This window comes from Paenibacillus sp. J22P51, assembly GCF_059692215.1.
In genome coordinates this window covers 1-57,671 of sequence record NZ_JCAUAZ010000002.1, presented here as the reverse complement: position 1 = coordinate 57,671, position 57,671 = coordinate 1, and the positions used below count along the sequence as shown (strand labels likewise).

General features: G+C 45.7%; 46 protein-coding genes, 2 tRNA genes and 1 rRNA gene (1 of these 49 running past the window's edge). 11 read left to right on the top strand and 38 right to left on the bottom strand.

Features of this window, described 5'->3' with window-relative positions; genetic code table 11:
• Positions 1-900, top strand: the 3' portion of a protein-coding gene (locus tag AC58QC_RS05050; protein ID WP_497414119.1) for a phosphatidylglycerophosphatase A family protein. Its footprint begins 63 nt before the window's first position; only the last 900 of its 963 coding nucleotides appear in the window; the start codon falls outside the window, past its left edge; its stop codon occupies positions 898-900.
• A gap of 264 nt (positions 901-1,164) precedes the next feature.
• Here AC58QC_RS05050 and AC58QC_RS05045 read toward each other — a convergent pair whose 3' ends face one another.
• The 3 genes from AC58QC_RS05045 to AC58QC_RS05035 are packed head-to-tail and all read right to left on the bottom strand — an operon-like array spanning position 1,165 to position 3,606.
• On the bottom strand, positions 1,165-2,142 hold the full coding sequence (locus AC58QC_RS05045; RefSeq protein ID WP_497414118.1) for an MBL fold metallo-hydrolase: 978 nt from the start codon (positions 2,140-2,142) through the stop codon (positions 1,165-1,167).
• Between the two features lie 10 nt (positions 2,143-2,152).
• Positions 2,153-2,884 (bottom strand): class I SAM-dependent methyltransferase, encoded by a 732-nt coding sequence (locus tag AC58QC_RS05040; RefSeq protein WP_497414117.1) that lies wholly within the window; start codon positions 2,882-2,884, stop codon positions 2,153-2,155.
• Between the two features lie 47 nt (positions 2,885-2,931).
• Positions 2,932-3,606, bottom strand: a complete 675-nt coding sequence (locus AC58QC_RS05035) for a DUF6483 family protein (RefSeq protein ID WP_497414116.1) — start codon at positions 3,604-3,606, stop codon at positions 2,932-2,934.
• Between the two features lie 193 nt (positions 3,607-3,799).
• On the opposite strand from AC58QC_RS05035, the gene AC58QC_RS05030 reads away from it, so the two are divergent.
• On the top strand, positions 3,800-4,021 hold the full coding sequence (locus AC58QC_RS05030; RefSeq protein ID WP_028556998.1) for a helix-turn-helix domain-containing protein: 222 nt from the start codon (positions 3,800-3,802) through the stop codon (positions 4,019-4,021).
• A gap of 694 nt (positions 4,022-4,715) precedes the next feature.
• On the opposite strand, the gene AC58QC_RS05025 is transcribed toward AC58QC_RS05030, so the two are convergent.
• From AC58QC_RS05025 to AC58QC_RS05010, 4 genes are all read right to left on the bottom strand, one after another.
• A complete protein-coding gene (locus tag AC58QC_RS05025; protein ID WP_497414115.1) occupies positions 4,716-6,824 on the bottom strand; it encodes a molybdopterin oxidoreductase family protein in 2,109 nt (702 codons plus the stop codon).
• A gap of 48 nt (positions 6,825-6,872) precedes the next feature.
• Positions 6,873-7,223: a nitrite reductase small subunit NirD gene (nirD, locus tag AC58QC_RS05020; RefSeq protein WP_497414114.1), complete on the bottom strand. Its 351-nt coding sequence runs from the start codon at positions 7,221-7,223 to the stop codon at positions 6,873-6,875.
• Positions 7,224-7,256: 33 nt separating this feature from the next.
• Positions 7,257-9,677, bottom strand: a complete 2,421-nt coding sequence (gene nirB, locus AC58QC_RS05015) for a nitrite reductase large subunit NirB (RefSeq protein WP_497414672.1) — start codon at positions 9,675-9,677, stop codon at positions 7,257-7,259.
• A 345-nt stretch (positions 9,678-10,022) separates the two neighbouring features.
• On the bottom strand, positions 10,023-11,264 hold the full coding sequence (locus tag AC58QC_RS05010) for a nitrate/nitrite transporter (RefSeq protein WP_497414113.1): 1,242 nt from the start codon (positions 11,262-11,264) through the stop codon (positions 10,023-10,025).
• A gap of 471 nt (positions 11,265-11,735) precedes the next feature.
• Between AC58QC_RS05010 and AC58QC_RS05005 the strand changes: the two genes are divergently transcribed.
• Both AC58QC_RS05005 and AC58QC_RS05000 read left to right on the top strand, forming a co-directional pair.
• Entirely contained in the window at positions 11,736-12,386 is a 651-nt protein-coding gene (locus tag AC58QC_RS05005; RefSeq protein WP_497414112.1) for an ANTAR domain-containing response regulator, read from the top strand.
• A complete protein-coding gene (locus AC58QC_RS05000; protein ID WP_497414111.1) occupies positions 12,383-13,414 on the top strand; it encodes an anthranilate phosphoribosyltransferase in 1,032 nt (343 codons plus the stop codon). Before AC58QC_RS05005 ends, AC58QC_RS05000 begins: the two co-directional genes overlap by 4 nt.
• Before the next feature lie 571 nt (positions 13,415-13,985).
• Here the strand turns inward: AC58QC_RS05000 and AC58QC_RS04995 are convergent.
• Positions 13,986-14,762, bottom strand: a complete 777-nt coding sequence (locus AC58QC_RS04995; RefSeq protein WP_497414110.1) for a peptidoglycan-binding protein — start codon at positions 14,760-14,762, stop codon at positions 13,986-13,988.
• Positions 14,763-15,044: 282 nt separating this feature from the next.
• On the opposite strand from AC58QC_RS04995, the gene AC58QC_RS04990 reads away from it, so the two are divergent.
• Complete coding sequence (locus tag AC58QC_RS04990; protein WP_497414109.1) at positions 15,045-18,041, top strand: efflux RND transporter permease subunit; 2,997 nt, start codon at positions 15,045-15,047, stop codon at positions 18,039-18,041.
• A gap of 160 nt (positions 18,042-18,201) precedes the next feature.
• Entirely contained in the window at positions 18,202-19,191 is a 990-nt protein-coding gene (locus AC58QC_RS04985; RefSeq protein ID WP_497414108.1) for a ketoacyl-ACP synthase III, read from the top strand.
• Here the strand turns inward: AC58QC_RS04985 and AC58QC_RS04980 are convergent.
• The 13 genes from AC58QC_RS04980 to AC58QC_RS04920 form a co-directional block, all read right to left on the bottom strand.
• Positions 19,188-19,451, bottom strand: coding sequence for a hypothetical protein (locus AC58QC_RS04980; RefSeq protein WP_497414107.1), 264 nt, complete (start codon positions 19,449-19,451; stop codon positions 19,188-19,190). The genes AC58QC_RS04985 and AC58QC_RS04980 overlap by 4 nt on opposite strands.
• A complete protein-coding gene (locus AC58QC_RS04975) occupies positions 19,448-19,804 on the bottom strand; it encodes an alpha-helical endospore appendage domain-containing protein (protein ID WP_497414106.1) in 357 nt (118 codons plus the stop codon). The genes AC58QC_RS04980 and AC58QC_RS04975 overlap by 4 nt, the downstream gene beginning before the upstream one ends.
• 5 nt (positions 19,805-19,809) lie before the next feature.
• Positions 19,810-20,097 carry a nucleoside-diphosphate sugar epimerase gene (locus tag AC58QC_RS04970; RefSeq protein ID WP_497414105.1) on the bottom strand — a complete coding sequence of 96 codons (288 nt, stop codon included), beginning with the start codon at positions 20,095-20,097 and terminating at the stop codon, positions 19,810-19,812.
• A 60-nt stretch (positions 20,098-20,157) separates the two neighbouring features.
• Positions 20,158-20,892 carry a glycosyltransferase family 2 protein gene (locus AC58QC_RS04965; protein WP_497414104.1) on the bottom strand — a complete coding sequence of 245 codons (735 nt, stop codon included), beginning with the start codon at positions 20,890-20,892 and terminating at the stop codon, positions 20,158-20,160.
• Positions 20,852-21,370 (bottom strand): glycosyltransferase, encoded by a 519-nt coding sequence (locus AC58QC_RS04960; protein WP_497414103.1) that lies wholly within the window; start codon positions 21,368-21,370, stop codon positions 20,852-20,854. The genes AC58QC_RS04965 and AC58QC_RS04960 overlap by 41 nt, the downstream gene beginning before the upstream one ends.
• A gap of 27 nt (positions 21,371-21,397) precedes the next feature.
• On the bottom strand, positions 21,398-21,775 hold the full coding sequence (locus AC58QC_RS04955; protein ID WP_497414102.1) for a hypothetical protein: 378 nt from the start codon (positions 21,773-21,775) through the stop codon (positions 21,398-21,400).
• Between the two features lie 41 nt (positions 21,776-21,816).
• Positions 21,817-22,962, bottom strand: a complete 1,146-nt coding sequence (locus AC58QC_RS04950) for a CgeB family protein (protein WP_497414101.1) — start codon at positions 22,960-22,962, stop codon at positions 21,817-21,819.
• Positions 22,963-22,977: 15 nt separating this feature from the next.
• Positions 22,978-24,066: a CgeB family protein gene (locus AC58QC_RS04945; protein WP_497414100.1), complete on the bottom strand. Its 1,089-nt coding sequence runs from the start codon at positions 24,064-24,066 to the stop codon at positions 22,978-22,980.
• Positions 24,060-24,947 (bottom strand): dTDP-4-dehydrorhamnose reductase, encoded by an 888-nt coding sequence (gene rfbD, locus AC58QC_RS04940; RefSeq protein ID WP_497414099.1) that lies wholly within the window; start codon positions 24,945-24,947, stop codon positions 24,060-24,062. The genes AC58QC_RS04945 and rfbD overlap by 7 nt, the downstream gene beginning before the upstream one ends.
• Positions 24,944-25,945: a dTDP-glucose 4,6-dehydratase gene (gene rfbB, locus AC58QC_RS04935; protein WP_497414098.1), complete on the bottom strand. Its 1,002-nt coding sequence runs from the start codon at positions 25,943-25,945 to the stop codon at positions 24,944-24,946. Before rfbB ends, rfbD begins: the two co-directional genes overlap by 4 nt.
• The gene (locus AC58QC_RS04930; protein ID WP_497414097.1) at positions 25,945-26,664 is read right to left on the bottom strand and encodes a sugar phosphate nucleotidyltransferase; all 720 of its coding nucleotides are present in this window, start codon (positions 26,662-26,664) and stop codon (positions 25,945-25,947) included. The genes rfbB and AC58QC_RS04930 overlap by 1 nt, the downstream gene beginning before the upstream one ends.
• A 227-nt stretch (positions 26,665-26,891) precedes the next feature.
• A complete protein-coding gene (locus AC58QC_RS04925) occupies positions 26,892-30,260 on the bottom strand; it encodes a WIAG-tail domain (protein ID WP_497414096.1) in 3,369 nt (1,122 codons plus the stop codon).
• A gap of 66 nt (positions 30,261-30,326) precedes the next feature.
• On the bottom strand, positions 30,327-31,541 hold the full coding sequence (locus AC58QC_RS04920) for a glycosyltransferase family 4 protein (RefSeq protein WP_497414095.1): 1,215 nt from the start codon (positions 31,539-31,541) through the stop codon (positions 30,327-30,329).
• 218 nt (positions 31,542-31,759) lie between these two features.
• Here AC58QC_RS04920 and AC58QC_RS04915 point away from each other — a divergent pair, with 218 nt between their 5' ends.
• Positions 31,760-32,860, top strand: coding sequence for a YheC/YheD family endospore coat-associated protein (locus AC58QC_RS04915; protein WP_497414094.1), 1,101 nt, complete (start codon positions 31,760-31,762; stop codon positions 32,858-32,860).
• Between the two features lie 351 nt (positions 32,861-33,211).
• Here the strand turns inward: AC58QC_RS04915 and nagZ are convergent, their stop codons facing one another.
• Both nagZ and AC58QC_RS04905 read right to left on the bottom strand, forming a co-directional pair.
• Positions 33,212-34,495 carry a beta-N-acetylhexosaminidase gene (nagZ, locus tag AC58QC_RS04910; RefSeq protein WP_497414093.1) on the bottom strand — a complete coding sequence of 428 codons (1,284 nt, stop codon included), beginning with the start codon at positions 34,493-34,495 and terminating at the stop codon, positions 33,212-33,214.
• Positions 34,496-34,576: 81 nt separating this feature from the next.
• On the bottom strand, positions 34,577-34,966 hold the full coding sequence (locus AC58QC_RS04905) for a transposase (protein ID WP_497414092.1): 390 nt from the start codon (positions 34,964-34,966) through the stop codon (positions 34,577-34,579).
• Positions 34,967-35,076: 110 nt separating this feature from the next.
• On the opposite strand from AC58QC_RS04905, the gene asd reads away from it, so the two are divergent.
• A complete protein-coding gene (asd, locus tag AC58QC_RS04900) occupies positions 35,077-35,865 on the top strand; it encodes an archaetidylserine decarboxylase (protein WP_497414091.1) in 789 nt (262 codons plus the stop codon).
• A 30-nt stretch (positions 35,866-35,895) separates the two neighbouring features.
• Positions 35,896-37,155, top strand: coding sequence for an MFS transporter (locus AC58QC_RS04895; RefSeq protein ID WP_497414090.1), 1,260 nt, complete (start codon positions 35,896-35,898; stop codon positions 37,153-37,155).
• A gap of 58 nt (positions 37,156-37,213) precedes the next feature.
• Here AC58QC_RS04895 and AC58QC_RS04890 read toward each other — a convergent pair whose 3' ends face one another.
• Positions 37,214-38,653 (bottom strand): NAD-dependent malic enzyme, encoded by a 1,440-nt coding sequence (locus tag AC58QC_RS04890; RefSeq protein ID WP_497414089.1) that lies wholly within the window; start codon positions 38,651-38,653, stop codon positions 37,214-37,216.
• Between the two features lie 119 nt (positions 38,654-38,772).
• A complete protein-coding gene (gene pdxR, locus AC58QC_RS04885; RefSeq protein ID WP_497414088.1) occupies positions 38,773-40,221 on the bottom strand; it encodes a MocR-like pyridoxine biosynthesis transcription factor PdxR in 1,449 nt (482 codons plus the stop codon).
• A gap of 130 nt (positions 40,222-40,351) precedes the next feature.
• Between pdxR and AC58QC_RS04880 the strand changes: the two genes are divergently transcribed.
• The gene (locus AC58QC_RS04880; RefSeq protein WP_497414087.1) at positions 40,352-40,933 is read left to right on the top strand and encodes a GNAT family N-acetyltransferase; all 582 of its coding nucleotides are present in this window, start codon (positions 40,352-40,354) and stop codon (positions 40,931-40,933) included.
• Between the two features lie 422 nt (positions 40,934-41,355).
• Here the strand turns inward: AC58QC_RS04880 and AC58QC_RS04875 are convergent, their stop codons facing one another.
• On the bottom strand, positions 41,356-42,345 hold the full coding sequence (locus AC58QC_RS04875) for a glycoside hydrolase family protein (RefSeq protein ID WP_497414086.1): 990 nt from the start codon (positions 42,343-42,345) through the stop codon (positions 41,356-41,358).
• A 235-nt stretch (positions 42,346-42,580) separates the two neighbouring features.
• Between AC58QC_RS04875 and AC58QC_RS04870 the strand changes: the two genes are divergently transcribed.
• Positions 42,581-43,891 carry an aminotransferase class I/II-fold pyridoxal phosphate-dependent enzyme gene (locus AC58QC_RS04870; protein ID WP_497414085.1) on the top strand — a complete coding sequence of 437 codons (1,311 nt, stop codon included), beginning with the start codon at positions 42,581-42,583 and terminating at the stop codon, positions 43,889-43,891.
• 139 nt (positions 43,892-44,030) lie between these two features.
• On the opposite strand, the gene AC58QC_RS04865 is transcribed toward AC58QC_RS04870, so the two are convergent.
• The 12 genes from AC58QC_RS04865 to AC58QC_RS04810 form a co-directional block, all read right to left on the bottom strand.
• Positions 44,031-44,237, bottom strand: coding sequence for a hypothetical protein (locus AC58QC_RS04865; RefSeq protein ID WP_497414084.1), 207 nt, complete (start codon positions 44,235-44,237; stop codon positions 44,031-44,033).
• A 139-nt stretch (positions 44,238-44,376) separates the two neighbouring features.
• A complete protein-coding gene (locus AC58QC_RS04860) occupies positions 44,377-45,333 on the bottom strand; it encodes a hypothetical protein (protein WP_497414083.1) in 957 nt (318 codons plus the stop codon).
• Positions 45,320-47,116 (bottom strand): cache domain-containing sensor histidine kinase, encoded by a 1,797-nt coding sequence (locus tag AC58QC_RS04855; RefSeq protein WP_497414082.1) that lies wholly within the window; start codon positions 47,114-47,116, stop codon positions 45,320-45,322. Before AC58QC_RS04855 ends, AC58QC_RS04860 begins: the two co-directional genes overlap by 14 nt.
• Positions 47,117-47,130: 14 nt before the next feature.
• Positions 47,131-48,735 carry a response regulator transcription factor gene (locus AC58QC_RS04850; protein ID WP_497414081.1) on the bottom strand — a complete coding sequence of 535 codons (1,605 nt, stop codon included), beginning with the start codon at positions 48,733-48,735 and terminating at the stop codon, positions 47,131-47,133.
• A gap of 122 nt (positions 48,736-48,857) precedes the next feature.
• Positions 48,858-50,171: an ABC transporter substrate-binding protein gene (locus AC58QC_RS04845; protein WP_497414080.1), complete on the bottom strand. Its 1,314-nt coding sequence runs from the start codon at positions 50,169-50,171 to the stop codon at positions 48,858-48,860.
• A 120-nt stretch (positions 50,172-50,291) separates the two neighbouring features.
• Positions 50,292-51,140, bottom strand: coding sequence for a carbohydrate ABC transporter permease (locus AC58QC_RS04840; RefSeq protein WP_497414079.1), 849 nt, complete (start codon positions 51,138-51,140; stop codon positions 50,292-50,294).
• Positions 51,137-52,087, bottom strand: coding sequence for a carbohydrate ABC transporter permease (locus AC58QC_RS04835; RefSeq protein WP_497414078.1), 951 nt, complete (start codon positions 52,085-52,087; stop codon positions 51,137-51,139). The genes AC58QC_RS04840 and AC58QC_RS04835 overlap by 4 nt, the downstream gene beginning before the upstream one ends.
• A gap of 160 nt (positions 52,088-52,247) precedes the next feature.
• Positions 52,248-52,994 (bottom strand): hypothetical protein, encoded by a 747-nt coding sequence (locus AC58QC_RS04830; protein WP_497414077.1) that lies wholly within the window; start codon positions 52,992-52,994, stop codon positions 52,248-52,250.
• 486 nt (positions 52,995-53,480) lie between these two features.
• Positions 53,481-55,805 carry a glycosyltransferase gene (locus tag AC58QC_RS04825; RefSeq protein WP_497414076.1) on the bottom strand — a complete coding sequence of 775 codons (2,325 nt, stop codon included), beginning with the start codon at positions 55,803-55,805 and terminating at the stop codon, positions 53,481-53,483.
• Positions 55,806-56,022: 217 nt separating this feature from the next.
• Positions 56,023-56,104: transfer RNA gene (locus AC58QC_RS04820), tRNA-Leu, on the bottom strand.
• A 34-nt stretch (positions 56,105-56,138) separates the two neighbouring features.
• Positions 56,139-56,211, bottom strand: a tRNA-His gene (locus tag AC58QC_RS04815).
• A 67-nt stretch (positions 56,212-56,278) separates the two neighbouring features.
• Positions 56,279-57,671 (bottom strand): 23S ribosomal RNA (locus AC58QC_RS04810); the annotation flags it as partial.

Here is a 57,671-nt window from a genome sequence, read left to right as displayed (position 1 = left end):
CATTATCCCCAAGCCATCATCGAGGAAGCCGTCGCTAGATTGTTAGTTGAAATAAAAGGCATTAAGAAAATCCCCACCGAGTTGATCACAACCACCCTACTAGGGGTATTAAGTAAAACAGAAACGTTCAACGTCATGTCTACCCTGATGGAGCTTCAGAAAAAAGTGAAACATGATGCTGAGCTGCTAGCCAGTATGAAAGATCCTGCGTACAACGTCCATCGCACCATTGCGATGTCGATCTGCGGTTTGTACGGAAGCGGCGCAATATCCCTCTTCGGCTTCATCGACTGCAAATTCCGTTTCTTTTTTCCGACGAAACGACCTAAATCCTTCATCTCCAAGGGGATTTGTGCGATTGTCGCGTCAACGGCCAGTGTGATTATTTCGGACAATGTGAAAGTTGATTACACCAAACGCAATCTACAAATGCTGGAGGCTCGCGGGGTACTTCTGGATGATATGGTAGATATCCTCGATCAGCTGCAGCGTCCATACAATCCAGATATGCCGCGCAGCCTCTGCGAGGAACATATTCTAGCTGTACTGCGCAAGCAGCAAACCTTCCATGCACTTCAGCTCGCGATAAAAATTGATACAGCCGTCGAGGCCAAAGAATTCAATCCACAATACAATCACATTGTCGGGAAAGACGAAGGTCTTTTCGGCGTAGATGAAAGCATCGCAACCGCTGTTCCCCTCATGTATGGGACCATTGCATTGACGAATTTCGGGTATCTGGATAAAGCAAAAATCGGTATTATCGAGCAGCTCGATAGTGATCACGCGGATGGCAAATGCAATACATTCATCGATGATATGGTATGCGGTATTGTGGCCGCAGCTTGCGGACGGTTGGCGCATAATCATACGCCTACTTATAGTAAGCCGTTGAAGTAGCTTGTGGTGTCTGCCACTGTTGCTACGAGACACATTTAGCGGAACTTAGGGACGCTATTTCGTCTAAATTAGGGGTAGCGTTGATCTTGCGGAACTCAGGGACGCTATTTGGTTGAAAAACGGCTTTTCGGAGCTGTATTCGGAGAAATAAGGGATCTAGGTTCCGCTAATTGGTGGAAAAGGACTGTTTCGGGGCAAATAGGGGATCTAGGTTCCTGAATCACAGAAAAACCCTCCAACAAATCAATTGTTGGAGGGTTTTTCTTATATGGATGTCGCGACGTAGTACACGCGATCTGCCTGCGGATCCACCTGCCGGATGCGGCCTTCAGCCTCCAGCAGGATCAAGTGTGCGATCGTCTCCGACAGCGCGAATCGCATTTGGTGAATGCTCAACCGGTCGCCGAACGTCGCCCGGCACACCTCGTAAGCGCTCATCGGCGCGCTAAGTTGCCCTTCCATGAGCGCAAGCCGCTCATGGTGATGGCGCACGAGCTCCTCTGCGCGTGCGCCAAAGCCCTGCCATGGCTCCCGGTGCCCCGGGTAAGCCATCACAACCGGCAGCCTGCCGATCTCCTGCAGGCTGCTCAAGTACGCGCCGAGCGGGTTTTCTTCCACCTGCGGGAGGAAGGAAACGTTCGGCGATATTTGCGGCAGGACATGGTCGCCGCAAAAGATCACCTGCGCCTCAGCGTCGTAGAAGACGAGATGACCCGCGGCATGGCCGGGGGTCTCGATGGCTTCATAGACGCGGTCGCCGAGGCGCACAGGCCCTTCCCGCAGCAGGGTAACCTGCGGCTGCGGGGAAACCAACTCGACGAAGCTCACCATGTGCTTCGTCATCTCTTCCAGCCCGGCTTTGGGGAAGCCGTGCCGGGCAAAAAGCTCGAGGAGCAGCGGTGACATCGGCAGCTCCTGGCCCCACAGGAGCTGCACCTGCGCGTATCCGGTCTCCGATAGGAGAACCGGCGCGCCCGTGCGCTCCTGGAACCAACCGGCCATCCCGTAGTGGTCGGGATGGTGGTGGGTGAGCACGATTTGTTCCACGTGCTCGAACGAAATCCCTTGCTCCTGCAGCACCTGCAGCCAGAGCGCCTCCGCTTCCGGGGTGTGCAGACCCGGATCGATAACGGTATATCCGCGGCTGCCGCGAATTAAGTAGGCATTCACCCATCGCAAAGGAAATGGCAACGGCACCTTTACTTGTGTAATTTCATCTGTATGTACAGTCACGACGTTCATATCCGAGTTGTCATCCTTCCTTATGCCCAACAAAAATCATCCGACTCGAAGATTCAGGCGAATAAGTCCGGCCTTCGTAGTCGCCATAGACATGATCGATATGTAGACCGGCTTTTTGCAGCATGGCTTCGAACACCGGACGCTCATACAACTTCACCTGCTCCAAATAATGGCGATCAGGCTCCCCCTCTTGCGAGATCACGATCCGTTTGCGCACACAGCCATCTTCGATGGCTCTCGTCTCGCGAATGGTCAGATCATCTGCCTTTCTGTCTGACTGCAGAACCAAGTTCGCCTTCACGAAGACTGGATTCAGAAAATCGATAATGAAACGACCTTCCTTTTTTAACAGCCGATGCATTTCATGCAGCACTTTCTCATTCTGCTCATCTTCATCAAAATAACCAAAAGACGTAAACAAATTCACAACCGCATCAAACGGCTCGCTTAGCGGCACATCCCGCATATCCCCGTGAATCCATGTCACATGCCCTTCTCCACCTTGCTTGATCGCTTCCTGCAGCAGTACCTTCGATAAATCCACACCCGTGACCGTATAACCGAACTCCGAAAGCGCCATGGAATGCCGCCCCATCCCACAACAGAGGTCCAAAAGACGAGCCCCATGCTCCAGCCCTAACCAATTCACCATTTTTTTCACTTCATGATAAGCGCCCTGCATGTCTCTATGTTTATAAACCAACAGATAATCATTCCCAAAACTTTCTTGATACCAAGCCATCTTGTCAACACCTTCAACTATGTGATTAAAATACGACGAATTAAATGTTATAAGAGCAGTCTCTGTTTCATAATCCGCAACCCCTCAATCGCTTCTTCCTTGCTAAAATTACCCAACATCAAATGCTCGTCCTCTACCTGCAAGAGCTTTTCGTAAAAATGAACGCCCTGCATCGGCAGCTCTGACTTCTCAGGATGGTCCTCCATATAATGAAATAAAACATCTTCAGCCTTCGCATAATTACCCATCTTCTCATAATGTGAAAAAAGCAGCCTCTGCATCCCTTCTGGGATTTCCCAGCCTTGAAGATGAACCAAACTTACAACCATTCGAGCGGCAATTTCCTGATTAACTTCATCCTTGGGCTCAACTTCCTCCGAGAGTGACAAATGCAAAAGTAGATCTAAAGACTTCAGGTAGGCCCAATAAGACTCCCCTTTCTCCTCATGCTGGAGCAGCAGATCACCTTGCCCCACAAACATATCACTGATCACTAGTGCTTTTGCCGTATCAATGCTCCCTTGGTAGGAGAGCAATTCAAGAATATCCTTACTGGACAAAGACTGCAGCGAGCGAATATTCAACCCCAGTAAATGCCGACTTACTTCATCTAGTTGTCTCTGCGCATCTTCAATCGGGATATGTTCCTTATTAAAAAGAATCCGATGCAGCACCACCGTCAATTGTTCAATCTGTCGCATCAAATAATCACGCCTGAACATCCGTAGCAGCCCCTCTCGGTTTCGAATACACCTCAATTCAGCTTACCACGCCTCGCCTCGAAACTCAAAATACATTCCGCCTATTTTTCTTAGATACCGCACCATTGACAACAGCCCTTCATAAACTAATTTTGACTGTATCCCTTAACCTTGTAATTCCCAATACCCGAGCAAGGAGGGGTGACACACATCCATGGGCAGCGACCACAAAAACAAATTTTTACTTACGAACCGCGAACGCGAAGTATTCGAACTCTTAGTGCAGGACAAAACGACAAAAGATATCGCACAGCAGCTTTTCATAAGTGAAAAGACTGTGAGGAATCATATATCGAACGTCATGCAAAAGCTGAACGTAAAGGGTCGTTCACAAGCGGTTGTAGAACTGATTAAGCTTGGGGAATTAAAGATCTGATTCCGTCAGCAAAGGGATCCATGTAAGCCACCCACCCTCCTTCGGAGGGAAACGGGGGCTTTTATGTTTGTATCAGCCACTCTGAATGTAACGCCTTACACAAAAAAGAGGACTGCATTATACACCAGTCCTCACTCACGTATATAAGCAGCTTTATTGGCTTTTAATTAAAATTCTCTGACTCATTTCATCCCAGTCTACATCTGCGCCAATGGCCTCACTAACAAATCTAATCTCTAATCGCGATTTCCAGGTTATGATCTTCGATCAGAACGCTTTCTGCCTTCGCAAAATTGTTATTATGCAATTCTCTTAATAGTTGTTATTTCTTCCAAGTTATCTCTCTCCTATGACTGTTGTATAATATTTACAAATAGTGTACCACTACTATTGTTATCAAAGCTACAACTTAACTCTATTGGATAAATACAGTGTATCTCCTCAAAATTGGCAACAATTTCTGATTTCATTGGATTTTTCCATTCAGAAAGCTCAAAATCACTTATCAAAGCGTATATAAGATGAGTTAAAGTGGATTTTTCCAATCAAACTCATTTATCGGCTAATTTTTAGAGCAACTCATTGGATTTATCCAATGTAGATAAGATTAGAGGCGCCGAGGCGGAGGTCGGCTTCGGAAAACAACAAACAGTCCCGTTGGTGTCTCCAACTGGACTGTTACACTTCATTTCATCTATTCCACTCGCTCAACCTGCACGGCACAAATTTTAAACTCCGGCATACGGCTCGTTGGATCCAAGGCATCATTCGTCAACACGTTGATCGAATGCTCGTCGCCCCAATGGAAAGGAACGAAGACGGTTCGAGGCTGAATGCCCTCAGTGACCTTGACTTGAAATACAAGTGAACCACGACGACTTGTGATCCGGATCTTCTGCTCCATACTTAGGCCAATACGTTTGGCCAAAGAAGGATGAATCTCGGCAACCGGAACGGGTGCCTTTTTATTTAGAGCTTCAGTTCGGCGCGTTTGTGCACCGCTCAAGTAATGGTTGGCCAGACGGCCGGTTGTCAGCACGAAAGGATACTCGGTATCAATGGGCTCCGCAGGCATTTTAGGCTGGATGCCGAATAGTTTGGCTTTCCCATCCGCATGATGGAAATGATCTTGGAATAATTGCGGTGTTCCTGGATGGTCAGCCGCCCCACAAGGCCAGAAGATTCCTTTCTCCTTATGCAATCGCTCATAGGTGATACCGCTATAATCGGCTTTGCCACCTGCGGTTGCTGCAGCTAGTTCGCGAAACACCTCTTCAATACCCGCATATTGAAAGTAAGCGCCCCTTCCTAAAGCTTCAGCTAGTTCACTGATGATTTGATAGTCGAGCTTACACTTCCCCGGAAGCTCCATAGCCTTCCTCCGATGGAACACGCGTCCCTCGAGGTTGGTCATGGTCCCTTCCGCCTCAGCGAAGGAGGATGAAGGAAGAATATAATGCGCATAACGTGCCGTTTCGGTTTCGAACATGTCCACAACCACGAGTAACTCTAGCTTTTGCAAGGCACGCTCGACCATGCGGTTATTCGGACTGGAAACGAGCGGATTGGATCCTAACACGATCAAAGCCTTAATTTCACCTTCATCAATTTTCTGCAGCAGCTCATAGGCGGAGACGCCCTTACCCGGCAGCTCGCTTGGATCGATCCCCCATACCTTCGCCACATACTCACGTGCAGCAGGATCTTCGATCAAACGGTAGCCTGGGAGCTGGTCGGCTTTTTGCCCATGCTCGCGACCTCCTTGACCATTCGCTTGACCGGTCACTGCTCCATAGCCACAGCCAGAACGTCCTATTTTACCCGTGAGCAGCGTCAAATTAATGTAATTGAGTGTGTTCTCAACGCCATTCACTTGCTGCTCCAAACCTCTTGCTGTTAGCACGATACCCGTCTCGGCTTTCGCGAAGCCACGTGCAATTGTACGAATCACGGCTTCAAGTACGCCAGTTAAATACTCAACGCGAGCCGGTGTGAACGATTTGACAGCTTCTTTCACTTGTTCGAAACCAGATGTACGTGTTTGAATGAACTTCTGATCAACGAGGTTCTCTGCAATCATCACATGAAGGAGCCCATTAATGAAGACAGAGTCGAAGCCTGGCTGCAGACGAACATGAATATCCGCCGTTTTAGAGGTCATCGTATTGCGAGGATCGATCGTGACGATCACTGCGCCTTTTTTCTTTGCTTCTAATAGATAGGGCATCATCGTAGGTTGGCACTCCGCAATATTCGTGCCAGCTAGAATGATATATTTTGCATTGGGAATTTCCGATAACGGCATCGTCATCCCACGATCGATACCAAACGCTTGATTACTCGCCGCAGCAGCCGACGACATACAATAACGGCCATTATAATCAATATATTTTGACCTCAGAGCCACTCGCGTAAACTTACCAAGTAAGTAACTTACTTCATTCGTTAAGGAGCCGCCACCATAGACACCGATGGCATCCCGCCCATGTTCAGCCTGCAAAGCTTGAATCCTCTTCGCAATATCCGAATACGCATGCGTCCAAGACACTGGCTGCCACTGACCTACTCTAGCTATCTCCCTATGAAGCGGCTCCAGAATGCGTTCCGAATGAACGACATGCTCCAATGCGTTTAAACCCTTCTGACATAGTCGGCCTGTCGCAACAGGGAAATTCGCGCTCGGTTTAATCGTGAGCCCTTCTGTCTTCTCACTTGGTAAGATCTCCAATCCACACTGCATACTGCAAAAGCAACAATGGGAGGAGGGCTGTTCATCCGATAATGTGACTAGTACCTCTTTCACGCACCCCACCCCCCGCTGATCAATCTCTTTATATAGAAGGAAAAAGAATTAACTCGCCATTTCCTTAGCCTTCGGAAACCCAATGTAGACCGTTCCATCATCCACTTTGGTGAGGTACGTTTTCACACAGCCAGTATCAGGAGCTTGCACGAGTCCGGAAGGCAAATGGATCTTGCGATCATGCATGGGGCAGAACACATGGTCATCACAGACAATGCCTTCTGCAAGAACGCCTTCTTTATGCGGACAACGATTCTGAATCGCTTGAAGCTTTCCGCTTTTCAATTTGAACAGGGCAACCTCTTCTCCTTGATATCGAATCGTCTTCCCCGTATTAATTGCTAATTCGTCGTAGGAAACGGCTTGCACCCAAATCATTTGCTCATTTTGTGTTATCATCTTCTCTGCTCCTCCCGTTTTATCTCTCTACTTCTACTTCAGCTCAACAACCTCATAGAGATCACGTTGGATTTTCTTGCTATCAATGGCTTGTTTCCATGGATCTTTGGTAACTGAAAGCGCCAGGTCCATACGTTCACACAATTGTTTACGCTCAGCTTCATTCTCAACAACATCACGGATATGTTCGATGCCTAGACGGTGCACCCACTCACTCGTGCGCTCACCATATTTCCCGGTCTCACGGTAATATTGCAAATACGCTTCGGTATATTCGATAATCTCTTGTTCCGTTTTGACTGTGCTTAGCAGATCGCCAACACGAACCTTGACGCCACCGTTACCTCCAGCATACAGCTCCCAGCCACCATCGACAGAGACGACACCTAAATCTTTAATCCCTGATTCAGCACAATTGCGCGGACAACCAGATACAGCAAGCTTCACTTTGGCTGGCGTATTCAGCCGCTCAAACCGTTTCTCCAGTTCGATACCGACACCCATCGCATCCCCAGTACCGAAGCGGCAGAAGGTTTCGCCGACACATGTTTTGACCGTCCGCAAGGCTTTCCCGTAGGCGTACCCCGATGGCATATCAAGAGCTTCCCACATCGCGGTCAAGTCTTCTTTTTTCACACCTAGCAAGTCGAGACGTTGTCCTCCGGTGAATTTCACCGTTGGTACGTTGAATTGTTCAGCAACCTCTGCAATGCGCTTGAGCTCCGTTGGATTCGTAACACCGCCATATATCCGTGGAACAACGGAATACGTACCATCCTTTTGAATATTGGCATGCATACGCTCGTTGACGAATCGAGATGTGCTGTCATCTTTATAGGTTGCAGGGCTGATCATGCCCAAATAATAATTCAATGCTGGACGACATTTGGAGCAGCCTTCTTCATTTTTCCATTCAAGAACATTCATTACTTCACGAACGTGGGACAATCCTTTTTCACGAATAGCGGTAACCACTTCGTCACGCGTATGTGTCGTACAACCACAGATCGTTTCTTTCGCAGCATTTTTATCATAAGAAGCTCCTAAGGTAAAGGCTAGTAGATCACTAACTAACGGTTTACAGCCACCGCAAGAGCGAGAAGCAGTCGTACAGTTTTTCACTTCATCTACCGTTGTTAAGCCTTGATCCTTAATGGCCGAACAAATCGTCCCTTTCGTTACACCGTTACATCCGCAAATAATCGCGTCATCCTTCATATCAGCAACACCGGAAGCAGCTCCCCCGCCGCCACTTGAACCATCCGTGAGAATAGCTGTTTTCGCCATGCCACTAATATCTGTTTCTTCCCGAATCATTTGCATGAGTCTCGTACCGTCAGCTGTATCGCCAAAGAGCACGGCTCCGATAATTTTATTGTCTTGAATCACGACTTTCTTATAAACACCCGTGAACTCATCATGAATGCGAATCGCTTTGGTTCCTTCGGCATCCACGAATTTGCCGCCAGAGAATACGTCAACACCAGATACTTTGAGCTTCGTGTACAAAATAGAGCCTTCATACGGCCCCGTTTCCACGCCGGCCAAATGCTTCGCCAGCACGGCACCTTGCTCATAGAGCGGTGCTACCAGACCATAGGCGATACCTCTGTGCATCGCACATTCGCCAACGGCGTACACATTCGGAACGTTCGTTTGCAAGTAATCATTGACGATGATTCCTGGATTGCATTCGATGCCGGCTTCTTTCGCAAGGGCTACGTTCGGCCTGATGCCTACTGCCATAACAATCAGATCCGCTTCAGCAACGGAGCCGTCCTTGAACTTCAAGCCCGTCACACGCTTGTCGCCTATAATTTCTGCCGATTGCTTCTCGAGCAGGAAGTTGATGCCTTGCTCCTCAAGAGCGGCTTGCAGCATTTTGGAAGCTGTACGATCGAGTTGGCGTTCCATGATCGTATCGACGATGTGAACGACATCGACTTTCATGCCGAGATTGAGGAAACCACGCGCTGCTTCTAAACCTAGCAAGCCACCGCCGATGACAATCGCTTTTTTGTACTTTTTAGCCGACTCAATCATGATTTCACAATCACGGATCGTTCTGTAAGCCATGACGCCTTCTTTGTCCGCACCAGGCATAGGAATCATGAATGGATTAGAGCCGGTTGCTAGAATTAATTTATCGTAGGAAACCGTCAGGCCTTTATCGCTCGTAACGGTTTGTGTGAGCGTGTCGATGCTCGTGACCGTTTGATTCGTATATAAGGTAATGTTATTGTTCGTATACCACTCGTAGGGATGAATAACGATGTCCTCGACTTTAGAATCGCCGGAGAGCACATAGGACAACAAGATTCTATTGTAGTTGGGATGCGGTTCACTGCCGAAAATCGTAACCTCATATTTATCAGGTGTGAGCTTTAGTAAATGTTCAACGGCGTTTACGCCCGCCATTCCGTTTCCGACCAGGACTAACTTCTCTTTTTTGATTGTCATTGTGATCATCCTTCCATCCATTTACTAGGGCATTCATTCGAATTTGAGTGGTTGTGAAAAAAGGGGTCATTCAGGAGCCAAGCTCCCAAATGACAAATTGGGATATGGAGCTTGAGCAGTTCGATTGAACCAAGGATAAACGACTCCGTCGTCCTTCAAGGACGAACTCGTTTACCAAGGTAGATGCGAAGTAAAAGTATAAAACTTATACTTTCGTATCTACTGCAAAGACGCTAGTCGTAACGTCTTTGCCCATACAGCCTGATGAGCAAGCTGCATGAGCAAAAACTTTACTGGATGTGCCGCTGACGAAGAGAATCAGCGGCGTCCCATGCCTGCTTATGCTTGAACTGCATCCATGCTTGTAGATGCTGCTTTTACTTTACCGCCTTCACCAATCCATGTACGTTTCCATTGTCCTTGAACAACCGCGATGATCACGATACAGGAGAGCGCAATTCCACTTAGAATCAGAAAGCCTGGTGTGAATGAGCCTGTGGATAACTTTAGGTTTCCAAGGATTTTAGGTAAGAAGTAACCACCAAGTCCACCTGCTGCTCCAACGATCCCAGTCATAACGCCAATTTCCGTTCGGAAACGTTGCGGCACGAGCTGGAATACGGATCCATTCCCCATACCGAAGGCCATCATGGCAACGAAGAGCATTACCGTTGTTAGTGAAAGTGCTGGCAGCGTTGAAATACCCGCCATCATTAATCCAACAACACCGTATAGCACCATTAACATCCGAATCCCACCGATCTTATCAGCGAGCCAACCACCAACGGGACGGAAGAAGCTGCCCCCTATCACACATAAGGTTGTAAAATCTGCTGCACGTACGGGTGAAAGTCCATACTGTGAATTGAAGAAGATGGTTAGATAAGAGGCCATCCCTACGAAGCCACCAAAAGTTACACTATAGAAAATACAGAACAACCAAGAATCTCTTTGCTTCAGTACTTTGCCGTATTCTTTCAACGTCTTAGGCGCTGGCTTATTCGGGCTATCCTTCGCCAATATACTAAATACAATTAAAGTAATCAGAATCGGAATCAAGGCGATTCCAAACACCACATGCCAATCACCGTAATGCTGAGCAAGACGATTCGCGAATAAGGTAGCGAAGATCGTTCCACTGTTCCCTGCGCCAGCAATCCCCATGGCTAAACCTTGGTATTGTGGCGGATACCAGCTGCTTGCCAGCGGCAGCGCTGCTGCAAAGCTTGCTCCAGCGATACCAAGCATAAGCGCTACGAAGTACATTTCCCCCATCGTATTAGCGAATAACCATCCCCAGAGCAATGGGATTAAGGTTAACGCAAGCCCAATCTGTCCAGTTCGTTTAGGACCAATCTTGTCTGTCAGCACGCCAAGCACAAGTCGTAATACTGCGCCACCCAATGTAGGCAAGGCAACAAGGTTTGCTTTCTCAGCCGCATTCAGGTGGAAATCATTGGAGAGAATGACGGCTAGCGGACCGAGTAGAACCCATACCATGAAGCTCATGTCAAAATATAAGAATGAACTGAACAATGACCCTTTGTGCCCCACTTGCATAAAACTTTTCCGATCAACCATGGATTCCCTCTCCTTTTGTGAGGCTTTTCGCCTTCTTTTTTTTCCTATCCTACCTTGTGTGACTGTACATTAACAGAAAAGGCCGATAAACATACCCCATCAATCGTGGGATGTTCATCGGCCTCATTGCCACTGCCGCCACTTCTTCGTGATCGGCATGATCGATTATTTTTTTCCTTGCATAAAAGTGAACATAAAAAGCCTATCCATTTACGTACTTGTAAGGGGATAGGCGCCATTGCCTTCGTTAGGTGGCACATCATTGTGCCGATTTCTAACTTGATTATACGATGAGCACTGACTTATGTCAATAAACATGACATAAAAATATTAATCATTAGTTTCGATGTAGCATATCGACAAATTTTAGGTGCATATGCTATAGTATTGCCGTATAATAATACCAATTAGCCCCAAAACCTAACATGTAGTTGTCATGAGATAAACGCTATTCAAGATGGAGGTATTCCCATGTTACAATCATTCATACTGATCGACGAGTTTAAGCCAACTCGCTCAGCTGCCTCCTCTGAGTCGTCACATGCTATACGAACGGAAGATACACATGGAATGGAATCTTTGCCAGATGAAATCCTGAAGAATTTGGGATTCCGCATTTATTCTTCATCTAATATGAAAGAAATTTCCTTTATCATCCCTAAGGTCGATGCCGTCTTATTATCGGTAAGTCCTGATCAAGTAGCAGACTGGCGTTCACGCTTGCTTGCCGTGCGGAGTCTCCCCCTATTCTGGTGGTGTGATGCACACACATTTCCTTCTAATGAATGTAAAATGGATGCTGGTATCGATGGCTTAATCGGTTCCAGGATGAGTCCACTGGAAATCCACGCCGCATTAATTCTTGGCGTCAATCATTATTTCCAACGTACCGAATGGCAGCAAGAACGTGAACAGCTGCTTTCCAAACTCGAGGAACGCAAGTGGGTCGATCAGGCGAAGCGAATTTTATGCGAAATCAAAGGCATCTCAGAAGCTGAAGCTTATGATTTTCTCCGTAAACAAGCTATGAATGAACGTAAGCGTATGGTAGACGTCGCAACCTCCATCGTCAAGGTGTATCAGATATTACAGGATCAGAACAAAGGAGGCCGCAAACGATGATATCTCTATTAAAAGAAGTAGGCCGCGGCAAACGCGGAGCCAGAGACCTTACGTATGAGGAAGCTGCCCAAGCAGCTGAACTCATATTAACCGGGACGGCCACACAAGCCCAAATTGGAGCTTTTCTCGTAGCAGAACGAATTAAAATGGAATCCCCTGATGAAATCAAAGCCTTCATTAACGCGTTGCGCCAACGTGTGACCACATATCCTATAGCTGGCAGCATGGACTGTGCCGGCCCTTATGATGGTCGTACGCGCACGTTTATCGCGACGCTGCCAACCGCATTCGTACTCGCAGCCTGCGGTTTGCCAACAACGCTGCATGGCAGCCCGAGCATGCCGCCCAAATGGGGCATCACCTTGTCCGATGTGCTTGCAGCAATGGGCGTAAATGCGCTTGGCGCTTCACGCGAAGCACTGATCTCCGCTGCGGCGCGAACAGGCTTCCTGTTCACACCAACAGAAAGCTGGTGTGGGCCGCTTGGTGAACTACGCGAGCTTCGTAAAGAGCTTGGTTTGCGAACTGTGTTCAATACCGCAGAAAAACTGCTGCGCTTCACAGAAGCTCCATTCATGGCTGTCGGTGTATTCCACGGTACTGTTTTTGAGAAAATCACGAATTTGCTAATTGAATTAGGTGTTTCTCGAGGAATCGTGGTGCAGGGTATGGAGGGCTCCGAAGACTTAGGCGTCGATAAGCGGACAAGAACTTATCTCATCCAAGATCAGACAAGTGAGTTATTCATTGTGGATCCTGAAATTTATGAGCTGATGGTTGAAGTGCCAGAAGTGGAATGGACGGCTGAACTTCAAGCCGAAACCACATTGTCCGTTTTGCGTGGAGATGCAGCACTTCCTTACTTAAATATGGTTTTACTTAACAGTGCTGTACGTTTGTGGGTTTCCCAAAAAGCAGGCTCCATTGAAGAAGGCATTTACATGGCCCGTCATGCGATTGAGCAAGGCGCTGCACTTCAGAAGTATACGGAATGGACCGAAGCGATTAAACCTGTATCGGCTACTTAAACATAGACGTAAGCGAAAGAGAGTGTCCCATAAGCCATGTTTGTGGCAGGGGACACTCTTTTTGCAATTTATTATCGACTTGGAGGACCCCAATGGAGCCCGGGGGGATGGATTAAGTCGATTTTATCGACTTACGCTACTCCTATCGCCATAGTCGCCACGCGTAACTCGATTTTTTCGACTTACACTACTCCTATTGCCATTCTCGCCACGCGTAACTCGATTTTTTCGACTTACGCTACTCCTATTGCCATTCTAGCCACGCGTAACTCGATTTTTTCGACTTACGCTACTCCTATCGCCATTCTAGCCACTCGTAACTCGATTTTATCGACTTACTCTACTCCTATTGCCACTCTCGCCACTCGTAACTCGATTTTATCGACTTACGCTACTCCTATTGCCATTCTCGCCACGCGTAACTCGATTTTATCGACTTACACTACTCCTATTGCCATTCTCGCCACTCGTAAATCGATTTTTTCGACTTAAAGGTCCCCTAGGAGCTCATCCTATTTTCCCAAAAACAAAGGAGCTAAGCGCAAACACTGCTTAGCTCCTTATCGCTATTTTATTTGCCAATAAACTGTTGTGTAAACATTTTACCGCACGGCCCGCCGTCCACAATGCCTATGCCAATATGCGTGTAATCTTTACTCAGAATATTCGCTTTATGTCCTGGCGAGTTCATTAGCGCTTCGTGTGCCGCCGTTACACTTTGATTACAAGCGATGTTCTCCCCGGCTGCATTGTATGTAATACCGAACTTCTCCATCATATCGAATGGGGATCCATACGTTGGTGAATCATGGGAGAAATATTTGTTATCCACCATATCCTGGCTTTTGAGACGAGCTGTTTTGGTGAGCTCCAAGTCCGCTGTAAGCGGTGAGAGTCCCGCAGCAGTACGCTCTTTATTTACGAGATCGAGCATTTGCTGCTCTTCCACAGTTAATCCAGATGTCGATGGAACCTGCGGTGCTGGTGTAGGACTCGGTGTATACGGCGTCGGCGCCGGTGTTGGCACTGGCGTTGGTGTCGCCTTCTTCGGAATCTTAAGATTTCCATAAGCCCAGAGAATCGATTGTAGCGTTTGATCGTCGACATTTCCCGTTACTGCCAAACCATATCTACTTTGAAATGCTTTAACCCCAGCTTGTGTTTGATTGCCATAATAGCCTGTAATCGGTCCCGAATAGTAACCTAGAGATTTCAGCATCCCTTGAACCGCGTAGACATCAGGGCCTTTCGCTCCTTTGCCATACGCAAAAACTGTCGTTGTGGAAGCACTGAACAAGACCACACAGATGAGGGCTATCCAGATTAACCTCTTTTTGCCTTGTAACATGCGTTACTTTCACTTCCCATCATCTTCAGTATCTTCGTCACACTATGGACGATAAGGGTAGCATTTCCTTCATTATTTCCTTTTATCCAAATCATGAAAATACTATCTATCCAGGCCCTAATTTACATATATCATTCCGAAGATGGAATTCTATACCTAAGGGATTTCTCAGACTCTAGACCGAGATGAAACCCGACCCTAGCCATATTCGCTAATGGAATGATATTGCTATACTTGAACCTAGAGAAATAAAGAGATAGATGATGAAAGGGAGCGAGACGTGTGACATGGTTTACGAAATGGGCTTTTAGCAACAAAGCAGCAGTTATTTTTTTGGTGATATTAATTTTAGGAACAGGAATCGGTAGTTATTTTAAATTGCCGATGGAATTCCTGCCTAGTGCAGATTTCCCACAAATTAGTGTTACGGTCGTCGGTCAAGGCTTTGATGCCAAATCCATGCTAGATAGTGCAACTACACCTATAGAGAAAGCTGTCTCCAGTGTGCCGGGTAAGAAGGAAGTATTCTCCACATCATCTGACGGCTTTATGAAAATTGATATGACATTTGATTCGGATATTAAAATGAAGGATGCGCAAGCGAGCGTTCAAGAAGCGATCTCCTCGATTGTTCTCCCTGCGGGCATGTCGAAGCCTTTCGTTATTCGTTTAAACACCTCGATGATTCCACTCTCCTGGGTAGCCCTTAACTTCAAAGATGGCATCACGAAACAAAATATCGAGCTTGCGCAAGAGAAAATATTACCTGAGTTTCAAAAAATCAGAGGTCTTGCTAGCGTAGTGCTTGGTGGTACATCGGTCTCTCAAGTGATCATCCACCCGGACAAAGATAAATTAGCTAACGCGAAATTGCCTGCACAAGTACTTATGGGTGTTCTACAAGGTCAAAATGTGACCGTCAATGTTGGGGAGAGACCCATCGATGGCAAAACGAGTGCGATTAAGGTTGTAGGAAACCTAGACGATCTCAATACACTCAACAATTTAACGGTAGCTCCAGGAATTAAATTGAAGGATGTTGCTACAGTTGAGGTAGCCGCAAACAAAGATACATTGACACGTATTAACGGCAAGGACTCTTTAACATTGGTTGTTACGAAAGACACTAGCTCCAACGCGGTTGATATCAGCAAGGAAGTTAATAAAATCTCAGATGAGATCGCGGCGAAGTATCCGAATGCGACTGCAGAGGTCATCTACTCCACAGCAGAATCCGTCGTTACTTCCGTTAATAGCATGATGAGAGAAGTGTTGTTAGGTGCATTATTTGCAACAATCGTTATTCTAATCTTCCTAAGAAACATTCGTTCCACGTTCATTACGATTGTTTCCATTCCTTTATCACTTGGATTAACGTTATTCCTGCTTTCCCAATCCGGCGTAACGTTGAATATCTTGACGCTAGGCGGGGTCGCCGTCGCTGTAGGCCGACTCGTCGATGATAGTATCGTTGTTATCGAAAATATTTTCCGAAGAACCCAGAAGGCCGAGTTCTCCAAGGAATTGATCATTGATGCTACACGTGAGGTTGCTAGAGCGATTACCGCATCTACCCTTACAACAGTTGCCGTATTCTTGCCGCTTGGACTCTTGCAAGGGTCGTTGCAAGCGTTCCTGCTTCCTTTCGCCTTAACGGTTACGTATTCGTTACTTTCTTCCTTGCTGGTTGCTTTAACCGTCGTACCTGTGATGAGCGCTTGGCTGCTTCGCAATACGAAACTAAAGGAGCATAAAGAGTCGAAAAGTCTTCGAAATATTTTATCTTGGAGCTTGAATCATAAATTCATCTCCATTCTAGTTTCCCTTATCCTTTTCGGCGGCTCAATCGCCCTTTACTTCGTCATGCCAAAAGGTGCGGTTGGCGGTTCCACGGCAAGCCAATTGGTTGTAAGTCTCTCGTACACTCCTGAAACACCGATCACGACCGTTCGTGAAAAAGCAATTGAATTAGAGAAATTCATGCTAGAACAGAGTGAAGTTGACCATCTTATTCTTCAACAAGGGAATACCGAAGATAATGCCAAATGGGGCAGCGTTGCGCCTCCTACCATAGCTAATTTCCAAGTATTCATGAAAAAGGATGTGGACACGCAGCATTTTATCGATCAAGTCGTCAGTCAAAAGCCGAAATATCCAGAAGCTGATTTGCAGGCAGGTGGAGGAGGCTTCGATGGAAGCAGCGGTTCCGCCATTACAGTTGATTTAACAGGCGATTCCGCTAAGAGCTTAGATCAGGCTGCTGCGGATGTCATTGCGGCAATTAAAGATATCGACGGCGTCGAGAAAGTTACGAGTAATCAAAATGTAACGAAACCAGGCTATGCCATTACAGTAGATCCTACACTTGCTAAGCCACAGGAAATTGCAGGTACGATCCGCTCCCTGATGAACCCAACGCCAATTGGTTCCATGAAGCTGGAGAACAAAGAAATTCCTGTCGTGTTAGATGCTTTGATTAATCCATCAACCGTTTCAGACCTTTCGAATATTCAAATCATGACAGCTACGGGTCCAGCGGCGTTGACTTCGGTCGCGAAGATCGAAAAAACCAATGAGTCCAACACGATTCTTCATAAGAACAGTCAACAATTCTTGCGTGTGACGGCACTCGTAGACTCAACCAAATTATCTAAAATCAACACAGAAATTACGAAAAACACGAAAGATTTGAAGCTTCCCGCAGGCGTTGCTTTGATTGTTGGCGGAGCTTCTGCTCAGCAATCCAGTGATTTTGCCGACTTGTTCATGACGATGGGCATTTCCATTGGCATCGTACTATTGATCATGGTCATCACGTTCAAATCATTCCGTGCACCGATTGCGAGTATGGTATCCCTTCCTTTCGCGGCTGTAGGTGCGATTGTCGGTATGATGATCACGAAAACATCCTTCGACGTTACCTCGATCTTCGGATTCCTAATGCTGATCGGAATCGTCGTCACGAATGCCATCGTCCTGATTGACCGTGTAAAGCAAAACGAAGAGCATATGACCATTCGTGAGTCCTTGCTTGAAGCCGCGGCTACGCGGATGCGTCCCATCTTGATGACAGCTGTAGCAACCATTTGCGCGATGGTACCTCTTGTTCTTGCCAAAGCCGAAGAGGGAAGTATCGTTTCCCGAGGCTTAGCGGTTGTGGTTATCGGCGGTCTGACTTCAGCAACTCTCTTCACGCTGATTATGGTACCAACGGTTTATGAGCTCTTGCATGCTAGAAAAGCAAAGCGTCAACGAAGACACCTTGGAAATGCTCGTTAAGTAAATAGAGCTGATCCCAGTGGATTTATCCGCTTGGGGTCAGCTCTTTTTTGCTTTGCTTCGCTTCTACCTATTGACAAAGATCATCCCCATACCTTACACTATTTTTAGTACTTGGTACTAATACTTGATACTAAATATTACAAAAGGAGTGTTACTCATGCCTTTCTCTCGTCCCTTGCAGGCGCGAATTTCAGCCATCGGCACCTATGTACCTGAACACATTTTAACCAACGAGGATCTCTCCAGCATGGTAGATACGAATGATGAATGGATCGTTCAGCGCACAGGAATTCGAGAACGCCGAATAGCCGAGGCGCATGAGTTCACTAGTCATTTATGTATAGCTGCTGTACAGAATCTGCTGAATCGTTACCCAAGCTCCCTCGACGATATAGAGCTCATTATCGTGTCCACGCATACGCCAGACTTACCCTCCACGCCAGTCGCGTGTCAGGTTCAAGCCCATTTCGGCATGGCGGCTGCGGGAGCCTATGATCTCAATGCGACATGCGCCGGCTTCACCTATGCGCTTCACACCGCTGGTGCACTCGTTGCTGCAGGTGTGCATCAGAAGATCCTCGTGATCGGCGGCGACGCCTTATCCAAAATCACCGATTACACCGACCGTTCCACCTGCATACTATTTGGCGATGGCGCTGGCGCGGTTGTCGTTGAAAGAGAGGAAGCTCAGCCTGCCTTTCTCGCTCATCACATGGGATCCGATGGCACTGGTGCCAAGCATGTGTACCGCACAGGACTTGCCACTGAGCTGAATGGAACCCCCTTAGTTGGAGAAGGGAAGCTTGTCCAAAACGGGCGTGAAGTGTACCGATTCGCTGTTTCAACCGTACCGCAAGGCATCGAGATGCTGCTCCAGAAAAGCGGTTTGCCTCTCGCAGCCATCGATTGGTTCATTCCTCATAGCGCGAACCTGCGCATGATTGATTCCATCTGTGAGAAGAGCAGTATCCCGATTGAAAAAGCGTTGGTTAGTCTTGAATACTTCGGCAACACTTCCGCGGCATCCATCCCGCTTGCACTGGATTTAGGAGTAAGAGAAGGGAAAGTACAGACCGGCGACACTCTGTTACTTTATGGATTTGGCGGTGGATTAACACACGCAGGATTAATTATACGTTGGGGTTAAGGCTTCACACACTTATTCATCCAAGGCTTACCAGGCTTACCCATAACACGCGTACGCCTGCTATGATTCGTTAATTTCAACATCAGGGCACGTTGATAGTCACTTATCGTCTTTAGATTATCCGCGACATGGCCGGCCAGCTGTTCAGAGCCTTCCATATGATCCGCAACAGATTCAATGATTCTGCATAATGCTCGCTGGCTCCGCGCCAGCGAGATCAACATATGCAGCTCCACGCGTTCCCGATTCCATTCCTTCACAGTTTTCCATCCTCACCAAACGGAAGTAGGCTGCCAAATTCCATAGCGTCGTCGGATCCTAAAGCTGAGCCTGAGGGCTGTTTCCCAAGCAACGCCTTCATCTGGCGATTTAGCGCATTCTCCATCTTCGTTATCCCATCTATAAGGTCAATGACGCTCTCATGGATTTCGCCAGTTACTTTCATTTTATGGTCATGTCCCTCCAAATTTGTCGCGTTGATATGCTGACAAATCCAGTTTTGCGATTTCGACGCTTCAACAACTCTCGCTTCCAGCATCAAACTTATTTCATTTTGCAGCTTGGCTGTCGCATCAAGCATCTGCATATAGAGATCTGTTCTATCCAAGGCCATTCCCTCTATTCCTCATCAGGTAGATGAATTTCCTTCATAACCAATTCCGTTTGCATCGCCATAGCTACTTCCAATTCAGCGAGGCTATTTAAATAAGCCGTAACATTTTTGGTTAATTGTAAAGCCCGCTGCTGCAGCATCTCTAATCCAGCAAATTCAGGATGAGAATCCGGCAGATCTCCAGTAATTGCCGCCATTTGCGAAGACACATGCCGATGTGTTTCCAGTATCCGTCCCATTTGGCTATGTGAAGCTGCAATCTGAGAAATAATCTTCGTTATCCGCTCCTCCATTGGAACTTCCTCCTACAACCTTTTTCACTCTACGTTATGCAGCTGTTTGTAAAACGGTGTCTAAATAAACTGGGATGGATCAACGCCCCATTTATGAATAAATTTCTTACGATTGCGTCGCAGCAGCAGCAGCTTAGATCGACGGCTATTTTTTCGAAAACTAACACTTCCACGATGATAAACGAAGCAATCGCCTGCTATGAGCAGCTGATAGCCCGCTAATCGTGCGCGGTAGGAGAAGTCATCGTCTTCGTAATATCCGGGTGCAAATCTTTCATCCAACACACCTACCTGCTCAAACAGGTTCCGCTTAAATAACAAACAGAAGCCAACCAGCCGCTTGGTTTCCCGCCATTTCCCAGGATTTACATGGTTATAGATCTGGGCCATGTTCGAAATCCCTGAGAAGGGGATACGGATTTTTTGCTTGCCATTGACATAGTTAGAGACTGGACCTACCATCCCAATATCTTCTCTACTGTTTAAGCAGTTCAGCAGCTTGGGCAGCCAATTAGGCGTTACGATCGTATCGTTATTCAAGAGCATTAAGGTGTCACCTTCCGCTAAACGCAACCCGTAATTACATGCAGCTGGAAAACCAAGATTAGCTGGCAGCGCCAAGAGCTTGACATTTTCATTGCGGCAGTATGTCAATGTACCGTCTTGGGAGCCATTATCAACAACAATAATTTCATATGGCACAGTGGTATGCTTACGGATGGATGCGACACAGGCTTTCAACAAAGCTAGACCATTAAACGTAGGAATAATGATGCTCGTTAATTGCAAGTTCATGCCTCCTCGCTAATGTGCCATTTTCAATTCCCATCTCAACATTCTGAATAGACGGAAGCAGCTCATCCGCACTAATCACTTGGTCCCCTTCTATGAAAAGCAAGAAGTCAGACTGCGATATTCTCGCTGCCAGAGCCCTTGCGATATCTTGCTCGATTCGGTTGGGATCATGAACAATAATTGCGCGGGAATTCCTTCTAACTTTCTCTAACGTGCGGTCTACAGAGCCGTGAACAATAACGATAATCTCCCTAAGCGGTAAACGTTTCAACTGCTCCAGCACATTCACGATCGTTCCTTCTGCATTGGAAGCTATGATCATCGCACCGACAGGATGGACACTTGTCCTATTTACCCTAGTTAGAGCTCGCTTACGCTTAGTTATGATTCTTCGTGCTGGCTTCTTAAGGAGATTTCGTTTACTTCCCTTCCGAAAGGTTACCTGCCGCCTCATTCGCTTCTTACTGTTAATTTTCACCAACCAGTCTCACCTCATGACTTGACTTTAAGCAATCGTTGGATTCGTAAGCTCCCACGTATACCCTTGCGCGAAGCCTTCACCGTAAGCGGTATTGTAAGCTTCATTGAATGCTCGATCATAGACCAATTGGGCTCTCCTTGCTCTTGGGCTTTGAATGATTCGGCGCTGGACTTTGCGACGACGAACTATTATTCGGCTCCCCTTGCGTCTAGGAAATCGGATCAGACGACGAACTAATCTGCGTTTACCCTTACGCCTTGCTACTGGCCTCAAACGACGAATAGCACGTCCCTTTTTTCTAACAATGATCCGTTTTTTTAAACCTACCGTCCTTGGTCCCACCCGCTTCTTCCGAATCTTTCTGGCCACGCTCAGCTTGCGAACCTTTCTTTTCGTAATCAAATTCTACACCTCGTCTTTCTAATGGTTCTCTTATTCAGCTCTTATCTAGGCCCAAAAATGACGGAAAGCATCGTAATTAGACGATTGGTATAGGTATGATCTCGCATTGTGCGATAGAGCCCACGCATGGCGATTAGTTTACGTTCCTCTTCGTAAATTAAATAATGATTCATTTTGTGAAGCAATTCTTCCGGTGACCCATATGTCACAATGTCATAGTCTGGCGTATAAAAATTGACTAAATCATCCCGAATGTCCGTCAATTGAAAGGCGCCGCATCCAGAAATTTCAAATGTCCGGGGATTAGGTGAAGCACCGCTTATTCGGCGAGAATTATGGTTATACGCTTGATCATCGAAAGCTCTATGCATATTAATGACGATTTTGGCACCGTTATAGAACGTGGCCGTTTGATCTGGCGGCATCCATGTATTTAATTGAATTTGAGGTGCCAGCAAACGATAATTCCTCAGCCGTTCCCACCAAATCCCTGAGATGATGACGTGTTTGGTCGCCAAATAGGGAGCTATCTGATTGAACACGCCAACGCGATTCCAGTAAGCCGAACCAATAAAACAAATATCACGGTGAATGCCATTCGGTACAGGTCTTGGACGATACATATCTGGTTGAAAAGCTAAAGGCAAATAATGGACCTGCTCACCTCCCATATCCCGATAGAACTGTACACAATTCACTTCCAAAGTAAATAAAAAATCATAATGCCTCGCATATGCAGCCGTAATATCCGTGTAATAGGGATCATCGGTTAGCCATATCGCGGTTCGAATTCCCATATGACGAACCCGATCAACGACATTTAGAGAGAGATTCATTCCCTCTAAAACAATCATCACATCAGGTCGGTACCTTGCTGCCATCGTTTCGACGCTGGCTTTGGGCCTGCCGATATGCGTCGCATCGATGTCTGAGTTGCCTATGATTAATTCCCGAACTAAAGGACGAAGACTGTTAATAACAGCGATATCCAATGGCTCGTAAGGATAACCTTTACCTGAAGTAACAAACAACACACACACGTCCCACACAGGACTTGATGGACGGTCACGTACTGCCTTTTGAATAATCGCTTCACATTGTCCCATCCTGACCCCATTGGCAAGACCTAATTGATAACCGTCAGCATGTCCGCGTTCCCGCGCATGCGCATGATTAATAAACTTCACTAATTTCACTCCCTTCTAGGCAAATACAATGTCTAACAACTTAACTAATCGGGATGCGAATGAGTGATCCATGCGTGTTCTTCTCATTCCATTGATTGCGATACGCAATCTGTCTTCCTCATGAAGTAAATAATGACTCATTTTATGAAGAAGTTCTCCCGTATGGTGGAAGGTTTCTATTTCGTGGCCAGGTCGATAATACTGTTCCAGATCCTGACGATAATCCGTTATTTGCAAGGTACCGCATCCTGCAATCTCATACGTTCTAGGGTTTATCGAAGATCCCGGTATATTTCTACTGTTTTTATTGAAAGTTTCATCGTACGTGAGCCGGTGGATATTCAAGACAATTTTGGCACCGTTATAATACTTCACAGACTCTTCGATCGGAACCCCTTGCAGCTTAATCCCCTGTTGAAGCAATACAAAGTGATCTAATCGGTTCCATAATCCCCCGGCAATGACCACTTTTTTCCCTACTAAGAAGGGGGTTAACTCATTGAAAAGAGCAATTCGGTTTGGAAAGCCCGTACCAATAAAGCAGATATCGCTTAGATACTCAGGACTAACAGGAACAGGTTTAAACACAGCTGGATTAGCGGCCAAAGGCAAGTAGTGAACTTGCCCGCAGCCGATCCCTTGATAGAACGGTACACAGGACATTTCATGCGTGAAAACATAATCATAATGAGGGGCTAATGCGACTGTATGATCAGTAAAATAGGGATCGTCCGCAAACCAGATAGCGGTACGTATCCCCATCTGTCTAACTAGATCTATGTGATGAGCATGATCAGCCGGAAAAACATGAAGACCATTCATGACGAGTACCAGACTAGGCCTAAGCTCTCTGGCTAATCGGAGCATATCGGCTGCTACTGCCGCGTACATGACGTGTACGGTTTGCTGCAAGCCTTGAATGATGCCTTGGTCAATCGCCGGAAAGCCTTGAACGATAAATAATACACTTGCTTCTCGAAGGGGAATGGGTGCTGGGTGACAGGTGTCGAGAGTGCACTGGCATCTTCCCATTCGAAAACCATTTTCCCAGCCCGCCTGAAATCCTCGGCTGCGCCCCTCCTCAATGCGGCTACGAATCACCATGTTTCTTTCACCCTCTTAGCCAAAACAGCTGTATCGTAATAATCAACCTGTAGAAAGAAATCAAGCGCCGATTGCCAATCACGCATTGGCGTAAACCCATTGTCTTGCATGGCTTTGTGTGCAAACGCCGTATACATCGGTCTTTCTGCTGGTGCTGGCGGAAAAGCATGGGTAGGCACAGCCTGCAGGGAAATATGCGCCATGCCAGCCGCTTGGAGGATATGCAGGGCGAATTCATACCTGGAGCATACGCCTTGATTTGAGGCATGATAGAGACCATATCGGTCCGTTGCGATGAGTTCTCGAATGAAAATCGCCAGATCCAAGCAATAGGTGGGAGAGCCAAATTGATCATCCACGATGGATAGCGTCGGATTCTCGCGCGCCTTCTCCAAAACTTTGGTTACAAAATTCGTTCCTTTCAAGCCATATAACCAAGAGGTTCGTACGATAAAATGCTTCAAGCACGTCATCGCAACGAATTTCTCCCCAAGAAGCTTGGATTCTCCGTAGGTATTAAGCGGATTCGGCACGTCGTTCTCGTCATAGGGCATGGTCTTCGTTCCATCAAACACATAATCCGTGCTGACATAGACGAGCTTGGCTCCAAGGATCTCACAAGCCGTCGAGATATGAAGAGCACCTAATGCATTCACTTGATAGGCAGACTCCTTCTCCAATTCAGCTTTATCTACATTCGTATAGGCAGCAGCATGCACAACAATGTCCGGCCGTTCGTTCAACAGCTTCTCCATGACTTCTTGCTCATATCTAATATCCAATTTCTCTTTCTCCCAAGAGATGACCTCGTGCATGGGACTCAGTACACGCTTAAGATCATAGCCTAGCTGCCCGCCGGCACCCGTAATTACTATTTTCAAGTGTGATCAGCTTCTTTATCTATTCGGTACGAACCGTCTGCAATACGGGCGCACCAATCGCTTTCTTGCATATACCAGTCCAACGTCTTTTGAAGTCCATTCTCAAATGAGTAAGCCGGCGTCCACCCTAACTCGCGACGTATCTTCGAGCTGTCGATGGCGTATCGACGATCATGTCCAAGCCGATCCGCTACATACTGAATTAAAGACTCGGGTTTGCCCAGCAGCTTCAAAATACTTTGGACAACCTCCAGATTCGTTCGCTCGTTCTGACCGCCAACGTTGTACACTTCCCCAGGTACACCAGCTGCAATCACGCATTCAATGGCAGAGCAATGATCGTCTACATACAACCAGTCTCGTACATTCAATCCATCACCATATAGGGGTATCATTTCATCGCGAAGAGCACGGGTAATTAAGAGAGGGATCAGCTTCTCGGGAAATTGGCGGGGACCATAATTGTTGGAGCAACGTGTAATCACTGCTGGAAAACCATACGTTTCATAATAAGCTCTAACAAGCAGATCAGAGCCTGCTTTACTTGCGGAGTAAGGAGAATTCGGAGCTATTGGCGTCTCTTCACTGAAAGCACCATCTTCCCCAAGTGTGCCATAGACCTCATCTGTGGAAATATGAATAAACTTCTTAACCTGCCTATGGCGAGCAGCTTCAAGCAATATCTGCGTGCCTACCACATTTGTCATCACAAAGCTTCCTGGGTTATGAATACTCCGATCCACATGAGATTCCGCTGCAAAATGTACGACCACATCGACACCCTGCATCAGCCTCATCATGAGTGCCTCATTACCAATATCTCCATGTACAAATTGATAACCACTTTGCCCATCAAACAATCTAGTATTGTTCTTATTTCCTGCATACGTAAGCAAATCGACATTGATCACATGATCCTCTGGATGATGTTTCTTCCAATAATGAATAAAGTTACTTCCAATAAATCCCATGCCTCCCGTTACAAGCAACGATTGCATTATCTGTTCTCCTTCCTAACTAAAAGCGTGGCCTGAAAGAGCGATTCATGTGTTCCCGCGTCAATCCACCATCCAGTGAGAAACATATGGGAAAGTGTGCCTGATGCCGCATACACATTATTCACATCTGTGATTTCCATCTCTCCTCTTGCAGAAGGCGACTGCGATTTAATAATGTTAAACACAGTAGAATCATATAAATAAATACCTGTCACAGCATAAGATGAGCTTGGATTCTCCGGCTTTTCTACAATGCGATCAATTTGCTCACTCTTCATATCCGCTACGCCATACCTTCTAGGATCCTCTACCTCTTTTAAAATGACCATGGCGCCATCTGTCTGATGCTTATATGCTTCAATCATGGGTGCAAGTGGATCTTGGAATAAGTTATCCCCCAGAATAACCACGAATTTCTCACCCTCCAGCACGAAATCCTCTGCCAAAGCCAAGGCTTGCGCAATTCCTCCAGCTTTCTCTTGAATCTTATAAGTCAGATTGACGCCGAACGATTCACCACTGCCCAAATAATCGAGGTATAAGCCTGCAGATTGTTTCCCGGTGATGATAAGTATATCCTGAACACCTGCATGGGCTAGTTTATTTAAGGCATATTGAATCATGGGCAGATCACCAACAGGAAGCAAATGTTTATTAATAATATGCGTCAAAGGGCGTAAACGACTTCCTGTTCCTCCTGCAAGTACGACACCTTTCACAAGTCATCCCCCTTTACGAACGTTAGCTCGCACGTTTCATATGATGCATAGTCACATTCATTTCTACTAGCATATGCTTTCGTGATAGACGGAAATTGGACGAACATCCCTAAATTAAAAATTAGTCATCTATCTATCGAATAGCAGACACACAACAAAAAAAACGGTAGTCTCGCATAAGATGCGAACCGCCGTTTTTTTGTTGAAGGATTTACAACTAATTATTATTAATGACTCTTACCTATCGCCATCCAATTTACGATCCCTTGTTGATCAGGTGAGAACTTGGCTCGAATGATGGACAGCACCGCGCTGCCCTTAGACTTTTGACTAACAATGACATAGCAAGCTGGATGATTCGTGATCGCCGTTAACACATAGTTCGTATCCACATATTCCTCTTCAAAATGGAGCACCAGCTCAATCGTCTCATCTTGGATCTTCATGACAAAGGGCTCAAGTCCAAACTGCTGCAGAACATTTCTTTGCTGAGAAGAGGTCCGTACAACACCATCTGCCAATTTCGTCACCGTAAGTGAAGCATCTGCGATATGTTGATTCGAGATAGCCCCAGCTTGAAGCTTAGTGCCATCAACACTACCAGTTGCTAGATGGAAATCAGTAACCGCACCCTGAGCCAGCTTATAACTGTCTACACTGCCATCTGCTAATTGAACTGTATCAATCGCACCATCCATTATCTTGCTGCCTTCGATACTTTTATCGGCTATCTTCGACCCTGTCACGGCCTCATCTGCAAGGTGATCGCCATTTACCGCACCGAATACGAGTTTACTACTGTCCACACTGCTAGGTGCAAGCTTATCACCGGTAACGGCTTCTTCTTGTAGGTGCTCGCTTCCAACAGCATCAGAGGTTAACTTCGTGCTATCCACGCTGCCGTTCAACAGCTTCAATCCGTCAATAGAGCCAGGAGCAAGATGGCTGCTTGTCACTGAGCCCAAAGAGAGTTTCAATCCATCGATAATAAAATCCGACAAATGCTCCCGTTGAATCGCGCCATACATGATTTTACTGCTATCTACACTTCCTGACGCCAACTTGGAGGCATCTACTGCTTGATCTGTCAAATGCTCACTGTTCACAGCACCTTCGGCCAACTTAGTTCCATCGACGCTTCCTGGCGCCAATTTCGCTCCATATACCGCATGATCTGCAAAATGATAGTTATGCACAGAACCAGACACCAGTTTACTGCTATCTACCGAGTTCACAGCCAGCTTTTCACTGTCAATGACACCCGCAAGGAGATGCTGATTGCTCACAGAACCATACGCTAACTTCGTACCATTCACCACACCAAGTGACAGATGTTCGTCTGTGATCGCACCCGACATGATTTTCGAGCCGTCAACACTCTCATTAGCCAGCTTTGTACCAATGACCGCACCTTCTGCCAGATGCTCACTATTGATCGCACGAAATGCGACTTTCGAGCTAATGACTGAGCCATCTGCCAGATGCCGTGAACCGACCGCACCAGGGGCTAGTTTGCTGCCATGCACACTTTCATTTGCCAATTTTGAAGCTGTGATAGCACCATCGATAATATGCTCTGAATTCACCGCTTTGTTCGAAATTTTGGTACTGATTACACTGCCATCAGCCAGCTTATCTGATGTCACAACTTCATCCTCAAGCTTCGCATTCGTTATGGCTTGATCTTCAATGATTCTCGTAGTAACCGATTCCGGCTTAAGATGCTGTGTGTCTACTGCTCCATTCGCGAGCTTCTCTTTGGTGACTGCACCGTCGGCTAAGGTTTCTGTCGAGATTGAGTTTTCCTGCAGTTTACTGCCAACTAGACTTCGATCTGCGAATACATCTAGGGTGATGGATCCTTGCGCTAAATGATCGGAAGTAATCGTCCCTGGTTTAATATGAACACCATCGATAATCTCATCTTGCAAATGGCGTGATTCAATGGACATCGGAGCGATCTTCGCCGTTGTCACGGCTTCTTCAGCTAGCTTGCTCGTTGTAATGCTTTCTTCCTGAACATGTCTAGTTGTGATGGCTTCATCTGCAATATGGTTGCGATGAATCGCGTGCAAATCGATTTGTTTCTCACCGATCGCGCCTTTGGCGATGTGGCTGCTGGAAATAATCTCTTCCTGCATATGAGCCGCAAGGATGGAACGGTACGCAATTTTACCAGAAGTGACACTTTCATCCTTTAGTTTTGAATTTCCTACACTGCCTTCTGCCAATTTATCTGTAATAACGGATCCAGCAGCAATTTTGGAGCTAGATACCACATTGTCCTCCAGATGTTCGGATCGGATCATATGTGAACCAATATGTTTGGAGCTGATGGCACCTTGCGCAAGTTTATCCGCAGTGACTGCACCGTCTTGCAATTTGCTGCTGGAAATCACTTGATCGTTCATGTGAGCTGACTCAATAGCTTGTGGCGCTATATGTCTGCTCGCTACGATCTTCTCGCCCAATTTCGCGACGGTAATCGCACCATCTTGAATGTGCTTCGTTTCTATGATGCCTTCCCCAATATGTTTAGTCCGAATGGCTTGATCAGCTATATGATAACTGGTTATCTCGGCACCCTCAATATGGATTCCTCTCACCGCGGATTGTGCGATATGCAACGAATCTACAGCATGTGGAGCCAGCTTAGAACCTGTTACTGCCTGATCAGCCAGGTTGTCACTGATAATCGACTGATGCCCCAGATGCTCCGTTAAAATGCTTTCTCCTTGGATATGGATAGAACTTACGCTGCCCATCCCCAATTTTTCTTCCGTGACGGCACCCTCTCTAATTTTCGCAGAGGTGATGGAAGCATCCATGAGCTTAGCAGTGTCAATAATATAGTTGGCCAAATGCTTTGTTTGTACAGCACCACTATGAATTTTATCTGAAGTAATCGCTTGTTGATCAATCAAGTCACTTGTAACAATCAGTTCGGATAAATGTTGTGGCAAAATGGCACCGTCTGCCAGTTTCGTGGCATCAACCGATTTATCTGCAATTTTGGCGGTTGTTATGCTGCTATCGAACAACTTTCCGCCAGACAAAGTGTTATCTTGAATTTTATCTCCCGCTATACTGTTGGGAGCAACATGTTCATCATGGATGGATTGATTTGCAATTTTCGGGCGGGTTACGCTTCCCTGAGCTAGTTTGGAATGTTCGATGGCTCCATCTTTGATCGATTTGGTACCAATGCTAAAGGGTTTTATTTTCGTATCATCAATCGATCGGCTTGCAATTTTGTCCCATGTGACAGCTTCATTTACAATGTCATCCGTATAGACAACCGGGTCAACGAATTTTCCAGTTTTACGTTCCGTTAATAATAAATCAGGTGTGATCTGCTCGATAACCTTAGAGACATGCAATACTTTCTGTGGTTCTGTCTTCTCTGTCTTCTCTGTCTTCTCTGTCTTCTCTGTCTTCTCAATAGCGGTTGGATTCATTTTCGCGATTAGTTTGGGTTGTTCTACCACTTTATCTTGCTTTATTGGTGCTTCATCGAGCCATTTTAATTCATTCATGTTGGAGTTCACTTTATGCACGTTCGCTTTATGGGTGTTGCTGCTCTTTCGCTTATTCATATGACTCCTCTCCATTCGCCAAGATTTATCATAGGTAACATATTCATTCTCACCTTAATAAGTACATTAGCCCCCAAAAATGTGCGCTAACCTAGACAAGAGCCGTTCCTTCAACATTTGACTATATAAAGATGACCTGACCTCAGCAGCTCTCTGCCATGTGAACATCTCATCCACCCTTTTGATCCCGTTCTCCCCTAGCTTGCGCTGCAGGCTTTCATCATTCAGCAACCGTAGGACACACGTTCGGAGCTCCGTTTCAATTGCCTTCGGGTCAATTAAGTAGCCTGTTTGTCCATCCTCCACAACCTCTTGAATCCCGCCTATTCTCGTTGCGACGACGGGAACTCCGGTAGCCATCGCTTCTACATTCACAAGACCGAATGCTTCATTTCCGATGGAAGGGACGACGAGAACATCGGCAATTCGGACCCATTTAGGCATCTCTTGATGCCTCACGTACGGAATGAATTTCACATATCCAGGCATAGCCTTTGCTATTTTAACTAATTGCTTTACATAACTGGTTACTTTTTTAGAGCCATAGTAAGCACTGCCTACGATAACCAGTTTGGCGCTTGGTTCACTCTGTATGACACTTTTCATCACAGTAAGCAGATGATGCACACCTTTCTTGGGGATCAATCTGCCCACATATAAAATAATTTTGCGATGCTCACAATCTAGTTCTCTGCGCAGGTCATTGCGAGATTCTATGCCTTCCTCCGACCATTTGGAAGTAAAACGAGCGACATCTACACCCAAATAGTGCGTGACTATTTTGTGGGCAGCGCTTGGCACTTTTTTTTGCAGAAACCGCTTGAGAAAGTCGCTATTCACGATAATGACATCAGCAGCAAGCAAACAAACAGTTAACGATGGATTGGAAATATAAGGCTTCGTGATAAATGAAGTGGAATGGAGGACGAGACTTATAATGGCATGGGGATATCGTTTGCGAAGAAAGGGAAGAAAACGCGGCCGATTTTCCACTTGAATAATACCTGGACTTAGATGAGCAATCTGTTTATCAACCTGCGAAATATAGGCGGTTTGCCCCTGATAAGGTACTCTCTGATACGTTACACCATGGCGGATTTCCTTCCTAGGCTGATAGGATACCTTCCGTCCAAGTACAACTACAGGCATGCACTTCACTAGTTGCTCCGCTGTCTTCTGAACCACTTGCTCAACTGAGCTGCTAGTCCCTGAGGGTATAGGAAAGGATCCTGGTGTGACGATGACGAGACGGTTCGATTGGGGCTTCCGTTTAGTCTTCAATTTCTGATCCTCCTGGATGAGATGAGGCTCAGATCCACCCCATTCCTCTTCTTCTATCTATACATATGCGGATAAAGTGGTAAAGCATGGGCATCTGTCCCGGTTTCACAAGAAAGTATCAGCATTCGTACAAACAAGTGTCGTTCTTTTTCCATAAACTAAGAGTGATTCCGTTTTCGGTGAGCATTCAAGCCCCAATTCGAGAGGGAGTGAAGTCAATGAGTAATCCCTATGTGGGTATTTTAGTTAACGATTCCTTGTTTGCAGGTATTCCTCTAGGGAACACACAATACGAAGCAATTCGATTTTACGAGGATGCCGGCAAACTCTATGGACTAACGCCTTGTTATTTTCGAATTCAAGATGTTCATATGAAAACAATGAAAGTACACGCTTATGTACAAGATGGCCAACATTTCAAAAGAAAATGGTCCGATCTCCCTAAAGTGATTCATAATCGGGCGATTTATTTAGATACCGCTTCAGCGAAGGTTTTGGATGGATGGACACGGCGAGGCGTTACGCTGTTTAATCACTGGAACCGCTATAGCAAGATGCGTATACATGACTTATTAATGAAAAATGAGCATATTCGCCCCCATCTCCCCTGTACATTTCCCGCAACAATCGAAAATGTAAAAGCTATGATGGATGCCTTTGACTCGCTCATTATTAAGCCAACCAATTCTAGCATCGGGCGCGGTGTGATGAAATTAGAGCGTCAAGGGCAATTATGGAAGCTTACCTATCCAGTAAATATGAAGTTGACTAATCGGACTTGGCGAACGATCAAGTTCCGTCAATACTTGCCCGTCCTTCTCCGCCGGAGGATTCAAAAGAACAGTTATATGGTACAACAATGCCTGCCGCTTGCCACTGTCGAGGGACGTCCCTTTGATCTCCGCATTTCCGTTCAACGCGGGGCAGATGGTGCTTGGGGCGTTACCGGCATTGTTGCCAAGGTAGCCTCTAGCAAACATTTCCTCACGAATGTTGCGCAAGGCGGGCGGTTGAAATCCTTATCCGATATATTGAACGAACACTATCCGCAGCTTGATCCAGAGAAGGTTTGTCTCCAGATGACTAGCTTCGCGCTCTTGGTTGCTCAGCATCTCAGCACAGAATTGCCGAACTTAGCTGATTTGGGACTCGACGTTGCCATGACAAATGAGGGGGTTCCCTTATTTATCGAATGCAACGGAAAGGATCAACGTTACAGCTTCCGTGAGGCAGACATGCAGGATTGTTGGAAGGCTACCTACTTCAACCCGATGGCCTATGCCAAGTTCATCTTAGGGGGCGGCACGCCGCCATGCTAAAGCAAAAAAACACCGTATCACGAGATTTCTCGTTGGTACGGTGTTTTTTTGGGTGCATATGAGGGAGTTCGAGGCAATATCTGAAGCCTACATCACCCCTCGAATGAGAATAACTGGAAATAATACAGTTAATTTCCCCAATAATCCTACCTGATGGCTAATAACTGGAAAACCTACAGTTAGATTCCGGTATATCCTCCCAACGAGGTAAAAACCGAGAAATTAACTACATAATTTCCATCTATTGTTTAGAAACAACTGAAATCCTAAAAATTAAATGTAGGTTTTCCAGTAAATTCAGTAAATAGGAGCAGCAGTATCCGAATCGCTATAAGTTTGCTGCCATACAACCTACTTGGCGCTGAGTGGAGCGAGCACACGCTGAACTTCCGCGTTCAATAACTTCGGATCCGGAGCAGTCACGAGACGATCCTGAAGCTGATACTTTTGCTTCAGCTTATAGACTTGCGCCACGCTCTGATCAATCATGTCCATCGGAATACGCCCCGCTTCAACTGCGGTACGCAGTGCACTTATCACGGCTATCGCTTTCTGCGGATCGTGACCGACCATCACGACATTGGAACCCGCAAGAACCGACTTGACTGCGGCTTCACCCATTTCATAATTTTCCGCAATAGCGCCCATCGTCATATCATCTGTCATGATAAGTCCTTTGAAGCCAAGCTCCTTGCGCAGCAGATCCGTCATAATCGTCTTCGACATCGAAGCCGGATACTTCGTATCTATTTTGGGCAGCAGAATATGCGCGACCATAATGGCATCCGCCTGATGCTTGATCGCATCGGCAAAGGGAATCAGCTCAAACTTACGCAGACGAGTTAGGTCATTTTGAACAACAGGAAGGCCAATATGCGAATCTACAGCTGTATCACCATGACCCGGAAAATGCTTCACCACGGGAGCGACCTTCATCTCTTGCAAGCCATTCATCATCGGAATACCGAAACTGCTTACGAGGGCTGCGTTCGCTCCAAAAGACCGGTCGCCAATGACCGGATTTTTCGGATTGCTATTAATGTCCAAGTCAGGCGCAAAATCCATATTTAGCCCATAGGCATTCAACTCTTTCCCCAGTAGTTGACCGATATTGTGGGCCAATTGCGTTTTACCTGATTTTCCAATCGTCTGACTTGTCGGTGTTTTCGAAATTTCATCAGGCAGACGCGTTACCCTGCCGCCCTCTTCATCGACACCAAGCCAAAGCGGAAGCTTGTTCGCCGCATTCGTCTTTTTCAAATCGTTGACTAAGCTTACCAGTTGTTTCGTATCCTTCACATTCGGCTTGTACAGAATAATGCCACCCACATGGTAGGTTGCAATCAATTGTCGTGCTTCTTCGTTCATACTGTACTCATCGATACCCGCTATAATCATCTGACCCAGCTTCTCATCCAAGGTCATCTTAGGAAGACCTACCGATGCCACCGGGGATGGCGAAGGAGAAGCTGTGGCCGTCGGTTGCGATGACGGTGAAACACTTGCAGGCGCTGAACTTGGTACGGGAGATCCAGATGGCTGAACTTCAGAATGTGACATACACCCCGTGATTAGAAGCATAAGTCCGCCTACGATTCCAATTCGCCGCGTTTTTGGGAATAACACATGTTTCATAGGGCCACCTACCTGCCTTTACTTTCACAATCAACTATATAGAGTAGACGCTCCATGCATAGTAAACGTTGAATTGTGGCTTCAATCACTTCGAAGTCCTTTTAAAAAACAATGCAACAAGACGTAAATGCCATAAGCACCTAGATAAGCGCCAGTGAACAGGAACAGCTTGTTCGTAAAAACAACATGGATATTCGTCATGAATACCGTATCATCCCGAAGAATCTGGTACACACTCAGGGAGCTGATTACACCAAACACATACGCACATAGCACGGCTGCTCCTTCGAACACCTGTTTGAAGGGTTGAAGTAACCACGCACTACACAGCATGACTAGCGGAATCAGAATAACAAATATTACGATAATGATCGACATCTTCGCTTTCACCTCTTCAACAGCATTGACGATTTTCTTGTCGAAAATACAGACACTGTCTTTGCCGCACCTAAGGAAATGAGCAATAGGCAATTGATTCTTTTACCTTTCTGTGGCAAGATTAGCGAAGAACCGCTAATAGGATACTTTGTGCGAATGCCAAAGTCCCTCCTAACCAACGAATGAACAGGAGTTTATGATCTATGTCTAAACCTTTTTTCCGATTATTGACCGAGTTGTCATCACGCAAATGGGTCTCTCAACTGACAGGTGCCCTTGCCCGTTCCAAAATAAGCCGGTTATTTATCCCTCGCTTTGCCCAAACCTATGGCATTCGTATTGAAGATGCTGAGAAGCATATCAAGGATTATAAGTCCCTGAATGATTTCTTCACTCGCAGATTGAAACCAGGCTTGCGCCCGATCCACGAAGATACGTCACGTGTTGTAAGTCCTGTTGATGCTATGATTACAGGTATTGGCGATATCAAAGAGGGCCAGATCGTCAATGTCAAAGGTCAAGACTATACGATTGACGAGCTGCTTAACCGCTCACCGCGCACGGTGAATTACAATAATGGTTATTATTTCGTCTTGTATCTAAGCCCGACAGACTATCACAGAATCCATTCGCCAATTTCAGGTGATATCTTAGAGAAAGAGCATGTACTTGGGAAGGTGTATCCTGTTAATGAGTTCGGCCTTCGACATATGAAACGTGTACTGAGCCGAAACGAGCGATTGATTACTTTCATTCAACATGCCACCGGAGAAGTAGCGGTTGTCAAAGTTGGCGCACTTAATGTGAGCTCCATTCAATATGTGTCACCTCTTCCGAACACGCTCGAGCGCGGTCAAGAGCTCGCTTACTTCGAGTTCGGCTCCACTGTTGTGCTGCTATTTGAAGATGGGATGTTCGAACCACGTCCTGATCTGAAGCTAGGCTCCAAAGTAAAAATGGGCGAAGATCTCGGACGTTTCTTGGACACCTAGTCGGGAATCAGAACCTGAGAGGAGAAAACCATGGCATCCATTTCAACACCATCTCCTAGGCATAGCTCGAAGAGCTTGCAAGGGACTGGGGATATCAAACCTACTGTTTATCGGATTTTATTCGCAATCGGGCTTGTTCATTTGCTCAACGATTCCATTCAATCCGTGATTCCTGCCATTTTCCCCATTTTGAAAGATGAAATGGGACTAAGCTACACCCAAGTCGGCTGGGTGCAATTCGCCATCAACTTTACAGCATCCATTATGCAGCCTGTTGTTGGTCTCTATACCGATCGCAAGCCATCGCCTTACATACTTCCAATTGGGATGACATCGACCTTAATCGGCATGCTGCTGCTAGCATTCGCTCATTCCTATTGGGTTGTTCTCTTGTCTGTCTGTTTTGTCGGACTAGGCTCAGCTGCCTTCCATCCAGAAGGATCGAGGGTTTCGCATATGGCCGCTGGAAACCGTAAAGGTCTTGCACAATCGATTTTCCAGGTTGGCGGCAACGCCGGGCAGTCATTGGCTCCGATTATGACCAAATGGATCTTCATCCCGCTGGGATTGTTTGGATCCATCTGGTTTACCGGCGTCGCGGCAATCGCGATCGCAGTACAATTGTACATAGCACGTTGGTACAAGGTTGTCCTTCAAGACGCGCCAGTGAAAGCCAAAACCGTCGTGAAGCGCGTCGTGAGTCCTCAGCGACGTAAGCAAGTCATGTTCGCTATCAGTGTTTTGATTTTCCTTGTGTTTGTACGTTCATGGTATGGCGCAGCAATGAGCGGCTATTTTGCCTTTTTCCTTCAAGATAAGTATGGCATTACCATTGACAGTGCGCAGAATTTCATTTTCTTATTCCTAGCAGCGGGAGCCGTGGGCACTTTCTTTGGCGGGCCGATTGCAGATCGCTTCGGTAAGCGTAATGTCATTTTCTTTTCCATGCTAGGATCTGCACCTTTCGCCTTACTACTACCGCATGTGTCCGTCGCATGGGCATATGTGTTGCTCGTTATTATCGGTGTTATTCTCTTAGCCAGCTTCTCTGTTACCGTCGTGTATGCTCAAATGCTTTTCCCTGGTAAAGTTGGGACCGTATCTGGTCTCATCACAGGTCTAGCCTTCGGTCTAGGAGGTATCGGAAGCGTCGTACTCGGTAACCTTTGTGATACGATCGGAACGACCCGCGTCATGGAGCTATGTGCATTCCTGCCTCTGCTGGGAGTACTCACTTTCTTGCTTCCTACGGATCGTAAGTTGAAGGAATGGACAGAAGAACAAGCGTAAAACACAAAAAAGCAGTTCGGCACGCTGGATCAGCGTTGTACCGAACTGCTTTTTTCAATTAATCGTGATGAGCTTCGTGTGCCTCACGTTGGCTGCGACGACGAGCAACACCTGATTCATAGGCTGCTTCCATGACGGCTTCTCTAACCTTCTCGACAACCGCATGGTTGAATACGCTTGGAATAATGTAGTATTCGTTCAGCTCATCCTCATTCACAACCGCTGCAATCGCTTTGGCTGCTGCAAGCTTCATCTCTTGCGTGATCTTGGATGCCCGGCAGTCCAACACGCCGCGGAAAATGCCTGGGAAACAAAGTACATTGTTAATTTGATTCGGATAATCCGAGCGTCCTGTCGCCATTACGCGAACATAAGGCTCAGCTTCTTCTGGTGTGATTTCCGGCGTTGGATTCGCCATCGCGAACACAATCGGATCTGTCGCCATACGCTTCACATCATCTTGTTTCAGCACACCTGGTCCTGAAAGTCCAATGAAAATATCCGCACCCGTGATGACATCAGATAATGTACCCCGTTCTAGCCCAGGATTCGTATTATCTGCATACCACTCCCAAGCCTTATTCGTGTATTGATCTCCTCGTACGATAGCCCCTTGACGATCCACACCAATGACATTGGTAACGCCCGCTGAGATCAACATTTTGGTACACGCAATACCTGCTGCCCCGATGCCTGTGATAACAACCTTACACGATTCCAACTGCTTACCTACCAACTTAACTGCATTCAGCAGTCCAGCTAGAATGACAACCGCAGTTCCGTGCTGATCATCATGGAAAACAGGAATATCAAGTTCCTCAATAAGGCGCTCTTCGATTTCAAAACAACGCGGCGAGGAGATATCCTCCAAATTAATTCCGCCAAATCCTGGCGCAATCGCCTTCACGGTACGAATAATTTCTTCGGTATCTTGCGTGTCCAAGCAAATAGGGAAGGCATCTACGCCTGCCATTTGTTTAAAGAGCATCGCTTTCCCTTCCATCACGGGCATTGCCGCTTCTGGTCCAATATTACCAAGTCCAAGAACAGCCGTACCATCCGAAACGACGGCAACGGTATTCCTTTTAATCGTCAACGAATGTGCTTTGCTCGGGTCCTCATGAATTGCCATACAAACCCTAGCTACACCAGGTGTGTATACACGGGACAAATCATCCCGGTTTTTAATCGGCACTTTAGGCGTAACTTCAATTTTACCACCCAAATGCAACAGGAAGGTCTGATCGGATACGTTAATGATACGAACACCTGGAATACCCTTGAGTGCCTTCGTAATCGTTTCCGTATGCTCGGGATCACTTACTTTGACCGTAATATCACGTGTTGTCGTTGTTTTGCTAGCTCGTGTGACGTCAATCGCGACAATATCGCCGCCCGCATCTCCAATCGCAGTAGCAATCTTCCCAAAAGTTACGAGTTCTTTATGTATTTCCAGACGCACGATTACACTTGTGCCTCCACCATTTAATCCAGCCATCTAAAGGATCACTCCTACGAAAAAAAATTTAATTAACCACATGTTAGATAATAGCATACAAACTATAGCAATCAAAGTAATCAGTCAAAAGACTTCTTTTGCGCACTGATAGAGACTTTTTATGGTTTGTATATCGAACGGAGTAGGCTAACGCCTTTCCTGATCTCTGCCTCGGTCAAATGAGCGAATCCGAAGCAGGCGCCTGCTCTGCCGTCTGGGAGCGCGTAGTTGCCGGCGTCTGTCCATGTGACGCCGGCAGCTCTACATGCGGCTGCATAAGCCTTGTAGCTGCGCTGGTCACCGCGCCACCAACCGAACAGATGCAGCCCGCTATCGCTGTCCACCCACTCGAAGAGGGTGGACAGCTGCTCCTGCAGCAGCGCCTGCAGGAGCAAGAACTTGCTCGCGTACACCCGCCGCATGCGGCGCAGGTGTCGCTCGTAGCCGCCGCTCGCCATGAAGGCGGCGAGCGAGCGCTGTTCGAGCAGCCCCGTTGGGTGCGGCTCGTAAAGCCGCTTCGCGGCTGCGAAAGCATCGTGCAGCGCCTCCGGCAGCACGACATAGCCGATGCGCAGGTCCTGCAGCATCGTTTTGGAAAAGGTGCCGATGTAGACCACTCGGCCCTCTTGGTCCAGCACCTTGAGCGGCTCAATCGGCCGCCCGCGGTGCCTGAACTCGCTGTCATAATCGTCTTCGACGATGACAGCGCCTTGCTCCGCCGCCCAGCGCAGCAGCTGCTGGCGGCGCTCCAGACCCAGCACCGCCCCCGTAGGGAATTGGCGGCTGGGGGTCACGAACAGCAGCCGCGCGTTCCACGGCTGCGGGATAAGCCCGTGCCCGTCCACCGCCGCGTGGACGGGCACGCCGCCAGCCGCCAGCACAGCGCGGCTGGCGCCTTGGTACCCGGGGCGCTCCAGCACCACAGGATCGCCTGGGTTTACGAGCAACTGGGTCAGCAGGGCAATAGCCTGCATCGACCCATTGACGATCACAATGCGTTCTGCGGACGCATCGATGCCTCGCATCCGCCTCAGGTGCAGCGCGATCGCTTCGCGAAGCGCGTAGTGCCCCTCGGCGATGTGAGCGTCCTCTTGCGGCGACTCCGTCATACGCCGCACCTGCTCGTACATTCCGCGGTTCCATTGCTCCCGCGGGAACTGCTCCATCTGCGGACGCGCCACAGCGAACGCAATTTCTGCCCTAGCAGTCTCATTCACATGATCCCGCTTTTCCGCCTGCTTCCCCTCACTTAGCCGCATTCCCCAAGCTGACAATTTAATATTTTTCCCCGCATTCACCTTATGCATCACCTGACCATCGGCATATACAACGAATGTTCCCCTGCCAACATCCGCCTGCAAATATCCCTCAGCGATCAGCATATCGTACACCTGATTCACAGTCCCTCTCGAAATGCCTAGCATATCGGCCAATTCCCTGCTTGAGGGCAGCTTCGTATGCAGCTTTAGCTTATTCCCCACAATTTCATCGCGAAGCGCATGGTACAAAGCGGCATATTTACTAGGGTACCGTGTGAGGTACACTTGGAACGGCACATATATAGCCATAAGATCCCTTCTTTTCATCATAAAATGGTACATATAAATTGAGTGATATTGGTTCTTTTTATTAATCCAATCATACAGTATGCTAGCTAAAACCACATTACATTTTTCATATGTAAGGAGAGTACGAACAATGAATCTACGGCCACCAACCCTTGAAGGAACTCGCATAACACTGCTTCCCCTGCAAGAATCGCATATTCCTGAATTAGCTGAAGCAGCCAATGATCCTGCCATCTGGTCCTACATGACCCCGCTAGCTCGACTAGTCGACGTCCAGCAATTCGTTCATCAAGCACTTGAGGAGCAGCAAACCGGAAAGGGTATTCCTTTCAGTGTCTATGATAAGCAGCAGGAGAAAATCGTAGGAAGTACGAGATTTTTTGACATTTCTTCCCCGCACCGCCATTTAGAAATTGGTCATACGTGGTACAACCCCCAAGTCTGGCGTACTCGCGTCAACTCGGAATGTAAATATTTGTTGCTCCGATACTGCTTTGAGCACTTGGACCTACTCCGTGTTCAAATCAAAACCGACCTTCGCAATGAACGCTCCCAAGCAGCCATTGCCCGTATAGGAGCTCAAAAGGAAGGTATTCTCCGTCAACATCGTGTGATGCACGATGGTTATGTTAGAGATACAGTGATGTTCAGTATCCTTGATAAAGAGTGGCCGCAGGTTAAGCAACGTCTGGAAGGGTTTTTGAACACATAGGCTGAAGCTGTTATCAATTCCGTTCTGTTGCTTTTACTACTACTATCTCAAACTAAAAGAGGGCCCCAAAAGCCATGTAGGTGGCGTGGGCCCCTTGTTTTGCAATTTTCTTAAAAAAACCGTTCCTTGGCAACATGGAAGTGTGACTCAACTCACCTTGCTCGTGTCGTGAATCCAGTTGTGAAGCATGCAAAATGCAAATGTGCAACCTTTTTTATCGAATGAGCCTCTGGATCTGAAATGCGTGCAAATGTGCAACTATTTCAGCCGTCACTCATCATTTTGGCCCCTTTTCTACCTAAAAGATGCACATTTGCACGCATTCATCAATCTCTAGCCGTTTTACCAGAAAATGAGTGCACTTTAGCATCTTTGACCTTTTACACTTACACTTGGCGAAGGCGTATTTGAGAAAACCTATTTCAATCGTCTTCAAACGATAATTCTATCAACCCGATACACCCATACCCACTGCGATCAAAGCCTGTATAGTATACCGTGTAACAACCATTTTCCTCCGGAATGAAACAGAGCGGTGTTCGCATCAACTCCACCCAACTATCCGCTTCCGGCTGGAAGTGAATGAACTGTCCTTTCGTCCAATGGATACCGTCTACGGATTGCGAGAACCCAAAGGTTCCTTTCGGCCCCCCATCGAACACAGCGAGATATAAGCCATTTGATAATTGAGTTACAACTGGGTTTTCGATAAATGTATCATCAATGAGCACAGGGTTTAGCTCCGAGCATCGGCTCCATGGCCCTGACAGCTGATCCGCCTTCGCGAGCCCAACACCCCACCACATGTCGGGATTTCCGTTTACAACACCATTCAATATTGCCTTTTCCGTTCGCGCGCTGCCATAGAAAGCATACCAATTGTTGTGGACCTGATAAGGGAAAAAGGAGTCCGTCCCCTGCAGACCCTCCCAAGGATCCGATTCGTTGCCAGGCTGCAGCATAATCGAATCATCTGTATAGGGTCCGCCGATCCCTTCCATGCCCTCAACCGTGGAAACAGCTCGCCAGATTCTTCCTTCGTAATTTTCCATCCAGGCGGTTTCTGTATTAGGTGCTGCCTTATAGGCCACATAGAACAGATTCCATCTGTTCTCTTGGGCATGGAAGCGAGGCATTGGGGACCAAAGTGCCGCCCGAGGATCTGTCCAAGTGAAATCGCCCGAGGACTCAAAGAGTGTTGCCATCCGCGTGAAGTTTATGCGATCTGTGGATTGCCAATAAGCAAGACGCATTTTCACAACCTTCGGATCTCCAACCAGCTCTGACGTGAATAAATAGTAGGCATGATTCAACTTAATAACCGTGCCGCCTTCGAATCCATATTGATTGTCTTCCGTACCAGGAATCCCTCGTTTGATGATAGGATCCTTGTATTGATAGGTACATTTCACTAACACTCACCTGCATTTCCTAGAGTGATATTTCTATGCTCTTCCTTATTTTAATGAGATTCTGATCGTCTGTAATTGGCCCAAAGTAACAATATGGGTACTAAAAACACACAGTGCCAAGTAAGCACATTAGAAATCCTCGGAAAATTTGTTTAGCGCAGTGACGTATAGGTATGAAAGTGATATAATAACTGGGAAAAAATGAATCGCTCATTGGAAGGAATGACCCACTCTTATGAATCCTTTGGCAAGACAGTTAAACGAGACCCTGCAACGTGAAAATTCTCACGTACATGACATGCTATCCGCATTAGGTAAATCGATTTACTTCCCGAAAGAAGGCATTCTTAGCCAATCGGCTGAAGCGAAGGCCAAAGCCAAGAAATTCAATGCTACCATCGGTATTGCCATCGAAAATGGTCAGCCTATGCATCTGAAGGTCATTCAAGATACACTCTCCACCTACAATCCTAAAGATATATATGAATATGCTCCACCTGCTGGTAAGCCAGAACTTCGTACAGCTTGGCGCAAGAAAATGCTTGAAGAGAATCCGAGCATTGGCAGCAAGCTCATCGGTAATCCGATTGTCACGAATGCTTTGACACATGGTCTAAGTATCGCAGCCGATCTTTTTGCTGATGTGGGTGATGCGGTTATTATTCCTGATAAAAACTGGGAAAACTACGAGCTTACATTCGAGATTCGCCGCGGCGCTCAAATCGTGAATTACCCGCTCTATAACGAACAAGAGCGTTTTAATTCCGAAGGATTGCGTGAAGCGCTTCTTGCTCAGAAGTCCAAAGGCAAAGCGATTGTCGTATTGAATTTCCCTAATAATCCAACTGGCTACACCCCTGATGCGGAAGACGGTAACGCGATTGTTGCCGCGATCCAAGAAGCAGCAGAAGCTGGCATTAACGTTGTTGTTCTAACCGACGATGCTTACTTCGGGCTTTTCTTCGAAAATTCCTTGCATGAATCCTTGTTCGGTCAATTGGCTGACCTTCACCCGCGAGTGCTTGCTGTTAAAGTTGACGGAGCAACCAAAGAAGAATACGTTTGGGGCTTCCGTGTAGGCTTCATTACGTATGCTGGTCAAAGCGATGCACTTCTTAGTGCGCTTGAACAGAAAACAATGGGGATCATCCGTGCAACCATTTCCAGCGGACCGCATCCTTCGCAAACTTTCGTGCTTCATGCCTTGAATTCACCAGAATTCAATGTACAGAAGCAAGAGAAATACGAAATCATGAAAGGCCGCGCGAACCGTACGAAGTCCATCTTGGACAGTGGAAAGTTCGACGATGCATGGGGCTACTACCCTTTCAACTCCGGCTATTTCATGTGCTTGAAGCTCAAAACCGTTGATGCCGAAACATTGCGTGTGCATTTACTGAATCAGCATGGTGTAGGTACAATCGCGCTAGGCGAGACTGACCTACGTGTAGCATTCTCTTGCATCGAAGAAGGCAACTTGGAAGAGTTGTTCAACATCATTTATCAAAGCGTTAAAGAAATAGAGGCAGTTGCCACACATAAATAACTGCTGTAACATGCCAAAAGCACGTGCTAATTCATCATTAGCACGTGCTTTTTTTCGCCTCCGCATTCGGAAACTCTATACGACAAAATGACATACAGTAATTCATCTGATCGTAATCTCGGGATACTTATTCAAGCGCTCACATCGATGTCGGGCATTGTGGAGGTGGAGCTAACACAAAGATTGAGCTGCTCCGTGAATACCGACCTCGTCCAACCTTCACCTCGGAATCGTCGAACTCCTCGACAAGGCCCCCGTCAAGCATTTTTCCATCCAACATAACCATTATGTAAGTTCCAAACAACATCGCGTTCGTAAAATCGACATCTTGATGAATGATGACCATGTGCCCCCCTGAAATGTAGTATACATATTACTTCTCTTTTAAATTAATAATACCTTCTCCGGCGATGCAGTTTAGTTACAGCTTCATTTCCCAACAAGAAAAAACCATTCGGACTGAATGGGCGCTCCACAAACAACGACTATATGTCGTCGCGGTCATTCAAAGTTGCTTCTATAAGTCGATCCAAGCCAATCGCACTTATCATCATTCTTTCCTTGTGATTTCCTAGCAACTTTTGCGACCAATCTACGAATCCACCGTCCCCGATCGGAAGCTCACGTCCGTTTATCTCTACAATAATCGTAAACTGTACGCCTTTATAATACGGATTGTTTGCCTTATCTGAGCTTTCGGAAATCATAACTTCTGGTAACTGCTCTTTGGTGTATTCACTAAGACGTTCAATGAGCCCTTTGGAATCGGTATAACCGTCAAGTTGCTTGAATCTAACTTTGATCGTGGTTTGAAATAAAGAATAGAATATGCTTTGATAGACACGAAGTTGTTCTACTAATGTCTTTTTTTCAAAGGCATAGGAGCCGCTATCCCTCCCAGAAGTAACCATATGGAATAGACTGAAGTGTGTTAGGGAGCCTGGACTCGTAAATTTTTGTGCTCTCACGAGTCGGTGTGTCGTACAATATTTAACCGTCTGTTCCCGATTTGATAATTTGCCTTCTTTTAGCAACTTACAGATTTGCAGCGCCAATACATTGGTGGCATCCGACACCACCTCTGTCCCCCTCAAGGCCGATACAATCTTGTTTTGACTCGCAGGAGCAACGACTGAACACGAACCCAGTGGAGCAACTGGTGATAGTTGAATGGGTTCGTAGGCAGCCAAATGAGCAATGGTCAGCACGTCAATTTCCATTTGCTTCAGAACGATTGGATTCGTAGATGATGGCTCCACAAATCTATTCGTTGCAAAGGCATTCATCAAATCACGGGGAGACATTTCACTCGTCTTCTTGCTAAACAATGCGAGCATAATCGTGGTTAGGTCAGATAAAGGGACTTGTTGGCTCAATTCATCAATTAAATCGGGCTTGCCTAATTCGTCTAAAATTCTTTGTACACTTTTATGCTGAGTCACGGGTCACTCCCCCTATGCTCGTAGTTTGATCTTCCGTCACTTTGAGCTTAAGAGTCGGGAAACGAATACATACCGTTGTCCCGCTTGAATCCTCATTGTTCTCAATATCTAGACGATACCGATTTGCAAAAAAAGCTTCGAACCGCTCTCTTACATTGCGGATTCCATAACCTCCTGTATGGCCCACTCTCTTCTCATCCCAATCTTTCTTGAGACCTACGCCGTCATCCTTAATGGAAACGACCATATACTCCCCTGCTTCTTGCGCCCTAATGATGATGCTGCCGGTTAATTTTTCATTAAAACCATGCATGATGGCATTCTCAATAAAGGGCTGTAAGGTCATTTTGGGCATATACCATTCCTTCACATATTCGGGGAGATCGAAAGTAACCGTCAACCCTTCTTCCCACCTTAGCTGTTGAATTTGAACATAACACTCGGCATGCATAAATTCTTCTCGTATTGTAATTAGGCTCTCACCATTAGACAGTCCGATTCGAAACATTTTCCCCATCAGTTCAAGAATTCGACTCAATTTATCTTGACCAGCCGCAAGTGCCATCCAATTTAGCTGATCTAAGGTATTATATAGAAAATGAGGGTTTATCATCGCTTGTAACGCTTTGATCTCAGCCTTTTTTTGCTCCTTATATTGATTTTCCAAGGATGAATATAACGCTTTAATACGCTCGATTAATTTGCGATATCCAGAGAATAGGACACCGAATTCATTCTGATAGTCTTCTGGCAAATTAACTTTATTGACATTGGCGGAGTATCTCCCCATTTCATGAAGCAGAAGGCGAATCGGTTTAATAAATAAGCCTGAAAAATATAAGGCAAATACGATAGAAATAAGTATCGCCGAAACGCCAACAAGAGCCAAGATAGCTGCAATCCTCACACTTCCGCGGGTAAGTTCATTCCATGGCGTAAGTTGAACGAGTGTCCAATTCGAATTGTAATGCGTAGCCCATACCATTAAAGTATCCACCGCAGAAGAAACCGACTTGCTTTCCGCTGAAGACCTCACTTTCATATAGCCTGATTCTTCCATCATTTCCGGCAGGAAGGACTTGATCTTTTTTTGAAGCGAAGGATCCCCTATATAAGCAATAACTCGGCCTCCTGAATCTAATAACACACGGTTGGAATCAGGTGTTTCTCCGCCGACCAAGCTTTGTATGGAAGAGGCTTGCACATTCAATAGTAACAACCCTTGATAAATCCCGCCATTGGTGTAGACCTTTCGCGCAAAGCTAATGACGTTTATGCTGCCTTGCGTAGAATTAATTGTATGTTGACCAACCCAAGTGAAGTCAGTTTGATCCACTGCACTATACCATTCTCGGGATTCGGCTTCTTTCACATCATAGTACGAAACAAGACTCTGCGATTTGGAGGGAATCACATTTTTCATATAAAAATCAATAGAGTGTACGATCGGCGTAGAGTAAATCACATTATTCAAAAATAATTCCAATTCCTCACGTTTCTGATAATTCTTATAGGAATCCGATGTAATCACCTGATACTCATTCGTTACAATATTCCGCGAGACATTTAAAGAGATCTGCTCAATGGAGCGCATTTGAATATCTATTTTATTGTATAATTCGCCCAATAGACCCTTTTGGTAATACGATGTCATTCTGACTACTTCCTGCGTCGAAAGAATATAAGTCAGACAGATAACAATTGTTAGTAAAATAATTACAAAACTAGCTAATCCACCATATAATAGATAATCGATGCGGTATTTTTTAAACAAGTTCTTCATGAGCAAGTCCGCCTTTATGTAATTAATTCTGCAGGTGTAACTCCAAAATGCTTTCTAAATGTTGTACTGAAATAAGGAATATTACTGTATCCCACATTTTTAGCGACCTCATAAATTTTAAATTTTCTTTCTAGAATCATTCGCTTTGCATTTTCCATCTTCACACTAATGATATAGTTATTAATGGTTTCACCCGTTGCGTTCTTAAAAATTTGGCTTAAATAATTACGTGAGATATATACTTTCTCAGCAAGCTCTGCAATCGTAATATCCTTGGAGAAGTTTTCTTGTATATAGCTCTTAATAAAATCAATAGCCAGCTTATGTTTGAAGTTTTCTTGCCATTCTTGACCCATACAGATTCGCTGAATCTTATCCAGCAGCCATGTTTCATATTGATCAACTGTGTAGAGTTGACTTAGTTCATTTTCAATGGTGTCTTCCCGAAAAATATCGTCCAAACGAATATCTTCATCGCCTAACGCAAAGTTTAATATCGCCCAGAATTGCGCACCCAATAAACTAAATTGGCTTGGATTGGCAGATTGATTCAAGGTTCCTGTATAGTTTTGAATGATTTTTTCAGCATTTTTCCCTTGTGTGTTTTTGATATCTTCAATGAGCTGTTGATAAAACTTCATAGGCTTTGTCTTTATTTGAAGCGCATTCAAATTCGGGCTGTCTGATCTTGCATGCTCAAAAACGCCAGATGAATGCTGCATGTTAATCTCTGGAGATAACAGCTGGAAAGCTTCTTCCAACGAGTCTGATAGGTTGTACCAGTCATCTTTAAGTCCACCAATGCCGATACGAATCGATATATGAAGAAATCTTTGCACACAATCAACGATTTTACTTGCCAAGCTTCTAATCGTATCGATCTGCTCTACATACAGCGCATTTTTCTCAAAGTGAAGAATCAACGCAGCATGGTAACCATGCAATTCAATATAGTCGAAAGCGAGCTCATCTTTATGAAGAATCTCTTGAATGATGTTATGAATGGCAAATCGGAATAAATAGCGATCCGGCGCGCGGACTTCAGATATTCTTGTCGTTCTTATTATTTCAACACCTAAGACTAGATGGCTTTTTTCAATTTCATGTTGGAAAAAGAGGTTCAATTCACTCCAATTGTTAGTCGTCCCCGTAACTGCGGCTTTTAACCATTCCTTCCGAACGAACGGCTCATATACATGTAATTGGTCACGGAATTTTTCATTCTCAACCTTTGAATTATTTTCAAGTTGTATGGCTTCAATTGTGCGCTGCAACACTTCCGTAATCGTATTTCGGGAAACGGGCTTCGATAAGTAATCCTCTACATTAAGTCTTAATGCTTGACGCGCAACTTCAAAATCAGAATAGCCGCTATGAATTAGAATTTTGCCATTGAAACTCTCTTCTCTTAAAGCTTCAATCATTTTCATTCCACTCATGACAGGCATATAAATATCGGTGATCACAATATCTGGTTTCGTGCTCCGAATCAATTCCAATCCTCTTGCTCCGTTTAGACTTTCTCCTACCCATACGGCACCGAGTTCTTCCCAAGGAATGACTTGCTTCATACCTTTGAGTACATGCCGATCGTCATCAATAATCGCAATCTTCCACATTTTCATTGCCTCCCTAACGCATGTATGCTATAGAAAATCGCCCCTTAAATTATAACATTTAACGACCCATTATGGATGTCAACGTTAATTTAAGGGGCGTTGCTTGGCATTACGCCTTCGTTTTACTTTTCATACTCTGCAGACTTTTTCTTCATTTCGTCAAAGCCTTGCTCAGGTGTCATTTTCCCGAACATAATCGATTCCGTTATCGTTTTATAATCCTTCGTATCGAAATTGTTCCATCCTGCCGCAGCTGGATTAAACTTTTGAGCGCTAGGCGCTGCCTTGCTAATCATGTCGATTGTCAATTTATCAGCCGGCGTAAATTTAGGCTGAAGCTGTCCAAGAATTAGACTGGAAACTGGCACCCCGCGTGTTGTACCCGAAAGGGCCCCAGCTTCTGGATCGTTGATAAACCAATCAATAAACTTTTTGGCTTCCTCTTTATTTTTGGATTCTTGGCTTACGCTGAAGAAGAAAGTTGCCTTCAACCAGCCTCCGCCTTGCTTGTCTTTCGGCATGGCGGCTACGCCAATGCTGCCTGGCTTCAAGCTGTCCCAGGAGGATGCCTGCGCAGCGTGTGCTGGCTTGAAAATCGTTTTGCCAGTCAGCATGAGATCAAGCTTCGGATCCAAGTCTACATCACTAACGGATAGATCCGGCGGAGGAACAACTCCTTCTTTGCGTAATTCGCCTATGATACGTACCCATTCCAGCCATGTATCCTTATCGAAATTAAATTTCCCTTCAGGCGTTACCGGATACCCTTTTCCTTTGCTTAACTGGTAGGAGGTATACATATCCCGATTTCTTGTAACATCCCCCATTACGAAGTGATCCTTGTCCAGCTTCGACTTGATGTCTCGGGTAAGCTTGAAAAAAGCATCCCACGTAATACCGTCCGCTGGTAATTGAAACCCTAGCTTATCTAATGCGCTTTTATCATAAATGAGTCCCCAAGCGTTCCCGCCAAGTGGCACTGCGGTTTCCTTGCCTTTATATTTCCCCGCTTCTACGAGGTTAGGATCCACATCTTTTATATTGATACTGCTGAGATCAGCCAATTGATTTCTTGCGTTCCAATCCGCTAGCCAGGCTGCGTCCATTTGAATCACATCAGGCGCGTTTTTCGCAGCAGCTTGCGTAGTCAACTTATCAATGTAACCATCAAAACCAGAATATTCGGGTTCGAACGTGACATTCGGATTTTTCTTCGTATATAAATCTAGGATTTTCAGTGTTGCATCGTGCCTTGGCTGTGATCCCCACCACATGATTCGAAGCTTGACTGGTTTAGCGCTTGCACTGCTTGTACTAGGTGCCGCACTTGTTTCCGCAGTTTTCGAGTTGGAATCTGCTGCACCACATCCTGCCAACGAGGCGCCTATTACTGTCGATAACATGGCAAGTACTAATCTTTTTCTCATTGCAGCCATTTGTCATAACCCCTTCATCGATAGATTGTATGATCATTTCAATTTTAATCATAAGTTCAGCATGCCTGTATGCCTATGATAGAATCCACCTATTTGTTTCAAAATACTCCTCAGATCCTGTTATCCTTTGATCCCTGTTGTTGCAATTCCTTCGACAAAGTGCTTTTGTGCCATAAAAAAGATGATAACAGAAGGAATCACGGAGACGAGACCCATGGCCAATAGTTGTCCCCACTGTTGAGCGGATTGTGAGTCGTTTAACATCCTTAAAGCTAATCCTACGGTGTATTTATCAACAGAATTGATATAAAGCAAATGACCGAAGAAGTCATCCCAATTCCATAAGAAGCAGTAAATAACGACGGTCAGCAGTGCTGGCTTCGTGAGTGGCAGTACTATTCGCCAATAGATCGCAAACCAACTGCAGCCATCTATTTTAGCCGATTCATCCAACTCACGTGGAATTCCGCGAATAAATTGTATGAGTAAGAATACGAAGAAGCTGCCTCCGGCGCCCCCGGCCAACGAATGCGGGACAATAAAGGGCAAATATGTGTTGACCCAGCCGAGTCCATGGAACAGTGCATACTGTGGAATGATCGTAACTTGAGCCGGCAGCATCAGCGTCAGCATTAGAATCGAGAACCAGAAGTTGCGCAGGGGAAATGCTAGTCGGGCAAATCCAAAAGCTACTAGACTGCAGGAAAACACTGTCGTTATCAAAATTCCAGCTTCAAGCTGCAAGTTATTGATATAAAAGTCAGTAAACGTGTGCCCCGGTATCGCATGCCAGCCTTTCGAGAAATTGCTCCAAACTGGGATTGACGGAAATAAGCCTGGTAAGCTTAATTCTTGGTTTGATTTCAGTGAAGCTCCGATCCACCAAATCACGGGATATATCATAACGACACTCATGATAGCAAGAAGTGCGTGCGTAAGTACATTTTTCCGCTCCAAGTAGCTTGTCATTTCTCTCCCCCCTTTTCCGATTCATAGAAGACCCAATACTTTGACGTTACAAAAATAGCAGAAGTTGATGCAGCAATAATCAACAACATAATCCAGGCGAGACCTGAAGCATATCCCATTTGCAGTTGGCTGAATGCGCGTTCATATAAATAGAGTGCGTACACATAAGTAGAATTCATAGGGCCGCCTTGCGTAATAATCATAGCTGGCGTGAACATTTGGAATGCCCCAATAATCCCCATCACGATGTTGAAATAGATCGTCGGTGACAGCATCGGTAACGTGATCTTAAAGAATTGTTTGATTTTACTCGCCCCATCCACGGACGAAGCCTCGTAAAGATCTTGCGGTATTTGCTTTAGACCTGCCAAAAAAATAACCATCGCCGAACCAAATTGCCAGACGACCAGCAAGACCAATGTCCCCAGTGCTGTGTCAGGATCCGTTATCCACCCCGTTCCTTGGATACCAAATAGATGAAGGATTTGATTGATATAGCCTTCCTTCCCAAAAATATTTTTCCACAAGAGAGATACAGCGATACTCCCTCCGATTAGGGATGGGAAATAAATCATGGTCCTGTAAATCGACATGCCTCTAATGCTTTTGGCCAACAAGATCGCAACCAGCAAAGCCGCTACGAGTCTTAGGGGCACAGAACCAAGTACATAGAGAGAAGTAACTTTAACTGACTGATAAAATCTCGTGTCGACCGTAAATATTTTCTCGTAATTCCGGAGTCCCACCCAATTCGGTTCACCCAGTAAAGAGTAATCCGTAAATGAATAATATAGAGATAGAATCATTGGATAAAGACTCAACATCAAGAATCCAATCAACCAAGGAGAAATAAATAAATATCCGGTGATCGGTGACTCCCAACGCTTCATCTTAGCGAACAAACGTTTGGATAAAGAACGTTTAGAGGATGTAATAGCTGCTTCCATTCAGGTCACCTCGTTATGGTTTTAGCTAAGTATAAAGAGAAATGGACACCTTTACTATAAGAGTAATCTCCTCTTTCTTTCAAAATACTCAGAAAATGATTAGGTGTATGTACAGAAAAAAACAGGGCAAGGAATGATCGAATGATCCCTGCCCTGTTTCCTATTCATTTCTAGTCGAGAGATTCATACCCTCTAAATAAAAGTCATTCGGCGTGATTGGACCAGGAGATGTAATCACAACTTCCTCGCCCGGGAACACCGTTACGTAATTATGATCAAGATGGATAAGCTCCTGAGGGTCTTTTTGAATTAGATAAACCGCTACAGCTGCTACAGATGACGTGTTAGTGAGAACGATTTGATTAGGCTGGGTACCCATTCCAACCTGTACATTCGCAGATGGCAGGCGTCTCAGAGGCTCAAGCGGACTTGGTGCATCCACGGTAAATACGTATTCATTCCCTGCAAGAACCTGATGATTGACATCCGTGACAGTCAAACGCATGAGGAACATTTGTTCCGGTACATTCTCCACGTGCCATTTTATCTGGCCTACGTACTTGTTAGATACTTTGTCATCGAATTGGTACTCTTGCCGCTGAATCACGGAACCATCTACACGAATGAGCTCCGCATGAATTATTTGCGCTTGTCGGGACAACCCCATGGACTCATCATGCAGAAAAATATCACTTAGGAAGTGTTGGCCTAGCGCAAATGAGAGCCGGTCATATCTTGCAGACACATGCAGACCGCTAAAGACCTTCTTCATCGCATAGTAGGCTGGCTTGGGCATGCCGTCATACTCGAGCAGCGATGTATTCGCATTATTAGAGAAAGGCTCATTCCCCATCCAGACGATAAATCCTGACGTAACTGGCTCACGACGGCGGGTAGCTTCCGCCATGTACCTCAAGGATTCCAACTGTACGTATCGGCTACTTTTCGAATTAGGCCTTACTACGAATTTCACTGATTACTACTTTTTTAGCGGTGATGTTAGGAACGACGAATCGCTGCATTCGGAAACAGAAAAAAACCTTACTAGGTAAGGGTTGCTAATTGTAAAACTGGGATGCGGTCGGAGGGATTTGAACCCTCACGCCTTGTGAGCCATGGTTTCTCAATCCCTAATATGTAATGTACCCAGTGATATCATGATTGTCTTGAAAACACTTTAACATCAAGGTGACTTAGAAAACAATCCTACTTTTGTCACCTGAGAAAACGAGAATACTGAAAAAAATTCGATAAACCTAAAAAACACGTGTTAATCATAAATAAACATTTCTGATTAGCACATGTTTTTCACGGCCCACTTTCGATACTCGCCCGTTAGAGTAACGATGTCTGGTAAAGAACTTCTCCAGATTAGTTAGTTCCTTCGTGCTATTTATGCTCTCTTTCGCTTTCTTACACTTCTTTTAGTTGTTCTTATTTGCTTTCTTACACTTCTTTTATTTGCTTTTATTCGCTTTGTTACAGTTCTTTTAGCTGTTATCTTTTTCTTTAAGATGTATCTTTTTCTTCTTAGCAGTTTTAAACTTTTTCTTCTTCTTAGCAGTTTTAAATTTTTTCTTCTTCTTACCAGTTTTAAATTTTTTCTTCTTCTTACCAGTTTTAAACTTTTTCTTCTTCTTAGCAGTTTTAAATTTTTTCTTCTTCTTAGTAGTTTTAATTTTTTTCTTCTTACCAGTTTTAAACTTACTCGTCTTTTCATAAATTCATTAATTTTCTGTTCATACAACGTGATATATTGGTCCACCATTGTAGAAGTCGTGAACTTGTTAAGCACATATTCTCTTAGGACATGTGATGGCGGGAATGACTCATTTAAAGCTTTGTGCGCAAGTTCATCTATGCTATTACATACTAACTGTGGAAAACCTTCAAGTACCTCTAAGGCTGCACCATTGTTCAAAGCTAATACAGGGGTGCCTGAAATCATAGCCTCAATCAAAACAAGTCCAAAAGGCTCCTTCCAAATAGACGGAAAGAGGACACATCGAGCTCTCTTAAGGAGATCTAGCTTTTGTTTGCCTGCAACAGCGCCTATATAATGAATGTTTTCATTATTATCAATACGGGGCACTAAAATATTTCGGAAATATTCTTCATCTTTAATGGGTCCAGCTATAATGAGCTTTTGGTGATTGCGTTCAGCGACTTCAATTGCATGAATGACGCCTTTGTCGGGGAGTATCCTCCCGATAAACAATAAATAGTCATCTTTTCCTTCACTGTACTCGTATTCATCCGGATTAATTCCGTTGTGAACGACTTGGCCATTGGCGCCGGCATTTCTCCGAGCAGCTTGACTGACATAAACGGAATCATGGAATGCTTTATTGGTAGGTAAATGATGAGTGGGTAACACAGGGATTCCCATTTTTCTTAATCTGACAATAGATGTAAAAGTGTGATCATGAATCAGATCTATTTTCGAAGGTCTTGTTTTACGGATAAATGCGGGTACGTGTCGATCTTCGAAATATTTGGGGTAGGGTACTAACTTTGCTGAAACTTTACTTCCCTTAGGAGCATATAAAACAACCCTATGTCCACGTTTAACCAATTCCTGCGTAATTTCGTAAACAATTTTCTCCGTTCCAGCTGTGTCAACGGCTGATACAGGGGTACAGACTGGTGAAATGACTTGTATGATTCTCAAGGTTCGTTTTTTTTGAGTTGCATGTTTTGTTGCATGTATTGTTTCATACTTTGTTGCATACATTGGCGTACTCTTATTAAATAAACCAAATAAGTCACGAATCTCTTTTGTTTCAACTGCTTTGCGATTGTACTCTCCACCGCTTAATAGTTCTCGATGCCTCCTTGCATATTCCCAGAAATGATCAGCGTACTCCGGTTTGAAATCAATATAATAATTAATACATTTGGTTACAAAAAAGAGAATTTCCTCTTTAAAACTATTATTCAAGTGTGCATGTTCGATTAAACGGTCCCAGGCTCGTAAAATATCTAACACTTTGGGTCCGCTGCTATTTGCGATAGAACCCGGTCTAGACCTTTTATAATAATATAAGGGAATATTCAAATAAGCTGGTAAATTCGCTAGACTGATCAAAATTGGAGTTGATGCAACATCCTCATACCAAATATTCAAATACTGAATTTTTTGTAGTAATTCCTTTTTGTAGAGCTTATTCCAAGGAACCACTTGAGCGTAAAGAATAGCCTGTTTTTGCGTGAAGATCTCTTGTGAGTATCCCTTCTCTGGAATAGTCAGATCTTCATCTTCATACCTACTAAAATAATCACAAATCACCATGTCATGCCCATCTAAAGCTTTAGTATACAATATCTCAAACATATTGTTAGCAATCCAATCATCCGAATCAACGAAACCGATATAGTCACCTCTAGACTGAGCAATCCCTACATTCCGAGAGTTACCTACACCTTGGTTTTCAGCAAAATGTATACTTATAATACGTTCAGGTTGTATTTTCACGAACTCGTTAATAATTTCAGAGGAATGGTCTGCTGAACCATCATTGATAATAACTAACTCCATGACACTCCATATTGTTTGGTTAATTATAGATTGCAAACACTTACTGAGGAATTCCCCAGTATTGTATACAGTTACGATAACTGAAATTTTGGGACGAGCTGGTCCTGCTTCTTCTGAAATGATCTCTGTCGAGTCAAGAATAGGTTCCCCCTCCGCTTCTCTTGAATTTGATACATTCATATTCCCTCTTAATGACTATGGCTTGTGTATATGCTGACTTCTCCTATAAATAGGTATGATTACTTCCGGTAAAAGTGATTTGATTTAAGAACCGTTAAGGCTTGCAACCAAATTGCAACCACAGATGTATATAAATAGAAAATGAGCCCCTACAAGGAGCTCATCATTAGAGATAGATATGAAAAAAAGCCTTATACATTAAGGCTTTTTGTTGGGATGCGGTCGGAGGGATTTGAACCCTCACGCCTTGTGAGCGCCACCCCCTCAAGATGGTGTGTCTGCCGTTCCACCACGACCGCTTACGTATATTGGGGATCTTAGAAAAGAAAAAAGGGCGACCGATGGGACTTGAACCCACGAATGCTGGATCCACAAACCAGTGCGTTAACCCCTTCGCCACGACCGCCACAGTAGGGATTTATTCCCTGAAGACTAGATACGAAACTCACGTAAAGTTAGATTACTTAGGAATTTTGGTTAAGCCCTCGACCGATTAGTATTCGTCAGCTGCATACGTTGCCGCACTTCCACCTCGAACCTATCAACCTCGTCGTCTACAAGGGGTCTTACATACTGGGAAATCTCATCTTGAGGGGGGCTTCGCGCTTAGATGCTTTCAGCGCTTATCCCCTCCGTACATAGCTACCCAGCGATGCCTCTGGCGAGACAACTGGTACACCAGCGGTACGTCCATCCCGGTCCTCTCGTACTAAGGACAGCTCCTCTCAAATTTCCTACGCCCGCGACAGATAGGGACCGAACTGTCTCACGACGTTCTGAACCCAGCTCGCGTACCGCTTTAATGGGCGAACAGCCCAACCCTTGGGACCTACTTCAGCCCCAGGATGCGATGAGCCGACATCGAGGTGCCAAACCTCCCCGTCGATGTGGACTCTTGGGGGAGATAAGCCTGTTATCCCCAGGGTAGCTTTTATCCGTTGAGCGATGGCCCTTCCATTCGGTACCACCGGATCACTAAGTCCGACTTTCGTCCCTGCTCGACTTGTAGGTCTCGCAGTCAAGCTCCCTTATGCCTTTGCACTCTGCGAATGATTTCCAACCATTCTGAGGGAACCTTTAAACGCCTCCGTTACATTTTAGGAGGCGACCGCCCCAGTCAAACTGCCCACCTGACACTGTCCCCATACCGGATCACGGTACTAGGTTAGAACTCCGATACGATCAGGGTGGTATCCCAACGGCGCCTCCACCCAAGCTGGCGCTCAGGCTTCAAAGGCTCCCACCTATCCTGTACAGATCGTACCAAAGTCCAATATCAAGCTGCAGTAAAGCTCCATGGGGTCTTTCCGTCTTGTCGCGGGTAACCTGCATCTTCACAGGTATTAAAATTTCACCGGATCTCTCGTTGAGACAGCGCCCAAGTCGTTACGCCATTCGTGCGGGTCAGAATTTACCTGACAAGGAATTTCGCTACCTTAGGACCGTTATAGTTACGGCCGCCGTTTACTGGGGCTTCAATTCATAGCTTCGGGTTGCCCCTAACCACTCCTCTTAACCTTCCAGCACCGGGCAGGCGTCAGCCCGTATACTTCGCCTTGCGGCTTCGCACAGACCTGTGTTTTTGCTAAACAGTCGCTTGGGCCTTTTCACTGCGGCCCCCTCGGGCTATTCACCCTACCGAGGCACCCCTTCTCCCGAAGTTACGGGGTCATTTTGCCGAGTTCCTTAACGAGAGTTCTTCCGCGCGCCTTAGAATTCTCTTCTCACCCACCTGTGTCGGTTTGCGGTACGGGCACCTTCGCCTGGCTAGAAGCTTTTCTTGGCAGTGTGAACTCATGACCTTCGGTACTTAAATTTCCCTCCCCATCACAGCCCAGCCTTACGATGTGCGGATTTGCCTACACA

Excerpts from the sequence above, each read along its gene's own strand:
- AC58QC_RS04825 (WP_497414076.1), bottom strand. The coding sequence starts at position 55,805 with ATGAATGTATCAAATTCAAGAGAAGCGGAGGGGGAACCTATTCTTGAC.
- AC58QC_RS04945 (WP_497414100.1), bottom strand. The coding sequence starts at position 24,066 with ATGGTGATTCGTAGCCGCATTGAGGAGGGGCGCAGCCGAGGATTTCAG.
- AC58QC_RS05000 (WP_497414111.1), top strand. The coding sequence starts at position 12,383 with ATGATATCTCTATTAAAAGAAGTAGGCCGCGGCAAACGCGGAGCCAGA.
- AC58QC_RS04925 (WP_497414096.1), bottom strand. The coding sequence starts at position 30,260 with ATGAATAAGCGAAAGAGCAGCAACACCCATAAAGCGAACGTGCATAAA.
- AC58QC_RS04895 (WP_497414090.1), top strand. The coding sequence starts at position 35,896 with ATGGCATCCATTTCAACACCATCTCCTAGGCATAGCTCGAAGAGCTTG.
- AC58QC_RS04970 (WP_497414105.1), bottom strand. The coding sequence starts at position 20,097 with ATGGAGGAGCGGATAACGAAGATTATTTCTCAGATTGCAGCTTCACAT.
- AC58QC_RS04855 (WP_497414082.1), bottom strand. The coding sequence starts at position 47,116 with ATGAAGAACTTGTTTAAAAAATACCGCATCGATTATCTATTATATGGT.
- AC58QC_RS05030 (WP_028556998.1), top strand. The coding sequence starts at position 3,800 with ATGGGCAGCGACCACAAAAACAAATTTTTACTTACGAACCGCGAACGC.
- AC58QC_RS05040 (WP_497414117.1), bottom strand. The coding sequence starts at position 2,884 with ATGGCTTGGTATCAAGAAAGTTTTGGGAATGATTATCTGTTGGTTTAT.
- AC58QC_RS04830 (WP_497414077.1), bottom strand. The coding sequence starts at position 52,994 with ATGGCGGAAGCTACCCGCCGTCGTGAGCCAGTTACGTCAGGATTTATC.
- AC58QC_RS04985 (WP_497414108.1), top strand. The coding sequence starts at position 18,202 with ATGCCTTTCTCTCGTCCCTTGCAGGCGCGAATTTCAGCCATCGGCACC.
- AC58QC_RS04850 (WP_497414081.1), bottom strand. The coding sequence starts at position 48,735 with ATGTGGAAGATTGCGATTATTGATGACGATCGGCATGTACTCAAAGGT.
- AC58QC_RS04965 (WP_497414104.1), bottom strand. The coding sequence starts at position 20,892 with ATGAACTTGCAATTAACGAGCATCATTATTCCTACGTTTAATGGTCTA.
- AC58QC_RS04870 (WP_497414085.1), top strand. The coding sequence starts at position 42,581 with ATGAATCCTTTGGCAAGACAGTTAAACGAGACCCTGCAACGTGAAAAT.
- asd (WP_497414091.1), top strand. The coding sequence starts at position 35,077 with ATGTCTAAACCTTTTTTCCGATTATTGACCGAGTTGTCATCACGCAAA.
- AC58QC_RS04835 (WP_497414078.1), bottom strand. The coding sequence starts at position 52,087 with ATGGAAGCAGCTATTACATCCTCTAAACGTTCTTTATCCAAACGTTTG.
- AC58QC_RS04865 (WP_497414084.1), bottom strand. The coding sequence starts at position 44,237 with ATGGTCATCATTCATCAAGATGTCGATTTTACGAACGCGATGTTGTTT.
- AC58QC_RS04845 (WP_497414080.1), bottom strand. The coding sequence starts at position 50,171 with ATGGCTGCAATGAGAAAAAGATTAGTACTTGCCATGTTATCGACAGTA.
- AC58QC_RS05035 (WP_497414116.1), bottom strand. The coding sequence starts at position 3,606 with ATGTTCAGGCGTGATTATTTGATGCGACAGATTGAACAATTGACGGTG.
- AC58QC_RS05045 (WP_497414118.1), bottom strand. The coding sequence starts at position 2,142 with ATGAACGTCGTGACTGTACATACAGATGAAATTACACAAGTAAAGGTG.
- AC58QC_RS04840 (WP_497414079.1), bottom strand. The coding sequence starts at position 51,140 with ATGACAAGCTACTTGGAGCGGAAAAATGTACTTACGCACGCACTTCTT.
- nagZ (WP_497414093.1), bottom strand. The coding sequence starts at position 34,495 with ATGAAACATGTGTTATTCCCAAAAACGCGGCGAATTGGAATCGTAGGC.
- AC58QC_RS04995 (WP_497414110.1), bottom strand. The coding sequence starts at position 14,762 with ATGTTACAAGGCAAAAAGAGGTTAATCTGGATAGCCCTCATCTGTGTG.
- AC58QC_RS05005 (WP_497414112.1), top strand. The coding sequence starts at position 11,736 with ATGTTACAATCATTCATACTGATCGACGAGTTTAAGCCAACTCGCTCA.
- nirD (WP_497414114.1), bottom strand. The coding sequence starts at position 7,223 with ATGATAACACAAAATGAGCAAATGATTTGGGTGCAAGCCGTTTCCTAC.
- AC58QC_RS04975 (WP_497414106.1), bottom strand. The coding sequence starts at position 19,804 with ATGGCCTTGGATAGAACAGATCTCTATATGCAGATGCTTGATGCGACA.
- rfbB (WP_497414098.1), bottom strand. The coding sequence starts at position 25,945 with ATGCAATCGTTGCTTGTAACGGGAGGCATGGGATTTATTGGAAGTAAC.
- AC58QC_RS04880 (WP_497414087.1), top strand. The coding sequence starts at position 40,352 with ATGAATCTACGGCCACCAACCCTTGAAGGAACTCGCATAACACTGCTT.
- pdxR (WP_497414088.1), bottom strand. The coding sequence starts at position 40,221 with ATGGCTATATATGTGCCGTTCCAAGTGTACCTCACACGGTACCCTAGT.
- AC58QC_RS05010 (WP_497414113.1), bottom strand. The coding sequence starts at position 11,264 with ATGGTTGATCGGAAAAGTTTTATGCAAGTGGGGCACAAAGGGTCATTG.
- AC58QC_RS04915 (WP_497414094.1), top strand. The coding sequence starts at position 31,760 with ATGAGTAATCCCTATGTGGGTATTTTAGTTAACGATTCCTTGTTTGCA.
- AC58QC_RS04890 (WP_497414089.1), bottom strand. The coding sequence starts at position 38,653 with ATGGCTGGATTAAATGGTGGAGGCACAAGTGTAATCGTGCGTCTGGAA.